Genomic DNA, 57,671 nt, shown 5'->3' with positions numbered 1-57,671 from the left:
GGGCACGCTTGTCATGGGATTGTACAACGAGAAGCAAGTGGACGAGGCTGGTTTGGAACGCCTTTTCCCACGAGAGAAAAATCAGCATAGCAGTGACTTGTTCATTGTGAACAAAGATGGGCAAGACATCTTCAAGACCATCTCGGGTATGGATGAGAGTACCACCGACATTCGTTCTACCCGCTTAGTATACGAACCCAAAGGCTCTTACCGCAACTTTCTCTCCACCAAATGGTACGTCAAAGAGAGAAATACGATGGAGCGTGACCGTACTGTCACCATCTTGCCTTTGCTACGTACGTCTGAGTTGAGATATATCGTGGCCGAGTGCATGGCTCGAAAGGGCGATTTCGAGGGTGCTTACGGTTTGCTCAACACTATGCGCGAGCACAGAGGGTTGAATGACTACAAGTTGCCCACGCAAACCTCATGGGGCGCTTTCGTTAAGGATCTTGTGCGCGAGGGACAGCGAGAGTGGATTAGTGAGGGACAACTGTTCTATCTCTACAAGCGGCTTAACGCTGGCGTGAAACGTGACAACGGCACCGTCAAGCCGTTGACCAAGCAAGAGAGCGTGCTGCCCATACCAGCGGAGGAAACAAAATAAAACTGTAAACGATGAAACGTATGAAAAAATACATCTATATACTGCCCCTTGCGGCATTGTTAGTCTGTGTGTCGTGCCAGGAAGAAGGACTGATGACCTTCGGGCAGGAACATCATATATATTTTGAGAAGTTCTACAAGGATGCCGTCGCACCTGGTAAGGAAAAGGCCGACTCGACTATAGCGTCTTTCTTCTTTGAGAATGATGACGTGTCAGAGATAGATGCCAAGATTGTGGTCAACATGACTGGTCGGCTGCTTGAGCGTGACGTAACGTTCAAACTCAAGGTTGTGCCAGACATGACAACGGCTCTGCCAGACGAGTACAAACTGCAAGACACTTACACGTTCAGGGCACACAATGTGCCGGAGGGAGCCAAAAACCAAAGTGACACCATCGCCATAAGGATGTTCAGGTCGGCCAGGCTCAAAAGCATGCCACATGGTGTGAAGCTCACGGTAGAGCTGATGCCCATGGGCGAGATACAGTTAGGACAGACTGAGCGTACGCGGGCTGTCATCGTACTCACGCGTGAAGCCGTCAAACCCGAGTGGTGGGATGCTGATGTGACCAACAATCTCTTCGGCGAATACTCCAGTCGTAAGTACAAACTATTCTTGCTTAACATTGACAAGCAAGCCACACTCAACGAGGATATGTTGCGCAAGGCGCCATACAAGGCTATCAAACTTGTCAGGCAGTTCAAGCAATGGCTTGTGGAGCATCCGGAGCAGGCCAAGGAAGAAGACGGAAGTGTGATGACCGTCAATGTTTAACCACGCAAACAACGAAAGGAACGCATTATGAAAACAATGAGAAACGCCATTGCGTGCGCAATTGTATGCGCTACGCTGACTGCGTGCTTCAGTGATGAGGGAAATTACACTTACGAATCGCTTAAGCCGCCAACGTGGCTCATCAATGTAAACAACGACCCTATATACGTGTATGGACGGGGTGGCGAGAAAACATACATCGACGCGTCGAGATACTTCAATTGGGGAAAACTCGACTCGCTTGAGAGAAGCAAGGAGGTGCGCTATGAGTGGCGCCTTAATGGCAAGGTATTCTCTACTGAGCTGAAAGAGACTATTCCCACCGATGAGTTCATGAAACGCTTGGGACTGACCGACTATCCCACTGGGAGTTTTGACGGTGACTTTGCTATCATAGAGAAAGCCACGGGTATTTCTTTCAAGGCCCGAACCTATATCACCATCGAGCCGCCCATCGCAGAGTGCGACTTCATCGTCTACTCGGCTAAGAACAACAGCGACCCGCATATCGGTTCCATGTCGGCGTTGAGCCTGAAATATGGACGTGCCGCCAACGGCACATTCAGCGTACCCAAGTTTATCTTCAAGAAACACTTGTCCGACGATATTCCCGGAACACCCAAGCGCATGGATGTCTCGCTGTCGCTCAATGTCAGTCCGACAGGTTCGGTGACGGCCATCACGCAGGAGGGAGACGCGGTGGTTCTCAACGCCTCCACGCTTAAGCAGGCTTGGGAACTTGGTTCACAGTTTGCCGACGGAACGCCTGCCAACTTCAAGGTTAGCGCTCGCAGGGACCAAGAAATAGATGCTGACAACCCCGCATTCACATGGGTTGCTACCCAAGACGGCCGTATTTTCACGCGCCAGACGGGCAAGCACTACCTCGGTGGAAAGTTTCTTACTGAGCCGTATTATCTCGATGAGAAGGGTTACAAGGTAACCAATTTTGGACATACGCTGTGGGGACACACCAACATCCCGTGCTACGACGAGAAAAACAGACGCGTGCTCATCGCGACATCGTTGGAGGGAAACTATCACAGCTATCGTGTCTTTATGACCGACTTGTCAATGCCGGGATGGGCGGGAGCACCCATCATGAAGATGCCAGCAGATGCAGAGGTATTCTATTTGACCGCCATCAATGGGCAAATGTATTGGGACCGAAACAACAGTTGGTATCAAATATGGTATAACACGGGCGGAAAATCCATGGTTGGAACCTTTGCCGTGGACAATCGGACGCGCAAACTCAATGTGCCGATGGCCAACACCTATTACTTCCCGTACGAGGTGACAGGGCACCTACTCAATAAAGAAACCGTGTTCCTTACTGCGGCCACAACCCGTTTGAGTAATCTCAAGAGCCGTTGTGACCTCTTTTCAGAGGGCAACAAGGTGTTTGTGGTTGTTAGGAGCGGCACATGGGGTTCCACATCCATAGACCAGGTAGGCCAACTGCCGCTCAAGGGCATTACCTCCAAAGTTACGGCCATGACCTATGACCGCAACGACCAGTACACGCAGGGACGTGATTACAAGCATTTGCTTGTTGGATGTGAGAACGGTGATGTCTTAATCTATGAGGTGACAAACCTGCCGGCACCAGTCCTTGTGGGCAAATACAACGCTGGTGGGCGGGTAGCCTCCATCAAACAACTGCGTGCAGAACGCACCACACTTGACATGTATTGATAAAACAAGCTAACAACTATAATTCCTTACATTGTGAAGAGAGCCGGGTGTCGCATAGTCGGCGCATGAATCTCTTCACAATCCTCAAACATGAACAATCAAAAACAATCATAACATGAACATTAGGAAAATATTCAAAACATTGCTCTGCCTCTTCACTATGACCGTGGTGACACAGGTGGCAGCCCAAAATGACATGAAGGCTACCGTTGACGTAACCGTAAATTGCAACGACAATGGTCCCATGACGCTATCGCTCTCGAAAGGTACAACGTGTGTTTCGTACAGCATGCAGCTTTTTACATCCGACATAGCTACTCGCATTGGTGACGCTGTGTTGGCCAATTATTTCAGTAACCAAAAAACAGAAAAACGCACACCCAACCTCAAAGATGCGAAATTCGTGGACATGGGGTTCTGTGTCTTGCCCGAGAAAGAATACACGTTGCTCACCCTCGGCTACGACAAGGATGGCGCTGCAGGTTTCGTCACGCGCACCTCTTTCACAACGCCCAAGCACAAGCCGGCAGGCAATCCGCGACTCACATGCACCGTGACGGCCCTTGGCCCCGACAGCGTTACGGTGAAGTTCAGTCCCAACGCTGATGTGGCAGGTTATGCCATTTGTCAATTCGAGGCCGGAAGCATAGATAGTATCGTGGCGCACCACGGTCCGATGATGGGCTTCTCAAATCCTTCCGACATGATTAGGCGGTTCAGTGGCCAGTCGGCTTACACCAAGGAGATGAGCCACACATGGGATGATATGATACCCAACTATGACTATGAGATATGTGCGTTGCCTTGGGACAAGGATGGCGTGTACCTCGACATTGTCACCATGCCCGTCAAAACAGCCTTGTTGGGTGGCGAGGGTGTGGCTGCCGTGAACATTGAGATTGGACAATTTGGCGGCAGTGACGACACTGGCTACTTCCAGGAAATAGTATATACGCCCAATGATCAAGCGGCTGTACACCGTGATATCATCATCACCGAGGAGGCTTTCAACGCCAAAGACATGGGTGAACGCGGCGTTATCGACATGCTGCAAAAGGATATTCCGCAAGATCCCTATTGGAATCAGTATCGCGTGGATCGCGCCAAATGGAATGCGCTGCCCGCCACTACATACATCGCGTGTTCTATGGCACGCAATGTCAAGGGCGAATGGGGCAAGTTGCACACCAAGAAATTTACCACACCAGCCAAACAGTAACTATATTGCGTAAGTCACCACCGCGCGGCACTTCGGTTGAGGAGCCGTGCGGCTAACACCATCACAACTATGAAACATCTCTTTTGGAGGGCATTGCTTGGTTTCGTCATTCTGCCCACCATGACACAAGCGGCTGATTTGCCGCAGACGTTGCCGGTAGACACGGCTGTAAGAATAGGGACTTTGGATAATGGCCTTAAGTATTACATACGCCATAACAACTGGCCCGAGAAGCGTGCCAACTTCTATATCGTACAGCGTGTTGGCTCCATACAGGAAGAAGAGAACCAGCGAGGTTTGGCTCACTTCCTTGAACACATGTGCTTCAACGGTACCAAAAACTTCCCAGGCAACAACGTCATCAGGTATTGTGAGTCTTTGGGCGTAAAGTTTGGTGGAGATCTCAACGCATATACGTCTATAGACCAGACGGTTTACAACATCTCCAACGTGCCCACCAAGCGACAGAGCGCACTCGACTCGTGCCTGCTCATCCTGCACGACTGGGCCAACGGTCTGACATTGGACCCTCAAGAGATAGACAAAGAACGAGGCGTGATACATGAAGAGTGGAGAGAGCGCACCAGTGCTAACTCGCGTATGTTGGAGCGAAACTTGCCCACACTTTACTCTGGATCTAAGTATGGCTCGCGGTTTCCCATCGGGCTGATGAGTGTCGTGGACAATTTCAAACCTGCAGAGCTGCGCGCCTACTATGAAAAATGGTACCAACCATCCAATCAGTGCATCATCGTCGTGGGTGATGTTGATGTGGATCATACAGAGCGTATGATACGGCAGATGTTCGGTACTGTGACTAATCCGGCCGACATTGCGCCCATTGTAGCCGAGCAAGTGCCAGACAACGATACGCCCATTGTCGTGATTGACAAGGATAAGGAACAACCCAACAGTGCCGTTGAGGCTCTCTTCAAGCACGATCCATGGCCCGACTCGCTTAAAAATTCCATGGACTACGTCATGGCCAATTATGTAAAAAATGTAGCTATAGGCATGCTCAACGACAGATATGCCGAGGCGGCGCAAAAGAGCGGATGCCCATACCTTGGTGCTGAGGCGGCTGATGGAACGTTTATTTTCGCCAAAACAAAAAATGCTTTCAGGGTATCTGCCGCGCCAAGAAGCATCGAACTAACTGCCAAAGCCTTGAAAACCGCTCTTGCCGAGGCTCACCGCGCAGCTGACCAAGGATTCACGCAGATAGAGTATGACAGGGCCAAGAAAAACCTTCTCAACGGCTTGGAACGCGCTTACAACAACAAGGACAAGCGCGGGAACGCCTCGTTCGCTGACGACTACAAGGGAAATTATCTCTCCAACGAGCCAATACCGGCTTTTGAGGAGTATTATTATATGATGCGACAGGCCATCCCACAAATACCTTTGGAGGAGATTAACAGGGTGTTGCCAAATCTTTTGCCCAAGTCTGACCATAACTTGGTGATAATCAACTTTAACAATGAGAAAGAGGGAAATGTCTATCCCAAGCGAGAGGATTTGCTCGAAGCTGTGAAGCAGGCTCGCCAGGCCAATTTTGAGGCCTATGTGGACACCTTACAACAGCAGCCGTTGATGAAAAAATTACCACGACTTGGCAGGATTGTCAAAGAAAAGAAGAACGACAAGTTCGGTTTCACCGAACTGAAACTCTCCAATGGCGTGACCGTGGTGCTCAAGAAAACCGACTTCAAGAAAGGGCAAGTGGGGCTGTCAGCGATTGGACCTGGTGGAAAGTCGCTCTACGGAGAGAAAGACTTTGCTAACTTGGCAGCTTTTGACGATATAGTGGGCAGCAGCGCGTTAGGTGGATTCACGGGTATGCAACTGCCTAAAATTCTCGCCGGCAAGACAGCCAACGCCCATCTTTCCATCGGTGATAAATATATGGGCGTGGGTGGATCGGCCGCCAAGCAAGACGTGGAGACCATGCTACAACTCGTTTATCTGTATTTCACCAATATTGGCAAGGATGAGAAAGCGGTGGCCAATCTCATGGACGGGTGGCGTACATCGCTCAAAAACAGGAATTTGTCGCACGAGACAATCTACTCGGATTCGCTTACGGCCACACTCTATGGACACAATCCAAGGCTTAGGCCATTTCTTGAGGAACACCTCAAAGATATAGACTATGACCGCGTGCTCCAAATCGCGCGCGAGCGCACAGCCAACGCATCGGCATGGACGTTCACCTTTGTGGGCGATTATGACGAGTCTACCATTCGGCCGCTCGTATGCCGTTATCTTGGCTCGCTGCCCACCAAGGGTAAGGTGAGGCACGGACATTTGCTTACATCCTATCAAAAGGGCGTGGTTGAAAACGTGTTCCATCGTAAGATGCAGACGCCCAAGGCTATGGCTTGCATGGTGTGGCACAATACCGACATGTCGTATACTTTGGATGGCGCCATGAAGATGAACATGATAGGGCAAATACTTAGCATGGTGTATCTCAAGAAGATACGCGAGGATGCGGGAGCGGCCTATTCGTGCGGAGCCGACGGTTCGGCTGAGATAGAGGGTGATTTCCACGCCTACTCGCTCGTGGTGACATGTCCCGTGAAGCCAGAGAAAAGTGATATCGCCCTAAAAATAATGCGCGACGAGGCCGAGCGCATGACCACGCATTGCGATGAAGCCATGTTGGAAAAGGTGAAAGCCTATATGCTAAAAAATGCCGATTTAGCTGTAAAAACAAACACTTATTGGCGAAACGTCATCGGTATGTATCGCCGTTATGGCATGGACACGCACTCTCAATACAAGGATGTCATCAAGAAACAAACGGTGAAGGGACTGTGCGATTTTATGAAAGAATTCTTGCAGGGCAACAATCGTGTTACCGTGGTGATGTTGCCGCAAGAATAATGAGCCGTTCTTGACTATTCAGTGTTTGGCATTAACATAATCTCCCGTCAACCACCTGGTTGACGGGAGATTTTATTAAGCCCTGCACGTCATGGGTGCTGTTTCTTGGCTTCATCACTCAAAATACACGGCTAATATGACAAAATAGACGTATGCCCCCAACATTAGCTGTTTTTGTGTGGTATGGACGCTGTACTACCTTTGCCCGAAAAACTTATGTTTGTACCCAACTCAACAAATGTTTTTCGAGATTTGTTACATTCCCATGAACATGTTTCAGGGTATTCTTTACCTCTCTTCATTGGTGGGCAGTAATGATTTCAACCCTTCTGATGGCGTTGAATACGATTTCTACGATGTAAGCATCATTTCCTATGTAACACATGCTGTGGTAATATCTCGAACCAGCCATAAGGTATCTATCAATGGCAGACAAGCGGAAATGGCTTAGTTTCTCCTGTTTCTACCGCTTCTTCCCTTGCCGCGTAAGGCCACGAAGCCACTGCAGTTGCCGTTGGTGTGCGAGGGGGGCGTAGAGCTACATGCCGCGGGCTTTGTAAATGAGGTCTTTGGCATTGTTGATTTCCTGAAACTTCTTCTGCGCGGCCTTCTTCACGTCGTTACCCAGCGTGGAAACACGGTCGGGATGATGCTTCAAGGCCATCTGCCGATAAGCCTTTTTCACCTCATCATTGGTAGCAGAGGGGGCAATTCCCAGTACTCTGTATGCTGCTTCGAGGTTTGTAGAGCTGTCTTTGAGGTTGAGCATGGAGTCAACATCGGCAGCTGAAAGTCCCAGATATTGGGCTATCTCTTTCAGGACGTTGACCTCTTCACTGACAATCATGCCATCGGCTTGAGCGATGATAACCAGGAAGTTGAACAGCTGCAACCGTTCAGAATAGCCCATGTTGAAGCTAATTTGGATGCATGCTTGCCGGATGGTGTTGCTGAACTGCCTCCACCCCATTTGCTTTTGTTGTTCGAAAAGCCTGAGAAGAATCTCCTCGCCTTGCTTCACTGCCACCTCACCAAAGTTCTGTCTGAGGAAATTGCGCACCGTTTGCATCTCCGAATGCATCACCTTGCCGTCGGCTCGGATGACATACGATGCCAATGCGAGAATGGAAAAGAGAAACGTGTTGCGTTGTCCTTCGGCGTATTGTCGTTGCTGTTGATTGTATTGTGCATACCTGTTGCCCTGACGTTGTCGATATTCGTCACCCGATCCGCCTTCACTGAAGGTGTCCAAGCCGCTGTCGAAGAGCCATCCAATTGCAAATCCAGCAAGTGCGCCTAGTGGCCCTCCCTGCATGAAACCTAGTATTCCACCTATCCATTTACCTGCTGCCATTATTCTCTCGTTTATTTTGATTCATGTTCGCATGGTGTGCTGCCATTGTATTTCTTTTTATTTTTCAGGCTTTTCGTGTGTTTCAGAACTTCCCCTTGAGTTGATATTGCCCGTTGGTGATGTCCTCAAGTTTTAGGCTTTGATAGTCGATGTTGTAGATGGTGGGACCTGACTCCCATAGAAATCCAATTCTCCCATCTTTCTGAAGCGTCATGGTAGAGTAGGCTCCCAGACCTGTTGCCACCATCATGCCTCGCTGCCAACCGTTAGCCAACTGCTGGGATGTGAGATGTCTCTTGCCCAAATCTTTGTAAAAGAAGCCGATGCGTGTTCGCTGTGGACCAAAAGGTACCGACTGAATGGCTACGAACGTTTTCTTGCCATCGGCTTTGCGAATGGTTGGGACAACCAAGATTTCACCATTACACTCGTTCTCGATGCCCGTGAATGCAGCCGCTTTGGTGCGTTGTCCCCACGAGCCTTCGGCCTTTTTGAGGTTGCTGAAGGTGAAGACGTTGAACAGTCGGCCGTTGTGACGCGAACTGAGTATGAGGCTGCCGTCGGGCAATTCTTCGCATTTCACCTCGTCACCGTCGCGACAGGGCGATGTGTTGATGTCGCCCAGCACGTTCCACTGCCGGCCAAAATCGTCGCTGTAAAGCACGAAGTTGCCAGACAAGGTGCACAGGCCGACATACAAACGGTAGTATTTGCCTACCTTGACGTGGCGGCTTTGGTGTATCTTGCCCGACGTGAAGAAGAGTGACTGGATGGGGCCGGCCTTTCGTTGGTCGAACAGGGGGTATATCTGCTCGGTGATTTCGTGCCCCTTGTCCCATGTTTTTCCGTTGTCATAACTGCGGAAGATGGCAATGCGGTTAGGGTTGTTGCGTGTTGCTTGGAAATATACTGTTTTGCCGGCCGCGCAAGTAGCCAGCACCTCGCTGCTGTTTTTGTCGGCCACCAAGGCGCAGTCGCCAAAAGCGTAATCCCACTTGATGTCAGCTTCGTTGCCTTGTCCGTCGGCCAATATCTTCTCTTCCGACCAGGTCTTGCCATTGTCGCGGCTGATGCGATAGACCAAGTCCACGGCTCCATAGCCAATGTCAGAGCCGCAATAGCGGTAGTCTGACGCAGCGATGATGTCGCCGTTGCTGCATGTGGTGATGGCGGGGATGCGATAGGGGATAGCATCCTTCTCCGGCGTAGTGAAAAGCCGCTGCCGGCTGTCTGCCTCATTGGTGGCATGGGTACTGATGCAGAGCATGAGCACGGCGATGCTGATGACCGTGCGAAGGTGCGTGCCTGCTAACTGATGGATGTGGTTGTGATGTGTGCGCATAGCAAAATACTTGTTGTTCATTGTGTTCCAAATATTGTTTGATGTTGGCAAATGTACGGAAAATTTTTGAAAACAACTGTGATTTCATCGCTAAACTCCTGCAAAATAAAAATTCGGAAAGATTCGAAATTTTCTTTACAACAACCTCTTCAAAATTCGTTTGTAGGTGAGCAACTCACGCCATGGCGTCAAATATGACCAAAATGAACGACTTTTGCAAGTTGCTGATTACGAGGTTGATACGCTATCTGCTCATCGCTTTCTCATCGCCTTCACCTGTATTGCTGCTCAATAACAATGCTTTTGAATGCCAATAGGTATGCCTTTGGCTTCCAATATGTAAGTCTTTGCTCACCAATGGCATGGTTATAACAGCGCAAGTGATGCCTTTTATCGCATTTAGGTCGTGTTTTTAGATTAAAAAACAGACCTTGACGCTTCTAAAGATGTATGTTAGGTGAGTCCGTGCCTATCAATTTTTTCTATTTCATCATTTTTTATGTACCGTTTTACATGTATGTTTTTCTTACAAAATAGGTGGGAATGATGATGTACAAATGTGGCTGAAGATTTCACGAAACGCATTGCTTTCCTGCCATACACCGTTGCCCTCATGATGACGTGCGGTGTACTCTCTTTGGCAGATGTTTCTCTGTGTTCCCTGAAAGTATGGTCAACTTCTCCGCAATGCCATTCAGTGAGGAGAAAACCAAAAGCGCATTCGTGGTGGTTAGGCTGCGTGTTGGCTGTTTTTGGGCGATAATCAAAGTATGGAAAATTGATGCGTGTAAACTTTAATCGGTAAACGAGTAGGAGATAAACACCTATGATTAGTGTTTACCTCCTACTCGATTTATGGTTTAATAGGAATTTCCTTCCTTGTTAATTTCAGCTTTATGAGCGTAAAAAGGTTCTGTTTTGTTAAATATTTTCGTAATCTGGAATATGGTCTAAATATAAATATTTTTTACTTTCATAATCCATTTTGCAGCAATAAGAATCAATGCCGTTGCTGACAATGAGATAGTCGACATGCAGCAGGAAATTATAGGTGGATATTTGGTCGAACACCTTTTGTGTAATGGGGATGGATGGAGCCTTATATTCTATGATCATCCTGGGACGCAGGTGCGAATCGTACAGAACACTGTCGGCTCGCAGTGTCTTGCCGGCCATGTTGAGTTGTATTTCATTAGCTAACAAGGTGGCGGGATAATGTTTGTGCTCTATTAAATAATGTATGAAGTGTTGTCTCACCCATTCTTCAGGTGTAAGTGCGACATATCTCTTGCGGAGAATGTCGAAAATGGTGGGTTTGTCTTTCGTGCCGCCTAATTTTATTTGGTAATGGGGTAGGTTTAATGGATACATTTTAGTAATTTTGCATTCAGATACAAAGTTAATAAAAAAACAAGAAAAGAAAAAGACCTGATAGAGATTACACGGTTCGTGATTGAAATGCCAATGGATATGGTTGTTTTTCATGACCATCTCATATCAAGTCTTTAGTGATAATGGCTCGAACAGGACCCACATACGATTCTATCATGCGTGATCTTCAGGCACGTCATTTTTCACCTATTTATATATTAATGGGTGAGGAGTCGTATTTTATCGATAAAATTTCGGATTATATCGCCGAAAACGTCCTGCAACCCGAAGAGCGTGACTTCAATCAAAACATAGTTTTTGGTTCTGACATCAATGCTGCACAGATTGTAGATCTGGCAAAGGGATATCCAATGATGGCCGAATATCGAGTCGTCATCGTGAAAGAAGCGCAAAACTTGCGTGGAACTGACGTGATTGAAAAATATCTGAAAAACCCTGTTAAATCAACAATCTTAGTGCTTTGCCACAAAAATGGCACCATCGACAGACGAAAAAAACTGATTGGAAGATCTGAAGCTTTAGGTGTAGTTTTTGAAAGTAAAAAGATGAGAGAGTCAGAACTGCCTTCTTTCATCGCTTCGTATCTGAAACAGAAAAACGTGACCATCGATTATAAGTCGACAGCGATGATTGCCGATCATATTGGATCGGATTTGAATCGGATGATTTCTGTGCTGGACAAATTGCTGATTTCGCTTCCGGAAAACAATCGAGTGGTTGTGCCTGAGGTCATTGAAAAGCAAATTGGCGTGAGCAAAGATTTCAATGCTTTCGAACTGAGAAGTGCCTTGGTCAATCGAGATGTTTTTAAAGCCAATCAGATAATCAAATATTTTGACAATAATCCCAAAGCAGGGTCTATATTTTCTTTTCTTCCTTTGCTCTTCAGTTATTTCCAAAATCTGATGATTGCCTATTATGCTCCCACCAAAAATGAGAATGCTGTTGCACAATTTTTGGATCTAAGAGGAGGGTGGGCTGCGCGTGATTATATCATAGGAATGAAAAATTATTCAGGTAAGAAAACCATGCAGATCATTGCTAAGTTTAGAGAAATTGATGCTAAAAGCAAAGGAATCAACAATCCCTACACATCGACAGGGGATCTCATGAAGGAGCTTATTTTTTATATTCTGCATTGAAAAAATACCCATTTGGATTCTAAATAACATCAAACGGGTTCCTCCTAAATAAACTTCAAAAGCCTTCCATAAGTTCAAATGGGCCTCTAATAATTTCAAATAGGTCCCTAATAACTTCAAATTGGGCGCTAATAGGGTAGCTTTTTCCACCTAAAGAGGGTTTTTCGCATGCTTAAAAAGCTCTTTTTTGCCTGAAATAGACCTCATTTTAGCTTATTTTCGTCTAGAATACAATTTTCATTTTTCATGTTTTTTGCCGTTAAACCCTGATGGAATCAAGGTTCTTCGCATTTTAGTGTGCTCATAATTCGCAAATTTAAGCGCACCCTGTACCTTGTTTCAGAATATTGAAATTATGGCGATTTTTCATCTTTCTACCATCAGTAAATTTACAGTTAACTATTTTTGTGATTTCAAACCATAAAAGATTACATTCTTTCTGATTTGTGATTGCAAATTTAAAAACGGCTATTTTCTATAAATTCATGAACGTATACATAAATCATAACATAAAAACACAATATTAAAACGTAAATATTTAGATTTCATGTTTGATAATTATAAATATGCAATAGCAAGAACTTGCTTTAAGTTACTGATAATCAATCATTATAATGTTTTTCTTCTTCTGTTTTCTACATATAACCATTGATTCCTACTTAATTTCATGGAATAGAGCCTGTATACAGTAGAATGATAAACGATAATGCATTTATTCCCAGATTTTTATAATTTTTTGCTACATTTATACAAAGTCAATATTTAAGGATGTAATTCATGTATCTATATGAAAAGTTGTTGTATTACATTCTTTTAATGTCGGTTTTATAAATATAAATAACTAAATTCAAACTATTGAATACTAAATATGATATAGATTTGTTTGTTTTGTGATTTTTATTGTTTATCTTTGTAAAGTCAATGAGAATTGCCTTTTTTGGCCTATTTTAAGTTGAATGACGGATAAAATGAAAGATCGAATAAAACAATTGATGAATGCTCAGCACATGAATCAGCAAACTTTTGCTGAGGCATTGGATATTTCACCTGCTTCTTTGAGTAGCATTTTTAATGATCGTACAAAACCAACATTGAATCATATCGATGCCATCAAGAAGAAATTTCCAACTATTAATTTAGATTGGTTATTGTATGGCAATGGTCCTATGTTTATGGATGAATATACAGGTGATATCGATAATCATGCAGTTTCGGCTTCTTCTGCTGAATCTGTTTTAAACTTCGATGACTCTCCTTCTACTCCATCAGAGAGTAATGTAGTTCAACCGCAGTTAAGTTTTGTAGAGCAACGTAATCAACTTCAACAAGTCACTAATAACAATACGAAATATATTGACAATAATCCGCGTAAGATTGCTGAAATAAGAGTATTCTATGATGACCAAACGTGGGAGACTTTTGTGCCTAAAAAATAAGCGTATCGTGTAACATTTACAGAACCATTTCAGTCAATTGGTTAATTGTTATTCCATACTCAGTATAAGCTTTTCTATTTTGTTCAATCTTCCAAAAGATTGAATGATTATTGCTATTGGTGTTTTTATTTATTTCTTTCATTTGTGAGTGTGTTCTATTTGTGCTAACTTTGCACTTAATATAATAATGTGTTTCACGATTATTCAATTTAAATAGGTGTTTATTCAAAGCTGAGCTTATTCTATGTTTAGGCAATCGAGGTCTATATGTAATATCATTACCCTCGCGTGTCGCGGTTTAAGATTTGTCCATGACTTCCTATTTTAATACTATTATAACGAAATTGTTCAATGAGAAAGATTTGTGAAGATTTCCTTGTACAAGCAACAGAGCAATTAAGTGATCGTCATTGGCTCATGCGATTGCGTGCTTCATCGACATTGCCCGAGATGCATCCAGGCCAATTCGTACAGGTTCATATTGACGATTCACCTTCAACCTACTTGCGTCGGCCCATTTCTATTAACATGGTGGATTACGAACGCAATGAGATTTTATTGCTTGTGGCTGCGATAGGTGAAGGAACCCGTCATCTGGTACGAAAGAAACCTGGTGAGAAGGTCAATTGTTTGTTACCACTCGGAAATAGTTTTACCATGCCACGTTCTACCGATGAGCGTTTCTTGCTCGTTGGAGGTGGTGTTGGAATCGCTCCTATGCTTTTCTTGGGGAAGCGATTGGTGGAGATGGGAGTGCGCCCTTCGTTCTTATTAGGAGCCCGAACCGCTGATGAATTGCTTGAAAAGGACATGTTTAGTGAGCTTGGTGACCTGTATCTCACCACGGAAGATGGTTCAGAAGGCGAGAAGGGTTATGTAACCAATCATTCCATTCTCAAGGAAGAACAATTCGACCGTATTGCTACCTGTGGACCCAAACCCATGATGATGTCGGTGGCACGCTATGCCAAACAGAACGACATAGCATGCGAAGTTTCGTTAGAGAATGATATGGCGTGCGGATTGGGAGCCTGTCTTTGTTGCGTGGAAGATACTACTGACGGCCATATCTGCGTCTGTACAGAAGGTCCAGTGTTAAATATTAAGAAGTTATTATGGCAGCTCTAAATGTAAAAATAAATGACATTGAGTTTAAGAATCCAATCTTAACCGCTTCGGGTACTTTCGGGTATGGACTCGAATTTGCCGATTTAGTACCATTGAATCAGCTTGGTGGCATCATTGTCAAGGGTACAACACTCCATCCTCGTCAAGGAAACAAGTATCCGCGAATGGCCGAAACGCCGCATGGCATGCTCAACTGTGTGGGCCTACAGAACAAGGGTGTAGACTATTTCTGCTCAGAAATCTATCCAAAGATTAAGGATATCGACACCCACATGATTGTCAATGTCAGCGGAAACACGCCCGATGATTATGCCGAGTGTGCCGCCCGTATCGATGCCCTGGACAAGATTCCGGCCATCGAGCTCAATATTTCCTGTCCTAATGTCAAGCAGGGCGGCATGGCTTTTGGCGTAACTTGTGCCGGAGCGGCAGCGGTTGTCAAAGCAGTTCGGCAGACTTATCACAAGACACTCATTGTCAAGTTGTCGCCCAATGTCACCGATGTGGCTGAAATAGCACGAGCATGTGAGGCCGAAGGAGCCGACAGCGTTTCGCTTATCAACACCCTCATGGGCATGGCCATTGATGTAGAGCGGCGCAAACCCGTGTTGAGCATTGCCACAGGTGGCCTCAGTGGACCGGTTGTAAAGCCCGTAGCGTTGCGCATGGTATGGCAAGTGGCCAAAGCAGTCAGCATCCCTGTCATTGGACTTGGAGGGATTTCTACGGCGAAAGATGCCATCGAATTCTTCATGGCGGGTGCCACGGCCATCCAGATTGGCACGGCCAACTTTGTCGATCCCATGGCTACCATCCACGTTCGAGATGGAGTGAACCGTTGGCTTGATGACCATGGTTGTGCTTCGGTGACAGAAATCATTGGCGCATTGAACGTTTAATCCGACTAAAACCTGTGCTTCCCGTTTATCTGTTGAATCTGCATGGAATCTTGAAACAGCATTTTATATGAAAATACAAGATACATTGATTAGCATAGCCTTTGCTTCTGTTTTATGCTCATGCGAGAGTGTACAAAGTTTGGAAGGGCTTGTGGTGGATTATAATAACGTTCCTTTAGATAGTGTTTTAATTTCAGACGATCTGATGAATTTTCGTATGCGTACAGATTCGTTAGGAAGATTTAGGTATATGATAATGCTACCTACAACAAGTCGAGGTATAGACACAAAATTTAGTTTTTCCAAAAAAGGATTTATAGATCATAGTCAGACAATTAAAGTCTATCGTTCTACGAAAGTTATTGTTGTTATGAATAGAGACACGACTGAATAAGCCAATGGTGCAACAACCCTGTGTTGGCATGATTGAGGACTCCCTATGCCGTTATGTTTAAGCTGACATAAGCCCAAGTGCATCAACTGAGTTCAATTCCACCTTTCCCTTTCCCGGCATTATTTCAAATTATAATCAACTATTGTCCGTGCATATCAATTTTTTTTGTAAGTTTGCAATATTGAAATTTATAAAATCAAGGATATGAATAAAGCTAAAATTTTATTGTTGACCTTTGCTACTGCATTGCTCGTAGCATGTGGAACGACGCGCACTGTGCCTATTACGGGCCGCAAACAGAATCTGATGGTCTCGGATGAGCAGGTGCTTAGTTTGAGCAAACAGGAATATGACAAGTACATGGCTTCGGCTACCAAGTCGTCCAATGCAGCCAACACGGCCATGGTGAGGCGCGTGGGACAGCGGTTGGCCCGTGCCGTTGAAACCTATTTCAGCAGCCATGGACTGAGCGAAGAGCTGCAGCACTATAGCTGGGAGTTCAACCTTGTCGCCGACAAGCAGGCCAACGCATTCTGTATGCCCGGTGGTAAAATCGTGGTGTACGAAGGCCTTCTGCCCTATACACAGGACGAACCGTCCCTGGCAGTGGTTGTAGGTCACGAGATAGCGCATGCCGTTGCCCGCCACAGTGCCGAGCAGATGAGCAAACAAATCAGGGATCATCTGGGCGTTCAGGTGCTTGGCGGTGCCCTTGGTGCGCTGGGTGTGGGAAACACCACCACACAGATTGCACAGGTGGTGGCCCAACAAGGATTGCAATTCCGCAACCTGAAATACTCACGCGACCATGAGTTGGAGGCCGACAACATGGGACTTATCTTTGCTGCCATGGCTGGTTACGACCCTCGTGTGGCCGTCCCATTCTGGCAGCGCATGGCCAGTGGCAAGGGCAACCAGAGCGACATGTTCAGCACTCACCCCACCGATGCCAAGCGCATTGCCGCCTTACAGCGTCTTATGCCCACAGCTTTACAATATTATAATGGTGGCTCGGGTGCCGCAGCAACCCCTGCTCCAAAGACGAGCAGGAAGCTGACTAATAAGAAACAGTCATCCCGACAAAAGACGGTTTCTGCCTCTAGCCTTTACAGGAACACGGGGAAGTAACCGCTTCGACCATCTTTCACAGGGCCTGGTAGGATAGTTAGTTCCTGCCAGGCCCTGTCCTGTTTGTGCTGATGGGTCATCCGTCCGCCATCGGTTCCCCACTATCTGTCCGCCCCTTCTGACATCTATTTCGTGAATATGTATAATGTTGATTTTCAGTAGTTTATACCTTTCGTGGAAAAAGCATTGACTTTGCCCTCCAAAGTCATTGATATTGGGCATCAATGTCATTGAGTTTGGCGGGCAAAGTCAATGCCCTTCCGTCCGCACAATATAGGATGAACGCTTCTTCCCTGGTGGGTCAATCATCTTTTTTTATTTTCCACCTACAAAAAGAGCGATTTTTCTTGCCCCAACAGGCGTATAATTCAAGAATTTTCTATAAATTTGTTGCGGATTGAAATGCAATTCGCCACCGTTTGCTTGCAGTGCGTCACATTTCCGGATGGCTCCACCTGCGGCGGTGGTCGTTAACCAAAACCTTGTACAGATGATAGAATACATTTCACAAAATTTATGGCTCGTTTGGACTATCGTAGCCATGCTCTGCCTGATTATCGAGCTGGGGTCGGGCGATTTCTTTGTCACCTGCTTCGCCATCGGTGCGCTGGGTGCCATGGTCAGCTCGCTTTTTGACGTGCCACTCTGGCTCCAGATCATCATTTTCGCCGTGTGCTCGGTGCTGAGCCTCGTGTTCGTGCGACCGCCATTGGTGCATGCCCTGCATGCCTCGGGTGACAACCGGGTGAGCAACGCCGAGGCCCTCATTGGGCGGACCGGCACAGTGGAAGAGCCCATCACGGGCGAGCAGAGTGGCTATGTCAAGATCGACGGCGACGTGTGGAAGGCTGTCAGCACCGATTTGGAGACCATCCAACGGGGCGAACGAGTGCGCGTGGTCAAGATGGACAGCATCATCCTCACCGTGGAGCGGTGCCTGTAACGCATGAATTATTCACCAAAAAACTTCATATCATGATTGCAACCTATGTGTTAGTGGCGATTGTTGTATTGGCCTTGATATTCGTCAAGCAGGCCATCATCATCATCCCACAGTCAGAAACCAAAATTGTAGAGCGTCTGGGCAAGTACTATGCCACACTCAGTCCTGGCATCAACGTCATTATCCCGTTTATCGACCGTGCCAAGAACATCGTGACACTCAACCGCGGCCGCTACATCTACAGCACCAGCATCGACCTACGCGAGCAGGTGTACGACTTTGACAAGCAGAATGTCATCACCAAGGACAACATTCAGATGCAGATCAATGCCTTGTTGTATTTCCAGATTGTGGACCCGTTCAAGGCCGTTTACGAAATCAACAACCTGCCCAACGCCATCGAGAAGCTCACGCAGACCACCCTGCGTAACATCATCGGCGAGCTGGAACTGGACCAGACGCTCACCTCGCGCGACACCATCAACACCAAGTTGCGTGCCGTTCTCGACGACGCCACCAACAAGTGGGGCATCAAGGTGAACCGCGTGGAGCTGCAAGACATCACGCCCCCCGAGAGCGTGTTGCAGGCCATGGAGAAGCAGATGCAGGCCGAGCGCAACAAGCGTGCCACCATCTTGACCAGTGAGGGCGAGAAGCAGGCGGCCATCTTGCAGTCGGAAGGCGAGAAGACCAGTACCATCAACCGCGCAGAGGCCACCAAGCAGCAGGCCATTCTCTTTGCCGAGGGTGAGGCCACGGCACGCATTCGCAAGGCTGAGGCCGAGGCCATCGCCATCCAGAAGATTACCGAGGCCGTGGGGAAAAGCACCAATCCGGCCAATTACCTTCTGGCGCAGAAGTACATCGCCATGATGCAGGAGCTGGCTTCGGGCGACAAGTCAAAGACCGTCTACCTGCCTTACGAGGCCACCAACCTGCTTGGCAGCATCGGAGGCATCAAGGATTTGTTCAAAGCCGAATAGCAAAACGCTTGCATAGCCAGAAGAGGTTGCCTTTTCTTTGCCTGAAGAACAGTAAGCACATTCATGTTTAGCTGTCTTTCTGACATAAGGCGAGAAAAGGCAACAAATCCTCTTCGTATTTTAAGAGGGCGTCAAGTCTGTTGTTAAATTGATGGGCGAGGGGGTGGAAGCATCCCAAAAACGCATCTTTCCCACAAAGATAATGACGGACTTGATTCTTTCTACCATCAGTCATCAAAAGCCGTTTTTTGTGTAAGTCTGTTTTTGATGGCACCCCCTTTGCACAACTGAACGTCCAGCCATGTAGAAACACATCCACTAAATCGTGAAAAAAAAAGAGTCTGTTGCTTATCATGCTTCGCCTAACGAGCCATAGGCGATAAGACCATTTAACCGAACATGAAAACATTTCGTTCCATAGAAGAGCTGATTAAAGTATTGGGAAGAGAAAAGACATTGCTGCGTGAGATGTTCGCCAAACGCAAATCGTTCTCTTTCAAGACCGACTATGCACGCGAATTGGTTGACTATAAAGAAGAACGAATCAGGTTTTTGATAGACTATGGCATCATACACGAATCGGGGAACTACTTGGAAATGGAAGACGTGTATCTGCAATTCTTTGAAGAAGTGTTAGAGGTAAACGAACAAATCAACACGGCTTCGGTGGCAGAATATATCACAACGCTCAACGAAAATATTGAATACTATCTGAAAGAGAATAATGAGCGTCGCCGCATGGACTATCACAAAAAGGTAAGAAAGATTCTGAAAAACATAGCACTTACCACTGTTCGCAACGTGATAGACCTGAAACGAAATGTGGATAATACTTATAAGAACGAACCTAATTATCTTGTCAAGCGAGCAAGGCTCATCCATTTGGACGAGAAACGTAGCACCATTGCAACGCTCATCAAGGAAGTTGAGAACGTAATCGACATAAGCCAACCCGTGTTTTTTGCGCAAGCCATGGATGTACAGTTGCGCAGCGTGGTGACAGATGTGAAACTACAGCTGAACGAGGTTTATCACAATTTGTTGGAAATTGATCGGCAAATTATTGGCTATCTGAATTTCATTGATTACCAAAATAAACTTTTCAAGAAAATTCAGCAAATAAAATACCTGAAAGATCAACTTACCTGGGAGGAACATACCAATGTAAAAATGGTGATGGGGCAGATAAATCCTGTGTGGATAGAGCCACAAGCTGGATACAGGCTCAAACTGTCTATCAACTATTTACGCAACGAAGATGGGGCGATAGAACTTCTTCAAAACGTCATGCAACGCATCAAATTGCCCAACAAGGCGCAACAAACGGCTGCCGAAGCTATTGATGCGGCTTATATTCAGCAGCAAGAAGAACGAATATCGGTAGTGAGCCAGCAAGAAATGATGAATGCCTTTAGGGCGCAAGGCAGCCATTTGTTTGCTTTCGTGATGAACCATGCGTATAAAAGAGAATTGAACATAGAAGAAAAGCTGGTGCTATTCTGCCAAATAGCCACACAATACGAAAGCGAATTGCGTTTTACAAGTCAAACTGAAACTACTCAAAACATAGAGTATCCACTTATTTATCCGGCAAAATAATGAAAAAGACCGAAGAAATTTTTAGCATATTAAGCAAGGGAATGTTTATCTCACGCAATAGCACATCGCAAAACATGAGAGCTTATTACGACTTGTTGGAAGATCATCAACAAGAATATGCCGACTATTATGCTGGCATTGGCTTTTTGTTAGAAGGAGGTAATGGGTATTTTTATTTTTGCAGAAAAGAGAGTAAGACCGATATGCAACGCAAATTAGAGCGCATGGCACAATGGATTGACATTCTTGATTTCTTGAAAACATACAACGGTACCTTTTCATCCGGCTTTGAATTCATGACGTCAGACATCGAGGTAAGATTGAGTTCGGATATTGAGTTGAAAGAGAAGGCTGAACAATTGTTTCGTGGCAGGCACAGCACACATCAGGAAATCATAGAGCGGTTAATGAAAGAGTTAACCGACAATGGCTTTGCCGAACTTATCAGTGAGGTGACGAAACAGTATGTAGTGACAGATGCGTTTCATTACATGGAAGAACTTGTTGACTGCTTAACCATATCAGAGGAGGTGAAGAATGAGATACCTGAATAAGATTGTTTTCATCAACAGCGCACACATTCCGTATGCAGAAGTAAAGGTAGACGGCAACGTTCACTTTGTAGGAACACAAGGTGTCGGTAAAAGTACGGTGCTACGAGCGTTGTTGTTTTTCTACAACGCCGACAAATTGAAGCTGGGTATTCCGCGTGAAAAGCTGTCTTTCGATGCTTTTTATTTTCCTTACCCTAACTCTTATATCGTTTACGAAGTGATTAGAGATACCAATGCGTATTTCATTTTGGCCTTTAAGCATCGGGGGAGGGTGTCTTTTCGGTTTATCGACTGTGCTTATCGGCGCGAGATTCTCATGAACGAACAAGGTGAAGTGTACACCGAGTGGATGCACATACAACAAAAAGTAGACAAAGGGGTACACACTTCTCGTATCATTGATAGGTATGAGGAGTATCGCGACATTATCTTTGGAAACCGACATGAGGTGCAACCCGAGTTTCGTAAATATGCCATTGCCGAAAGCAATAAGTATCAAAACATTCCACGAACCATTCAAAATGTGTTTCTGAACACGAAGCTGGATGCCGAGTTCATCAAAAACACCATGATTAGTTCGATGACGGATGACGAGATTTCTATTGATTTGGCTTATTATAGAAGTCAGGTGTCGGCGTTTGAACAAGAATACAATGACGTTCATTTGTGGTATAAAACCGACAAGCATGGGGTGGTTACGGTGCGAAGAGATGCCGCTAAAGTGGAGAAGGCTTATCATGACTTATTGATGATTACCGCTAAAATCAAAGAGCTGATTAGCGAATTGGTATATGCTTATCAACGAGATGAGCAGCGTTTGCCCTTGTTACATCAAGAATTAGGAAAATTAAAAGAAGAGTTTGAGCGTATCAATAGACTGATTTCAGAAGAAAGCGGCAAGTACAACAAACAGAAGGATGGTAAAAATCGTGAGTTGGGAGCGGTAGATGCTCGTTTGAAAGAAATTGCTGACAAGAGAAAGTTTTACCAGCAAAGCGATATCTTGTCTGTGGTTAGCAGAATTGAGAAAGAGGATTTTGTAAAAAACGAAATAGAGAATAAGAAACGATATAAAGAAGAACTAACACTGCAACATAAGAGTATCACTGATAAATACGCAGCACTGACAGAAAAACTGCAATTAGAACTTCGCACTATTGAAGCCACTTGTAACGAAAAGAAAAACCTTTTACAAGAGGTGTACAACAAGGAAGTGGCACGAATAGCACAACAAAAAGAGGAGCGAAACAAAGAGATTTATGCGCATTTTGATGTTGAAAGTCAAACTGTTGATGAGAAAATACAAACAGCTAACATTGATTTGTCGGCTGCAAAGAGTAAAAGATCGGTATACCAGAATACTCATTTGTACGCCACCGAGTTAGAACAATGTAAAAATAATATAGATCAACTGCATGAACAACATAGGAAAACAGAAATTGAAAAGGAGCAAAATCGCAGTAAAATCAATGAACTGAGGCATGAAGCTGAAGCCGAAAGGCAAAAAATAGAGCAGGAATTGCAAGCTAAACAGAAAGACTTGGACCAAAAGAATGAAAAGCTTGCTCAACAAATAGCGAAACTTGATGAGCTTCTTGCACAGTACAAGGGATCGTTTTATGAGTGGCTGTCTACGCATAAGCAGGGGTGGCAACAAACGATTGGCAAGGTGGTTGACGAACAACATGTATTGTATAACAATCTGCTGCACCCGCAATTGAGCAGTCAACACAATGCTTCGCTCTTCGGAGTAGATGTGGATTTGTCGCATATAGAGCGTGAACTCCGTACGCCAGACGATTTGAAAGCTGAAAAACAAGATGCTGAACAAGAGATTGAAGAAAACAAAAAGCGTATTTATGAATGTACTACTGCCACCCAAGAGAACATCCAACAAATAGAAAATCGGTATGCTAAACAGATTAGAGATCTGCGTATGGCACACCAAACTTTAGATGCCAACCTGCTACAAACGGCTCAACAGATAAAAGTTGAACAGGTTAAAATGCAAAATTGGGATAAACGAAACGAGGAGGAAAAACAAAAACGATTAGAAAATATCGACCTGCAAATCAGTAAACTGCAAGAACAACTATCTACCTTCCAACAAGAAAAAGAGAAATTGCGCAACAAGCGGAGTCGGGAATTGAAAGCTTGTGAACAAGAATCCGCATCTGCAAACAATGCAAAACGTATAGAAACGGATAGCAAAATAGAAAAATTGCTACAAGAAACGCAAGAAAAAACCACCGCTGTCAATAGTCAGATCAATCAGTTAAAAATACAAGAAAGCAGCGAGTTGGCTGGGCAAGGGGTGAATACAACTGCTTTGCAACAAATAAATGATAAGCTGATAACGTTACAAAAAGAGCTTGATTTTATTAACAACAACCGCAAACGATATTTCGAGTATTTATCGTTTAAAGAAGAATGGTTGCCCGAAGAGGATAAAAAGAAAGAGCAAAAGAGGAAATTGGAAAATGACTTGGCGCTGTTGGATGAAAAATTTAGGTTAAGAAGTAGTAGATTAGGACAACAGAAATTGCAGTTTGAAACAAACATAAGACAAAAAGAAGCGGAACAAAATCAATTGGAAAAAGGGCTGACAGCAGTTGACAATTTCAAACTGTCTATAGAGAACAAAACTTCAATTGAATGGACAACTGTCAAGCCAAAGGCATCAACAGACCCTACAGAGCAGGTTTTGCAATTACTCAAAGACAGCCTATATGATAAATTTGGGAAGGCTGATGCATTAAAACAAAACGTAGATCGATTTAAAAGCTACTTCTCTACGAAGAACACTTTCGCCTTTAAAACCCAATTAAACACAGATGATGACTATATGGCATTTGCGCAAAATTTGTGCGACTTTATAGATCATGACAAAATAGAGGAATATAGTAGGAGGCTTAGCGATAGATATGGCGACATCCTGCAACGCATATCAAAAGAGGTGGGAAGCATTAACAGCTACGCCAGTGAGATAGGAAAGATTATTAACGACATCAATGCCGACTTCCACGAGCGTAACTTTGCGGGCGTGATTAAAGAAATTGCCTTGCGCAGTCAGCCCAGTAGCGACCGCTTAATGATATTGCTCAACGATATGAAAACCTTTAACGACGAGCATAGCTACGACATAGGCGAACTGAATCTGTTTTCATCTGTACAACAAAGAGATGATACCAACAGAGGGGTCACCAAACGATTGTTTGACTTCATGGTGTGTTTAAACGAGAATCCGAACAGAAGTAGGTTGGTTTTGAGCGATACCTTCAAACTGCAATTCCGCATCAAAGAAAACGATAACGATACGGGTTGGATAGAAAAAATATCGAATGTGGGCTCGGATGGTACGGATATTTTAGTGAAAGCAATGGTTAACATCATGCTTATCAACGTGTTTAAGGAAAAGGTGTCGAGAAAGTTTGGCGACTTTACCTTGCATTGTATGATGGACGAGATAGGTAAATTGCATCCCAACAACGTGCGGGGAATTCTGAAATTTGCTAATGTTCGCAACATCTATTTGGTGAACAGCTCGCCTATATCGTATGCGGTATCCGATTACAAGTATACTTATCTGCTCACAAAAGATAACAAATCGAACACGCTTGTCAAAGCACTTATTACGATGAAAGTATGAATATCACACGTTCGCTATTGGAAAATCTGTGCGCATTGGCTGCCGGAGAAACGATTGCTGCCAGTAAATTAAAGGGTAAATGGATAAATGAAATGCTGCAAGACGGTGTGCTTGTCGCGATTAGTCATGGCAGCAGAGTGACGTATAAGGTAGCCGCTGTTGACTATTTTCAAAAATATTTGGCAGAAAAATACAATTTGCGAGATGTGCAGGCCATATTGGATATGAAGCTGAAACATGATACCGAACGCAGTAGGCAGGTGGCATTGTCGGGAGATTCGAAGTTGTTGAGGCAACGAACAATGAGGGGCTTTTTGGTAAATGGATACGAACCATTGGAGGTAAAGCTGTCGGGCGTGCGTCAAACACTTCGTTTTCAACCTGGCATGTTGCCTTTTATCCATGATTATCCTTCGTTTGTCATTCCAAAAGACGTAACGGTTATAGGTATGGAGAATGTGGAAAACTTCGTGCAGATAGCCCATCAGCGCTATTTGTTTCCTAACAACAGACTGTTGTTTGTGTCACGTTATCCTCAATCGGGCGATTTGATAAAATGGTTGAAAACCATTCCTAACCCTTATATCCACTTTGGTGATTTTGATTTGGCGGGTATACATATCTATTTATCAGAATTTTACAAGCATTTAGATTCTCGTGCTTCGTTCCTCATTCCCACCGACATAGCCACACGTTTACAACACGGTAGCGGACAAAGATACGATGCACAATACGACAAATTCAAAGATATGGTTGTTACGGATCAGCGGGTACAGCCTCTGGTCAACCTTATTCATCGCACACATAAAGGTTACGATCAAGAGGGATATATACAAAAAGAATAACCGTATGCGTGCCTCTCATGAAAGGAGAGTGCATCAATAAATCGAACAACGCTGTTGTCTTCTGATAGGGTAGTAGCATGGCAGAAGTCACAAGATATGCTTCTGTCTGGGCAAAAAGACAAGTTCTTCCGTCTAAATGTATGGCCGTTCTATTAATAATGTATAACTTTGCAGAAAAATAGTACAATGAATATATGTATCGTAGCGGGCGCACGGCCCAATTTTGTCAAGGTGGCACCCATCATCAGGGCCATCCAAAAGGCGGCAGATGCTGGCAGAGATATTTCTTACCAATTGGTTTATGCCGGTAAGGAGGACGATCCCACCCTGGAGAAGTCGCTTTTTGACGATCTTCAAATGCCCTATCCAGACACCTATTTAGGGGTTGATTGTGAGAATCTCAACCAACTCACCGGACTCGTCATGGCTGGCTTTGAGCATTATTTGCAGACCCATCCTACCGATGTCGTGATTGTCGTGGACGACTTGGCTTCTACGTTGGCAACGGCCATCGTGACGAAGAAGCAAGGCGTCACCTTGGCGCATCTGGTCGCAGGCACGCGAAGTTTTGATATCAACATGCCCAAAGAAATCAACAGACTGGTCATTGATGGGTTGAGCGACTTGTTGTTCACGGCCGGTATGGGCAGCAACAGCACTGCTACGCGTGAGGGTGCCGAGTTGTCGAAGATATATATGGTGGGCAATATCTTGATGGATACGTTGCGCTTCAATCACAGCAGGCTGCAACGTCCTGCCACGCTTGACGAACTGGGAGTGAGAGAAGGCGACTACATTGTTTTCACTTTGAACCGCAAGGCTTTGCTGGCAGACAAGGCAAACCTTAAAGACATGCTCCATGCCATGCTCGACAAAGCCGCCGGCAAGATGGTGTTGGCGCCGCTTCGCAGTCGTTCGGCAGCTGTCGTGGCTGAACTTTTAGGTTCAAATCATCCCACATTCAGGCTGATAAAGCCACTTTCCTACTTGCAGTTTGGCTATCTCACCGCTCATGCTTGCGGTGTGATTACCGACAGTGGCAATGTGGCCGAAGAGGCAACGTTCAACAACATTCCCTGCATCACGCTCAACAGTTACACCGAACATATTGAAACGGTCAAGGTCGGTTCCAACGTTTTGGTTGGCGAAGATGCCCAGTTGTTGGGCAAGGCCGTTGAAGATATGGTCAATGGCACATGGAAAAAATGCGCCATTCCCGATCGATGGGACGGAAGGAGCGCCGAGCGAATCGTACAAATATTATTGGAACAGTCATAAACGTATCACCAACAAAGGCCTTGCCAGTATTCCTGCGTATGCACAGGACGGAGCAAGGCCGTGTTTTTTCAGCTATGAAGAAAATTGCTTTGATTACAGGTGCGACAAGTGGAATAGGTGAAGCTTGTGCCCGTGCGTTTGCAAAAAACGGCTACGACCTTATCTTGACTGGCCGTAACCAAGTGCGTTTGTCATCTATGTCATGATGCCGGGGCGGCAACGTCGGGACGATACGCATACCGTGATGACACCCGGCATGCACCACAATTCGTGAGATTCGTATGCAACAACACAGAGACAACTATACATTCTTAACGCAAGGGCCCGTTTATCGGGTTATCGGAACCATGGCTGTGCCCACGATTGTCAGCATGCTGGTTACCAGTTTGTACAATGTAGCCGACACCTATTTCGTGGGAAAGATCAACACTCAGGCCGTCGCGGCCGTGGGCATCGTGTTCTCTGTGATGTTCGTTATCCAGGCATTCAGTTTCTTTTTCGGCAATGGGTCGGGCAACTACATCGCTCGCGAGCTCGGGGCGCAGCGGCATCACAATGCTGAGGCCATGGCGTCGACGGGCTTTTTCTATGCTCTTGCGGCAGGATTGGTCATCATGGTGGTAGGTCTTCTCTTGCTGAAGCCTCTCTCCGTCTGGCTTGGCAGCACGCCTACCATCTTGCCTTACACAGAGAAATACCTCGGCATCATACTCCTTGGTGCGCCTTTGATGACCGGTTCGCTGTGCCTGAACAACCAGATGCGTTTCCAAGGCAATGCGTCGTTTGCCATGTGGGGCATCGTTGCCGGCGCCATTGTCAACATTGGACTTAATCCTATCCTTATTTTCTGGCTCGACTGGGGTATCACTGGTGCGGCTTTGGCCACGGTTTTCGGTCAGCTGGCCAGCTTTGTGGTGCTGCTGCGCATGACCCGTCACGGCGGAAGCATCCGCATCAGCTTTCGTCATTTTTCCACCTCGCGCATCTATATCAAGGAGATTCTGGCCGGTGGAACGCCCTCTCTGTCACGCCAGGGGCTCACCAGCGTGGCCAGCATCCTGCTCAATGTGGCTGCGGCGCGCTATGGTGACGCAGCCGTGGCAGCTATGTCTATCGTCAATAGGTTTACAATGATTATCATGGCCTTTGTCATTGGACTGGGACATGGCTTCCAGCCGTTCTGCGGGTTCAGCTATGGTGCTCGCCTCTATGGCCGTGTGCGGAAGGGTTTCTGGTTTGCGGTGAGGATAGGAACCTGCTTCTTGCTGACTTGCACCGTGCTGGGATGGTTTTTCTCGGATGCCATTGTCGAGTTGTTCCGCAACGATTCAGAGGTAATCCGCATCGGCACGCAGGCCTTGCGCTGGCAGTTGGTGTCGTTGCCAGCCATGGCGTTTTTCCTTATGTCTAATATGTTGATGCAAACCATCCGTAAGACGTTCCGCGCCAACCTGCTGGCTGCCTCGCGCAGTGGCCTGTTCTTCATCCCGCTGATTGTTGTGCTGCCCCATTTTCTGGGCTTGCAGGGCGTGATGATGAGTCAGGCTTGCAGCGATGCCTGCTCGATACTCCTTACGCTGCCGCTATTATATAAAACGTTCAGTGAGTTGAGGCGGGCGCAACAAACTGAAACGCCAAGTAGTGAAAAAGGTTGAGTTTGAAGATCGAAAATGTTCGGTATTTTGACTGAAATATGCCTTCAAAATGGCCTTTCAAAGTCTTTCATCTGGAGAAAAACAATAGGTAGCGAGGATGCAAAGCAGGAGATTATTTGGGAATCGTCAGCCGTATTTTCAGCAATAACCATGCTTTTGTCCGCTTAGAAACTTCACTTTGGCGGTCAATTCGCATGTGGTTGCACGCCAAAAGCATGTCAATTGGTGATTAAAAGCAATGCTTTTGCCTTGAAAAAGCGTGGAAAATCCATATATACAGGTCCGTCTACATCTTAATATATTGAAATACAAAGGTTTACAAAATTTGCTCATATTTGGCGTATTTGCGACGAGAGGCACAATAGTTTGTAAATACGGCCAGGATTTAGCGTCATGTTGTCAAGAAAATTCGTCATCATCCAAAAACTTGATTCTTATTTTTTTCATGGGCTTGGGTTCATAGATAGTCATGCTTCTTGCGCTGAACGTTGGTTAGAATAAGCCAAAAATTCAACCGCTGCACATGGCGTTTACAGACTTATTTACTACATTTGCAGGAGATACCTCATGCTGTTTGGGTGAGAGGGAGTAACGAGATGAAGAATCAGCAAAAGCCATCTACTGCCGATAAGAAACGAGCATCTGCCGACGGAAGTGTGTTGTACATCAAGAATATGGTGTGCGACCGCTGCATCATGGCTGTGCGGCAGTTGCTACAACGGCAGGGTATCGCACCTCAATCTGTAGAGTTAGGGGTGGTAAAACTGGCTGAAGAACTCAATAAAGAACAGTTGGAAACACTCGAAAAAGGGTTGCGGCAGCTGGGCTTTGAACTGCTTGACGACAAAAGGCAGCAAACCATCGACCGCATCAAAACCCTCATTGTCGACCTGGTTCATTATCATGAAAACCGCTCCCAGCTCAACCTCTCCGACTATCTGGCACAACAGCTGCACAGTGAATATAGCAGTTTGAGCAAGCTTTTCAGTGAATTTACGGGCATCACCATAGAGCGTTATTTCATTCTACAACGCATTGAGCGTGTCAAGGAGCTGATTTTCTACGACCAGTTGTCGCTCACCGAGATAGCCTATAAACTCAATTATTCGAGCGTGGCTTATCTATCGAGCCAATTTAAGCAAATCACGGGCATGACGCCCTCGCAATTCAAGGCATTGAAGAAAAATATGCGTAGGGGATTGGACACCATCTGATATCCTTTTTTTATAATTTTCTCCCAAAATTCCATAACACGTTTTGTGGACCAAGGCTGTATCTTTGCAGTGTTCAATTAAAACATATAACAATGGAAAAGAAAACATTTACAGTAAACGGAATGGCTTGCGACCACTGCAAAGCCAAGGTAGAACGCACATTGTCGTGCCTCAAGGGTGTAGATTCGGCTGAGGTTGACCTGGCCAATCACACGGTTGCGGTGAATTATGATGAAGAGTTGATAAAACCAGCGAACATGAAAAAAGCTGTCGATGAGGCTGGTTACGAGTTACAGGTGTAATCACTCAACAACTAAAAAACTTACCAACTCATGAACTCATGAACTCAAAAACTCAAGAACTATCCTACATAAGATGATTAAGAAAACAATACCGGTGGTGGGGATGGCATGTTCTGCCTGCTCTGCCCATGTGGAGCGGAAGCTCAATTCCCTGCCGGGCATCCAGTCAGCGTCAGTCAGTCTGCCAGGCAGAAGCGCACTGGTAGAATATGATGAAAAAGAGATTTCACTCGAACAGATGAAGCGTGAAATCAATGCCATAGGCTATGACCTCGTGATAGAGAGTGACCGGTCGGTGGAAGAGATAGAGCGCAATGCGTACAGACAACTGAAGCGAAAGACACTGCTGTCGTGGCTTTTTGCCGTGTTGTGCATGGCCGTTTCGATGAGATGGATTTCATTGGGGTCAGTCCAAGTGTCCAATCAAGTGACCATGCTGCTGGCATTGGCCAACTTCGTCTACTGCGGTCGCCAGTTCTTCGTATCTGCCTGGAAGCAGTTGCTGCAAAGGTCGGCCAACATGGATACGCTCGTGGCACTCTCCACGGGCATCGCATTCGTCTTCAGTGCGTTCAACACTTTTTATGGAGAGCGTGTTTGGGGCAGCAGAGGCATTGAGTGGCACACTTATTTTGATGCCTCGGTGATGATCATCACCTTCGTTCTCACCGGCAGGTTGTTGGAAGAGAGGGCCAAGGACAGCACAGCCGGCAGTATTCGCCAGCTCATGGGCTTGTCTCCCAAGACGGCTCATCTGGTCAGTGGTGAGCAAACGGAGGACATCCCTCTGTCTACCGTCAAGATCGGTGACGTGCTGGAGGTGCGTGCGGGTGAGAAAGTGCCGGTAGATGGTGAGGTGACCTGGGCGACCAGCTTTATGCTCGAAGACGGTGCTTATGTTGATGAGAGCATGATAACCGGTGAGCCCACGCCGGCATTGAAGCAGGTTGGGGCATCGGTGTTGGCTGGTACCGTCATTTCGCAGGGCAAACTTCGATTTAAAGCCCAACAGATAGGCGAGCATACGGCGTTGGCTCAGATTATCCAAATGGTGCAGCAGGCACAGGGAAGCAAGGCCCCCGTGCAGCGCGTTGTCGACAAGTTGGCTTTGGTCTTTGTGCCGGTAGTCATGGGGGTAGCCGTGTTGACATTCGCGCTATGGTGGCTTCTTGGTGGCAACGAGGCTCTTCCGCAAGCCATTCTGTCGGCTGTCTCGGTGCTGGTCATCGCCTGTCCGTGTGCCATGGGCTTGGCAACACCCACGGCATTGATGGTGGGCATTGGAAAAGCGGCTGAGAAGAACGTGCTTATCAAGGACGCAACTGCGCTGGAAAGTCTGCGTAAGGTCAATGCCATGGTCATCGACAAGACCGGCACACTGACCATTCCGAATCAGCAAATCGATTTTACCAAGGCTGATGACTTACCCCTTGAAGCGCGCGAAACGCTGAAGCCGAATGCCCGCGAAGCCATGCTTGAATTGCAAAACGAGGCTGGGGTGGAGGTCTATATGATGAGTGGCGACAAGGAAGAGGCCGCCAAATATTGGGCTCAGAAGGCGGGCATCCGCCATTATCAAAGTAAGGTGTTGCCCCAGGATAAAGAAAACTTGGTGCGCAAGTTGCAGCGTGAGGGCAAGCAGGTGGCCATGGTGGGCGACGGTATCAATGACACGCAGGCCCTGGCGATGGCAGATGTGAGCATTGCCATGGGGCGGGGAACCGACGTGGCCATGGATGTGGCGCAGGTAACAATGATGGGCGATGACCTTCGGCGCTTGCCACAGGCCATCCATCTGAGCAAGAAAACGGTGTCGATGATTAGGCAGAATCTCTTTTGGGCCTTCATCTACAACATCGTTTGCATTCCGTTGGCGGCCGGTGTGCTGCATCTTTTCGGTGTCAATTTCCAGATAACGCCCATGTGGGCCAGTGCTTTGATGGCCTTTTCGAGCGTGAGTGTGGTGCTCAACAGCTTGCGATTAAAGTATGTGAAGTAGTTGAAAGGTTCAAACAAGTGGGAAAAGAGAAGAGGTTGTCGGTGGTTGGCCCAGCCTACTTGTTTGCGTTTGTACTGGTTGGTAGAATGGGTAAACGTTGGTTTTCGTTTACCTTTCCGGCACGGGATAGTTGTATTGGTCGAAGTAGCGGCTTTCTTGTTTGGGCATCCAGCCTCGTTCTACTGATAATTGCACGCTGAAAGAAGGGTTGAAGTTGTATTTCACCGCAGCACCGATGCGGTCGCCCAAAGTGCCCATATCGTACAAGGGTAGCGGAGTGAAGCGAGTTCGGGCGATGGATTTCTTTCCGTAGAGATAAGCCTCCCAGTGTTCGTCAAAGCGATAACCCAAGGCCGCCGTCAGTCCGGCATCGCGGTATGAGGTGCGGCTCCATATAATGTTGTTGAGATAACCGCCCACGGCGAGCGACAGATTCTTGGTCAGGGGCATGGCATACATGGCCGACAGGTTCTGTGTGAACCCAGCTCCACGAGGTGCGTTCTTGCCCAAAAAAGCGAAAACAGATGCACCAAGGTTGACATTCAGACCGGGGTGAAGATCCCAATTGTACCACCCCAGCCATCCGTAAGGGTACCAACGGAAGGGTAACATCTGCCCGTATGCGTTGATGGTGGGCAGATGCAGTGTGTCGGTAGCCGTGGTTTGTGCGGCCGGCAAATGTCTGTCGATGATGGGTTGGGCATAGGTTCCAGCCGTGTGAGGTTGAAGATTGAGGCCAGCATCAGTAGGCTTGGCTTGCACAGAGTCTGTTTTTTCGGCCGTTGACCGAAATACTTGGCGACGCTCCTGCGCACTGATATTGGTGCAAAACAGCCCTGCCAACAATAGAATGTACATCTTTTTCATCTGCCACAAAGATAGGTTATCGCGCTAATATCGCAAAACTTTTAAGGGTAATTTTATTTTAATTATCAATTGTTATTTTGGTTCTCTGCTTATTTATGCTATTTTTGCGACATACTTTTAAATGATACGACAATGAAGAAAATAGGGTATATCGTGCTTGTCCTTTTATTGGGAGCAGTCACGAACGTGTCGGCGCAGAGCCAAGATAAGAAAAAAGAGCCTTTTGATAAAAAGGTGTCGAAGTTTTTGAAGAAGACCAAGAAGGAGTTGGAGCAGGCCGGACACGAGCTTGGCGATGCCATTGGCTTTAACGACAGGATAGATGGAAAGTCTGACTTGCTGAAAGTAAACGGGTCTTATTACATGCCCTTGTACAGCAAGGATCTGTACAAAGGCGAGGATGCGTTGACGTATCGCAAGACCTGCACGCAGCTGTTTAGAAAGAAATACCCCAAGGTAAGCATCCAGTCGGTGGCTATTCCACAGAAAGAATGGGTACTGGAGACGGTTGAGAAGGATGGCGAACTGGTGGGATATCAACGAACGCTGCACTGTTTCATCATCGCCCGTGACGGTGAAGAGGGGTATATCAATGCCAAATTTACCTATCGACAGTATAAAAATGTGGGACAGGAGTTTCAGAATGTGAAGGGCTGGTGGCCGAAATGGGAGCGTACCGACTTCATGACCAACTCGGTTTACGAACAACTTTTAAATCTATAAAAACTATGAATTTCATGAAATCGCTGTTTGGAAGCAAGGTTGAAAACGAGGAAGAAAAGCGTCGGGAAGAAGAACGAAAGAACTTTGAAACACTGAAATACGATGGTGTTAGAGCGTTACAGATTAACCAAATAGAACAAGCCCTGCGCTGTTTCAGTCACGCCTTACAGCTGCACGATGATCTGGAGACGCGTGATTACTATTCACAGGCATTGATACGAAACAACGACCTGCCTGGTGCCTACGCACAATTGCAGAAGCTGATGGAGGCAAAACCCGACAATTTGCAGATTTATCTTCGCATGGCCGACGTGGCATATATGATGGAAGACTATGTTGCCATGGGCAATGCCTGCGAGAAAGCCATGCTCGTGGACAGTGAAAATCCGCAAGTGTTGTATCGCTATGCCAAAGCCTGTATAGGTCGTGACGACCTTACCAACGCCATTGCCATGCTCACCAAGGCCATCATGTTGAACCCCAAAGCATACGAAGCCTATCTTTTGCGAGGCGAAACGCTGTTGGATTCGGGTGATTTGGACGCTGCGGATGAAGACGCTACCCATCTGTTAGAACAGTTGGCAGACAACGAAGACGTGCTGGTTTTGAAGGCTCGCATCGAACAGAAGAAGGGCAACAAGGCTGAGGCGCTTACCTATTATAATAAGGTGATAGATGTGAACCCATTCTCGATGGTTGCCTTTCAGGAACGAGGACCGCTCAGGATGGAGCTGGGTGATGAGCAAGGCGGTAGGGAAGACATTGAGATGGCCGAGAAGATGGCTGCTCAATTGGCTGCCGATCAGGCCCAAGGTGTTGCTGATGAGGATGTGGAGCAGAAGGTGAAACAGGCCTACAAAAACGTGGACGCATACGGCATTTTCAGCAATTCTTGATACATCGTCTTTAAAAATATTAAAAATGTAAGCTATTTTAATGATTCCTTAGCAAAATGTTTGTTAGTTACAAATAAATCATCTACTTTTGTAATCGAATTAGGAAATATGAGAAAAATGTTGAATCAGTCACACACATCTTATTATTACTTCTATTTTTACTTTGCAAACACTTGTGAAGCGGAAGTTTGTGTGCCATAGTCAATTCAATAAATAACCCCATAAAAGCCTCGCTTCACAATATGTGAAAGCGGGGCTTTTCGCTTGTAGTGCCTCATCAAACAGATAAGGATATGAAGAGAAAGCAAAACAATTCTTCCTGTCACCATGAGGTCGGAAAGGCAAAGAGGAAGAAGATTGAATGATAAGTTCGTGGTCTAACTATAAAATCAACAACAAAATGAACATTCAACCTGCACAACGTGTGAACCAAATACAAGAATATTATTTCAGTAAGAAACTGAAAGAAGTAGCACAGCTGCAAGCCTCGGGAAACGATATCATCTCACTTGCCATAGGTAGTCCTGATATGCCGCCTTCTCATCAAACGGTTCAAAAGCTCTGCGAAGTAGCCAACGACGTTTCTACACATGGCTATCAACCCACCTGTGGTACGCCAGAATTGCGCCAAGCCATGGCACGCTTTTACGAAAAATGGTATGACGTGAGGCTCAATCCACAAACCGAAATACAGCCGCTCATTGGTAGTAAGGAGGGTATTTTGCACGTAACGCTGGCTTTTTGCAATCCTGGAGATGCCGTATTGATTCCCAATCCAGGTTATCCTACATATACTTCGCTGAGTAAATTGTTGGGAGTACAGGTACTCAATTACAACTTACGAGAGGAGAATGCATGGCAGCCCGACTTTGATGAGTTAGAACAAATGGATTTAGCAAAGGTTCGACTGATGTGGACCAATTATCCTCACATGCCTACGGGCGGCAATGCGCAATTGGAGACCTATGAGAAATTAGTGGCATTTGCACAAAAACACAATATTGTGATTGTCAATGACAATCCTTATTCGTTCATACTTAACGACCGTCCATTGTCAATCATGCAAGTAGAGGGAGCCAAAGATTGCTGCATCGAGTTCAACTCTATGTCTAAAAGCTTTAATATGCCAGGGTGGAGAGTGGGCTTGTGCGCATCGAATGCAACGTATATTTCGTGGATTCTCAAGATAAAAAGCAACATAGACAGCGGCACTTTTCGCGGTATTCAGTTGGCTGCAGCTGAGGCATACAATACTAATGACGAAATGTGGCATTATATAAATAATGTGAAGGTGTACAAAGAGCGTCGCAAGATAGCTGAACAGATCATGCAAGTCTTGGGCTGTAGCTATGATCATGCACAAGTGGGGATGTTTTTATGGGGGCGTATTCCTGCCAAATATAAGGATGCCGAGCAACTCACCGAACGTGTATTGCACAAGTCGAACGTTTTTATTACCCCTGGATTTATATTTGGTAGCAACGGAAAACGCTATATCCGAATATCACTATGTGCCAAAGAAACAAAGATGAACGAAGCCTTGATGCGCCTTCAGGCAATGGCATGGTAGTCGGCTATGATGTAGCAAAGTCTTCAAAATAACTGGGAGAATTTGAACAAAACGAGCAATTAGAAATATTTATACGGATAAAGTATTTACCTTTGCCATAGTGTCAAAGGTGATAGAAAATAGAAAAAATGAAATGGAAATAGACTTATTACCACTCAATTTACAAAGTGATGTAAAGCGACCTTTCGTCATTGCGGGGCCTTGTAGTGCCGAAACGGAGCAACAGGTCATGGGGACAGCATGGCAATTGAAAAAGAAAGGATGCCATAATTTTAGGGCTGGTGTGTGGAAGCCCCGCACCAAACCCGGAGGTTTTGAGGGGAAAGGCGAGGAGGCTTTGCCGTGGTTGAAACGTGTGAAGGATGAAACCGGAATGTTTGTTTCTACAGAAGTGGCCATCCCAGAGCATGTAGAGCTGTGTTTGAAGCATGGCTTAGACATCCTTTGGATAGGGGCTCGCACCGCTGCCAACCCCTTTGCCATGCAGGCTTTGGCCGACTCTTTGCAGGGTGTGGATGTCCCTGTGCTTGTTAAAAACCCTGTCAATCCCGACTTGGAATTGTGGATTGGAGCCTTGGAACGTCTCAATAGGGCTGGTGTGAAGCGTTTAGGAGCTATTCATCGCGGTTTTTCAAGCTACGAAAAAACAATGTATCGAAATCTTCCGATGTGGCAAATCCCCATTGAACTGCGTCGCCGTATCCCTGAATTGCCCATCATTTGCGACCCAAGTCATATCGGCGGGCGCAGAGAACTGATAGGTCCACTTAGTCAACAAGCGATGGATTTGGGATTCGATGGACTTATTGTGGAGTCGCATTGTAATCCCGACAACGCCTGGAGCGATGCCAAACAGCAGGTAACCCCTAATGCCTTGGACATCATTCTGAGCATGCTGGTGATTCGTGATGAACATACTACGACCGAAGGTCTGCGTAGTTTGCGCGCGCAGATTGACGAGTTGGATGATGAAATCATGGCACTTTTGTCAAAACGTCTTCGTGTTTGCCGTGAAATAGGGCAGTACAAGAAAGAACACAACATGACCGTGTTGCAGTCAAATCGTTACAAAGAGATATTGGAAAAGCGAGGAAAGCAGGGCGAGCAGTGTGGTATCTCGGCTGAGAGTGTGGCCAATATCTTTGAAGAGATACACCAGGAGAGTGTGAGACAACAACTGAAAATCATTAATTCATAATATAGTTGACAAGTTTACGAGTTTACGAGTTTACAAGTTGACGAGGAGACAAGTAAATAGATTTATTGCTTATAAGACTATCAACCGGTGAACTTGTAAACTCGTAAACTTGTCAACTATATTATGAATTATGAATGATGAATTAAAAACAGGCTATGCGAATACTGATAATGGGTGCAGGCAAGATGGGAAGTTTCTTCCTTGACCTGCTCAGTTTCGACCATGAGACGGCCGTGTACGAGAAAGATCCGAAGCGAATGCGCTTCACGTACAACTGTCAACGCTTCACTTCGTTGAACGAGGTGCGGGTTTTTCAACCCGAACTGGTCATCAACGCCGTGACAGTGAAATACACCATTCCGGCTTTTCAGGAGGTGATGCCCTACCTGCCGACCAACTGTATATTGAGTGACATCAGCTCGGTGAAGACGGGTTTGAAGGCTTTTTATGAGCAGGTGGGCCACCCTTACGTTTCAACGCACCCCATGTTCGGACCCACTTTTGCCAACTTAAACCAGTTGAATGAGGAGAATGCCATTATCATCAGCGAGGGTGATTACATGGGGCGCATCTTCTTCAAGGATCTGTACCAGCGTCTGGGGCTGCACATCTACGAGTACACGTTCGAGGAACACGACAAAACTGTGGCTTATTCGTTGAGCATTCCCTTTGTCAGTACGTTCGTCTTTGCGGCCGTGATGAAGCATCAAGATGCGCCTGGAACGACGTTTAAGCGGCACATGCGCATTGCCAAGGGTGTGTTGAACGAGGATGATTATCTCTTGCAGGAAATACTTTTCAATCCCTACACGCACGACCAAGTGTCGCAGATACGGGTAGAATTGAAAGAACTCCTGAACATCATTGCCAACAAAGATGCGGAAGGAATGAAAAGATATTTGGCAAAAATAAGGCGAAATGTGAAAGAAGATTTGTAGCTTTGCAGCACAAATTAACTTAAAAGCTTAAATATATTTATATCATGTGGTTCTATCACGTTGTAGCTTTCCTCACGGTGGCTATCTGGGGTTCTACCTTCATCTCCACCAAAGTATTGATTCAAAGCGGCATTTCGCCGGCTCAAGTGTACACGTTGCGTTTTTTAATAGCCTATGTGCTGATGTTGTTGTTTTTCCATAAGCATATTTTTGCCCGCACATGGAAAGATGAATTACTGATGGCAGGATTGGGTTTGACGGGCGGAACGGTGTTCTTCCTGGCACAAAATGTGGCGTTGGGTTACTCAACGGCCATGAACGTGTCGCTCATCGTGTGCTCGTGTCCTTTGTTCACCATGCTGCTTCACCGGATATGGTTTAGGGGCGAGCCGCTCGGCAAGTGGCAAATCATTGGCACGGCCTTCTCGTTTGTGGGCATGGCGGCTGTAGTGCTCAACGGTCAATTGGTGCTTAATCTTTCTCCACTCGGTGATTCGCTGGCTTTGCTGGCTTGTATCAGCTGGGCAGTGTATTCGCTATTGCTCAAAAAAGCCAACGAGAAATATCCTACCACCTTCATTACTCGAAAGGTATTTTTCTACGGACTGCTCACCGTGTTGCCTTATTATGCCTTTGAACCAGGGTTTCCAAGTGTCGAAACCTTGATGCAACCCAAGATATTGTACAACCTGCTGTTCTTGGGAGCGGTGGCTTCCATGCTCTGTTTCTGGCTGTGGACGTGGGTGATGTTGCGGCTGGGTGCATTGCAGGCAACCAATTATGTGTATGTGAATCCCGTGACCACCATCATTTTTGCCGCATGGATTCTGCACGAGGAGATAACTGTTTACTTCGTCGTGGGTACTGCGCTGATATTGACGGGCTTGTACCTGAGCAGCCGAAAGGGGCAGGTGCCCGCAGGAAAGACCGCCTGATGCTGCTGAGATGACGTATCTGCTGAGCTTGTTGCTGGGCGTGTTCACCGTGGTAGAGCTGAACTGTGAGAACCTTTTCGACTGCCGCCACGACAGTCTGAAGCATGACGAGCAGTTCCTGCCTTCATCTGATTACCATTGGACACCTAACCGTTATTGGAAGAAAGTGAACCGCATCGGGCAGACCATCCTATCTTGTGGCGAATCGAACGACGGCTGGTCGCTGCCCGATTTAGTGGCCTTGTGCGAGGTGGAGAACGATAGTTGTTTGGTTGATTTGACCAAACGATCGCTGTTACGCAAGGCCCGGTATGAGTATGTGATGACCCATTCGCCTGATGAACGGGGCATCGATGTGGCTTTGTTGTATTCTCCTTTCACGTTTCAGTTACTTCAATCTTATTCTATTCGCATCCATCCCATGAAAGAGATGCGTCCCACGCGTGACATATTGTACGTGAAAGGACGTGTCAGTTTGCGAGACACGCTGCACGTTTTTGTGGTACACGCACCCAGTAGGACAGCTGGTGAACGTCCTACGCGTGCCCACCGCAGATTGGTCATCAATCGGTTGTTGGAGTCGGTTGATTCCCTTCGTGCCTTGTCTGCCCATCCCCATGTCCTGCTAATGGGCGATTTCAACGACTATTCCACGGATGAGAACATCCGACAGTTAACCGTTCATGGCCTTGTAGATGTTTCTCAACACGCCGTTGGCATGCACGGAGCCAAAGGAACGTATCGCTTCCGGGGCGATTGGGGTAGCTTGGATCATATCATGGTGGATGAGCATACGGCGCAAAGATTGGTGGAATGTCATGTGCATGATGCCCCTTTCTTGCTAAAAGACGATGAAAAATACGGCGGAGTGCAGCCTCGGAGGAATTATTTGGGACCCCGTTATCAGAATGGTTTCAGTGACCATTTGCCCTTGGTGGCCAGACTCCGATGGGACGACTGACAGCATCACTTCCCCTTTTCCTATGAAGGGTAGATGCCTGACGCACAGGCTGTTTGTTTTATCTGGTTGTAAAAAAAAACACATGGATGATGTGTGATGACCTTAAAAATTAGTATATTTGCAGAGAAATCATGTACTCGGTGTCGTTCGGCACTGCGATGAAAATCATTAAATACCGATATTTATCATGAAGACAAACCGTAGAACGTTCTTGAAAACATTGGGGACAATTGGGCTTTTTTCGATTGTTCCGCGTAAAGTCTTGGGTGGGAATGGATTTATTTCACCCAGTGACCAGTTAACAAAAGGAATCATTGGTGTGGGAGGAATAGGCAAGTCGTCTTACCATTTCACGAGTTCCGAAGCCTGTAGATTAGTGTCAGTCTGTGATGTTGACCAAAAACATTTGCAGCAAGCCGTTGATTTAGGCAAGAAGAAATTTGGAACTACACTCACCACTTACCATGATTTCCGTGACTTAATCCGTGATCCCAACGTGGATATCGTGCACATTGCCACTCCACCTCATTGGCATGCATTGATGGCAGTTGAGGCAGCAAGGGCTGGAAAGGATGTTTGGTGCGAAAAACCCATGACCCGTACCATAGGAGAAGGTAGAAAGGTTGTAGAAGCCATGCAACGTTATAATCGTATATTTAGGTTGAATACATGGTTCAGGTTTACGGATACGTTCTATGGACTGGGCACAACCGTACAGCCCTTGAAGAAACTTGTGGAAAGTGGAATGTTGGGTTGGCCGTTGAAAGTTGTTGTGTCTGGTGCGACAGGCTTTACCTGGAAATTCTATTGGGTTGGCAAAGACAATCTGCAACCACAACCAGTTCCACAAGAGTTGGATTATGACATGTGGTTAGGTCCGGCTCCCTTCAAGCCTTACAACGCCCATCGTGTACATCAAACGTTTAGAGGATATTGGGATTATGATGGCGGTGGACTCACTGACATGGGGCAGCATTACCTTGATCCCATCCAATATTTCTTAGGCAAGGACAATACCTCACCCGTAAAAGTGGAAGTGGATGCACCTCAGCAGCATTACGATGCAGTAGGAATCTGGCGTAAGATTACCTATACTTACGCTGATGGTTGCCAAATTGTGCTTGAGGGTGAAGGCTACGAAAGCAAGGGAAAGGTGCCGTATATCGAAGGTCCGAAGGGTAAGGTATATAAAGGTTTTGAATGCACCATACCAGACGTGATGAACAAGCTCGCCGAATATCCTGATCCAGAACCGCAGAACACCGACTTCCTGGATTGCATTCGCACCCGAAAGAAGTTTGCACTTAACGAACTGAATGGCCACCATAGCTGCACATTGGTCAACATGGCAACCGTGGCTTTGCGCTTGAATCGCAAGGAATTGGCATTCGATCCCAAGACACAGTTGTTCATTGGAGATGATGCCGCCAATGCTTTGGTCAATCAACCCATGCGTAAAGGATGGAATTTCTAAGGTTCCTAGTTGATAAATGAATTGACAATCTAATCAATCAAATAAACATGAAAAAGCTTCAATATCATATACTTGTATTATTGCTCTTGTGTATATGCACCGTTGGTCATTCGCAAGGGACAGACCAAAGAAACAGAGTAGCCTCGACCATCATAGCTGACGGATTGGCGCAGCTGCCCGCTAACAATGTTGAGACCTTCAACCAGGTAATGGAAGAGATGGCCCAGACGGGTGCGGATGGCATCAAGTCGTTGGTAGGGCTATTCGGTCCAATCAGCAAAGGCGCTAATGCTGCCTATGAATATGCTGTCAATGGCGTGGTAGACTATGTAACCCGACCCGACAAAGCCAATCTTCGGGCTGGCGTGAAAGAGGGTTTGATTCAGGCATTGCGTACTTCTAAGGATCAGGTTTTGCAGGCTTTCTTGATTACGCAGATACAAAAACTCGCCACAGCAGCTGATGTTGCCGTGTTCGAGGCATATCTTAATGACAGCTACCTGCAGCCGTTTGCCATGAGTGCGCTGGCTACAACCCCAGGTATTGATCAATACTTGATAGGCTGGCTGCCCAAGTCGAACTTGCCAAAGCAGACACTGGCTCACCTCATCACGACACGTCAGTTGGTATCACCCGCATTGGAACCGATGCTCTTGTCATGGATTCCCGGGGCAGATTCACAGACGTTGAATGAAATTTACAAGGCCTTGGTGATCAATGGCTCTACGAAAGCCGCCAAAGTGTTGGGCAAACAGGCCAAATCTGTTGGTTATCAATACGAACCAACACATGCAACCGACGCCTACATGCAGCTGCTAACCCACCTGGCAAGCAATGACCCTAAATGGGTAGGCAAGGCTGCCAAGCAGTTGGTAAAGCAACAAAGGCCAGCTATTCGTTGTGCCGCGTTGGAACTGTTGCTGAAGACTTCTGGTTCAAAAGCAACGTCAGAAGTGCTCAAGGCCTTGAAAGATAAGGATGTGCAATATCGGAATACAGCTTTGGCCATGGCTGAAGAATGCGCTGGAAATGGCATTTTCAAAGCCGTTTCCAATCAGATTGACCGACTTTCGGTGCCTGCTCAGATAGACGTGGTTCGTTGGTTGGGCAACAATAAACAACAGAATTTTATTGAGGTTGTTCTCAAGAAGATGATGAGCAGCAATGATGAACTCTCCAATGCAGCCATCCATGCCGCCAGTCAGATAGGTGGACCGCAGGCATTGCAAGGACTGATGGCATTGTTGGGTGGCCCGAAAGCCGACCAAGCGCTACAGGTACTCAAGTCATTCAAAGGCTCTATCCAAGCCGAGGCCCTCAAGGCACTGGGCAATAGCAATGCGTCTGTACAGGCTCAAGCACTGAAATTAATTGCTGAACGCCGCATGTATCAGGCTTACGACGAGGTGTTGCGACTGACCTCTTCACAAAATGCTGTTGTAAAGACTGCCGCTTATGAGGCACTGGGTAGCATTTCTGACTATCAACATTTCGAACCTTTGTGCGAAATGCTGGAACGTGCTGATGCTGCCACGGCTCCACATTTGCAGAAAGCCGCTTTGTATGCACTCCATCAGCAGTCGTCTGCTGAACAGTTCGCTGCCATCCAAAAACGATTGGACAAAACCAATCATCTGCAACTCTATTATCCTATGCTGGCACAGGCAGGCAACCAACAGGCCATCCGTCGGCTGGTGATAGAGTTCCACTACCAGAATCCTTCTATGGCCGATGAAGCCTTCAATTCTTTGTTGAAAATTGACAACGAATCGGTGATAGACGTGCTTGACCAGATTGCATCAACAACGGCCACTCGAAAAGACCAGGCGTTGAAGCGTGCCTTGACACTGACCAAACGTTCGTCACTCAATGGCATGGAAAGGTATTTGTTGTATCGTCGGGCCCTCGAAATGAACCCATCGGTTTCGGTTGTCAACAGCTATCTGTCGGCGTTGGGTAGCATTTATGAGCTGCCTGCATTAACGCTTGCCGCAAAATATCTCGATAAGAAAGAGAATGCCTATCAGGCTGCAACCGTTGTGAAGACCATTATTGCTAAAAACAAAACCCTGCAAGGTGGCGAAACCACCAAGACATGGCTCAACAAAGCCAAGGACATTTTCAGTGCCAAGACCGAAGATGCCGATGCTGGATATGCCATTGATGAAATCAAAGGATTGTTGGGCAAGTGGCAGTCGGATGGCTTTATGAATGAAGTGGTTGACGGCAAGTGCATAGGCAAGGCCTCTGTGGGCAGTGGCGACACTTTCGAAAATGTCGACCTGTACGTGGACTGGCGAACCAAGGGCAAAGGGATGCTGTATCTGCGCTCTATGCCAGAGGTGGTACTGGATGGCGCTACGGGTGCACAGTTTGTGCATGCTGCCGACAGTAAGCTCGTGGCTGTTGAGCAGTACGCAAAGCTCGGTGAGTGGAATACGCTACATGTACGGTTGGTTAACGACCGACTTTTGATTGAATCGAATGGGCGTGTGGTTGCTGAGAATGTCATCATCAAGAACACCCCGACCCGTTTGCCAATCAAAACCGTTGGACAAATTTTCTTCATGGGTGGAGAAGAGGAAATGCAGATTCGTAATCTGATGATACACAAACTGCCTTCTACCCCTGTATTTACCTTGTCAAAAGAAGAGAAAGAAGAAGGTTACGAAGTACTGTTCGATGGCCGTTCGCTCGACAAGTGGGAAGGAAATCTCATCAATTACGTTCCCGTGGATGGCAATATTTATGTAAGTGCCAAGTACGGAGCCGGTGGAAACCTCTATTCAAAGAAGAAGTATAGCGACTTTATCTACCGCTTTGAATTTAGTTTTGTGAAGCCGGGAGTCAACAATGGCATAGGCATTCGTACCAAGCACGGTGTTGATGCTGCCTACGATGGCATGGAGATTCAGGTGCTCGACCATGATGACCCCATCTACAAAGGCTTACATGACTATCAACAGCATGGTGCCGTTTATGGTATCATTGTGCCGAAACATGTCAAGTTCGGTCCTTTGGGAACCTGGAACGTTGAAGAAATTCGTGCCATTGGCGACCGCATCACCGTTACAGTGAATGGCGAGGTGATACTTGATGGCAATATTCGTGAAGCCTGTCAAGGCCACAATGTAGCCCCCGATGGTGGAAAAGTGAATCCATATACGGTTGACAAGAAAAATCACCCCGGACTGTTCAATAAGGATGGTTATATCAGCTTCTGCGGTCATGGTGAGGGTGTGAAGTTCCGCAATGTCCGCATTCTGGATTTAAGCAAGAACAAGAAAACGTCAAAATCAAGAACACGAAGAAGATAGTATTCGCTGTCAACGAAGACAAACATCAGCCGGTTCCGTGCATGGGTCATGGAACCGGCTTTCTTTTTTCATTCCTGTGACCAGTTGCGTACAAGCGAGTTCCCGATAGGTAGGTGAGAATTTTTTAGAGTTCGTATTGTATTGATAATCAGGTAATTTGGTTTACTCATTCAAACTCAATGTAATTGGATGCCAAACTCAATGCTATTGGATGCCAAACTCAATGACTTTGGAGGTCAAACTCTATGCTATTGAAAGCAAAGCCCTATGAGTGCTTGTCGAAGATGGAAAAACATACCGATTTGTACGCTGGATATAATTTGTACAAAAGGACAATTTTTACTTGATAATTTAAGCTAAATCACTTGGAGAATCGAAAAAATATATTACTTTTGCAAGAGGGGTGGAGGGTGCTTGTACGGAGTGTTTACGCCACGGCTGACATCAGTTAGATTATTGCCAGTACCATCAAGTTGTCGTTTCCCCAACATATTTATGAATACGCCTCACGCATCATTCGCTGCGTAATTGTCTGGTTCTTTTCCACTTCGCAGTGGGGATTGGTTTCAACGATGCAGGCAAACAAGAAAATAATTATATAGAAACAACATAAAACAATGTTTGAGAATTTAAGTGATAGACTAGAAAAATCCTTTAAAATACTAAAAGGTGAAGGAAAAATTACCGAGATTAACGTTGCCGAAACGCTGAAAGACGTGCGGCGTGCATTGTTGGATGCTGACGTTAACTACAAGGTGGCCAAGAGTTTCACCGACCGGGTTAAGGAAAAGGCCATGGGCATGAATGTGCTCACAGCCGTGAAACCGGGTCAGTTGATGGTGAAGATCGTGCACGACGAGCTGGCAGAGCTCATGGGTGGTGAGGCTGTTGGACTACAGTTGGAATCCAAACCGGCCATCATTTTGATGTCGGGTCTGCAAGGCTCGGGTAAGACTACGTTCTCAGGGAAACTGGCCAATCTGCTCAAGAGCAAGCAACGGAAAAATCCTTTGCTGGTTGCTTGCGACGTATACCGTCCCGCTGCCATCGAACAGCTGAAGGTTGTTGGAGGCCAGGTGGGTGTTGAGGTGTACAGTGAGCCCGACAACAAGGACGTGGTTGCCATTGCCAAACAAGCCATTCAGCAAGCCAAAGCCAAAGGCAATGACGTGGTAATTATCGATACGGCCGGTCGTTTGGCGGTAGATGAGGAGATGATGGATGAGATAGCTCGCCTCAAAGACGCTGTTCATCCTGACGAAACCCTGTTCGTCGTTGATGCGATGACGGGACAGGATGCCGTGAATACCGCGAAAGAATTTAATGACCGACTTGACTTCAACGGTGTTGTACTCACCAAGTTGGACGGCGATACCCGTGGCGGTGCCGCGCTTTCCATTCGTACGGTGGTGACCAAACCTATTAAGTTTGTGGGTACAGGCGAGAAGATGGAAGCCATCGATGTGTTCCATCCTTCGCGTATGGCCGACCGAATTTTAGGCATGGGCGACATTGTTTCCTTGGTAGAGCGTGCCCAGGAGCAGTTTGACGAGGAAGAAGCCAAGCGTCTGCAAAAGAAAATTCAAAAGAATAAGTTCGATTTCAACGACTTTCTCAACCAGATAGAGCAAATCAAGAAGATGGGTAACATCAAGGACTTGGCTGCCATGATACCTGGTGTTGGCAAGGCAATCAAGGATGTTGACATCGACAACGATTCGTTCAAAGGTATCGAGGCCATCATCAAGAGCATGACACCGAAAGAACGTACAAATCCTGAAATATTGAATTCTTCACGCCGTCAGCGCATTGCCAAAGGCAGTGGAACAGACATTCAGGAGGTGAATCGATTGATCAAGCAATTCGACCAGACGCGCAAGATGATGAAAATGGTCACTGGCAACCGCATGGCAGGCATGATGAGCCGCATGAAAGGGATGCCGAAGATGAGATAATAAGTTAGAATAGAAGGAGGAAAAAACAGAAATGCAACTCATAGACGGTAAGGCTACGGCCGCTGCTATCAAAGCAGAAATAGCCGAAGAAGTGAAAACAATGGTCGCCCAGGGCGGCAAACAGCCTCACTTGGCGGCTGTATTGGTGGGTCACGATGGTGGCAGTGAAACGTATGTAAAGAACAAGGTGAAGGCTTGCGAGCAATGCGGATTCAAGTCATCCTTGATTCGATTCGAGGACGATGTCACCGAAGAAGAACTTTTACAGTGTGTCGACAAGCTGAATAAAGATGAAGACGTGGATGGTTTTATCGTGCAGTTGCCACTGCCCGAGCACATTGATGAACAGAAAATCATCATGGCTGTTGACTACAAAAAAGACGTAGATGGATTTCATCCCATCAACGTGGGACGCATGTCGATAGGACTTCCGTGTTTCATCTCGGCCACACCACTGGGAATCCTCACTCTGTTGCAATATTACAACATTGAGATGAGTGGGAAAAAATGTGTCGTTCTCGGTCGAAGCAACATCGTTGGCAAGCCCATGGCACAGCTCATGATGCAAAAGCAGTATGGCGATGCCACGGTGACGATATGCCACACCAGTTCTAAGGCCTTGAAAGAAGAGAGTCGGCAGGCCGACATTCTCATCGCAGCCGTTGGCAAACCTGACTTTGTTCGGTCCGATATGGTGAAAGAGGGAGTTGTGGTGATTGACGTAGGTACCACGCGCGTGCCCGACGCTTCGCGTAAGAGTGGATTCCGACTCAATGGAGATGTGAAGTTTGATGAGGTGTCTCCAAAGTGCAGTTACATCACACCTGTACCTGGTGGGGTTGGCCCCATGACGATATGTTCGCTGATGAAGAATACGTTAGCGGCGGCAAAAAAGGAATATTACAAATGACAGCAGAAGAATTCTACCAGCAAGGCAACCGCTATCGGCAGCAGGAAAACTGGCAGATGGCACTGAATTGCTATCTGGAGGCCATCGAGTTGGACCCCCAGTCGCCCGCCGTCGCAGCCAAACAAATGGTAGAAGACATTCTGGGCTTTTACAATAAGGATGCATACAATCCTTAAACAACTAAAACAGGATACAATGAGCAAGATGAAAGGAGCCATAGTTGTGAATACCGATCGCTGTAAAGGATGTTCACTCTGCATGGTGGCATGTCCGCAAAAGGTGATCGAACTGGCTCAGAAACAAGTGAACACGCACGGATACAGATATGCACAGGCCGTGAACCCAGATGATTGTGTGGGTTGTGCGGCATGCGGCATCGTTTGTCCGGATGGTTGTATAACCGTTTATAGAAAACGAGTGGAGGCGTAACAAGATGGCAGCAGAACAAGAAATAGTGTTGATGAAAGGGAACGAGGCTATTGCTAACGCAGCGATTCGCTGTGGTGCTGATGGCTATTTCGGCTATCCCATTACTCCCCAGAGCGAAATTATTGAAACGCTGGCAGTACTCAAACCGTGGGAAACCACGGGGATGGTGGTGCTGCAAGCCGAGAGTGAGGTGGCATCTATCAATATGGTTTATGGTGGAGCTGGTGCCGGAAAACGCGTGTTGACGAGCTCTTCGTCACCAGGAATAGCACTGATGCAAGAGGGTATCTCCTACATGGCAGGCGCCGAACTGCCTGGTGTGTTTGTCAATGTTCAACGCGGTGGTCCAGGATTGGGAACCATTCAGCCTTCGCAGAGTGACTATTTTCAGGCAACAAGAGGTGGAGGAAACGGTGATTATCATGTCATCGTGTTGGCTCCTAACTCTGTTCAGGAGATGGCAGACTTTGTTGATTTGGCTTTCGAGTTGGCGTTCAAGTATCGCAACCCAGCCATGATTCTGAGTGATGGCGTGATAGGACAGATGATGGAAAAGGTGGTTCTACCTCCATTCAAGCCCCGTCGCACCGAAGAGGAGATTAAGAAAGAATGCCCATGGGCTACAGTTGGGCGGACAAAGAATCGCAAACCGAACATCATTACTTCGTTGGAACTCAAATCAGAAGTGATGGAAGAGCGTAACTTACATCTCCAAGAGAAATACAACACCATTCAGGAGAAGGAAGTAAGATATGAAACACAGCAGATGGAAGACGCCGATTATATCATCGTAGCCTTTGGTAGTGCGGCTCGAATAGCCGAAAAAGCACTTGAATTGGCACGTGAAGAAGGATTGAAGGTCGGCTTGTTCCGCCCGATAACCTTGTGGCCATTCCCGCAAAAAGAACTCGCAGAGGCTGCACAAGGCAAAAAGGGTGTGCTGGTAGCCGAGATTAATGCAGGACAAATGGTGCAGGATGTGCGGTTAGCCATCAACAATACTGTCAAAGTAGAACATTTCGGACGTCTCGGTGGTATCGTCCCTGAACCGGAAGAGATCGTCAAAGCATTGAAGGAGGAACTGTAGGATGAACAATGATATCATATCTCCCGAGAATCTGGTTTATGCCAAACCGGAACTGATGAACGATACAACCATGCACTATTGTCCTGGTTGTTCGCACGGTGTTGTGCACAAATTGGTGGCCGAAGTCATTGCAGAAATGCAGATGGAGGAAAAGACTGTTGGCGTATGTCCAGTAGGTTGTGCGGTTTTTGCTTATCGTTACCTGGACATAGACTGGCAAGAAGCACCACATGGACGTGCTCCTGCGTTGGCAACGGCTGTGAAACGACTGTGGCCCGACCGCTTGGTTTTCACCTATCAGGGTGATGGTGACCTGGCATGTATAGGCACTGCCGAGTCGATTCATGCATTAAATAGAGGTGAAAACATTGTCATGATATTCATCAACAACGCCATTTATGGCATGACAGGCGGTCAAATGGCACCGACAACCCTTTTGGGTCAGAAGACTAGCACGTGTCCTTATGGACGCGATCCCAAACTACATGGCTATCCACTCAACATCACAGAGTTGGCTTCTAAGTTGGAAGGAACCTGCTATGTCACACGACAGAGTGTAGATACCGTAGCTTCCATCCGCCAAGCGAAGAAGGCTATCAAGAAAGCTTTCACTGCTTCGATGGAGGGAAAAGGGTCTTCACTTGTTGAAATGGTTAGCACATGCAACAGCGGATGGAAGGTTTCACCCGCTAAAGCCAATGAGTGGATGCGCGAAAACATGTTCGATAAATATCCAAAGGGCGATCTGAAAGACAATACAGGCCTATAACCAAACAGGAGGAAACAACGTATGAAGACAGAAATTATCATATCGGGCTTTGGCGGACAGGGTGTACTTTCTATGGGTAAGATCCTGGCTTATTCGGGCTTGATGGAAGAAAAAGAGGTGACATGGATGCCTGCTTACGGACCAGAGCAACGTGGCGGAACGGCCAATGTGACGGTCATTGTGAGCGACGAGCGCATTTCATCGCCCATATTAAGTAAATATGACGTAGCAATTGTGCTCAACCAGCCTTCGTTAGACAAGTTTCAACCGAGGATAAAGCCTGGAGGCATCTTGATATACGATGGTAATGGTATCGTCAATCCACCATCAAGGACGGATATACAGGTCTATCGTATCGATGCTGTGGAGCAGGCTGCCGAGATGAAGAACGCCAAGGTGTTCAACATGATTGTACTGGGTGGACTTCTTAAAGTATGTCCCGTGGTCAGTACAGATGGGCTGCAGAAGGCTCTCTACAAATCTTTGCCAGAGCGGCACCATCACATGATTCCGCTCAACATGCAGGCTGTTGACATGGGAATGAAACTCATTACTAAACAAAGATAACTTGATTTTTATAACTCTCTAATTTTTTTTCAGAGTTGGTCGTAGTGATTACGGCCAGCTCTTTTTACTTCTTCAACTTCGATACATTTGCCATTTTAGCACCATATTGTTAGATTGGAAATGTAAAAAAATGAATACTATTTCTAAATATAAGTCAAGTATATGCTATAAAATGTCAAAATTATTCGCATTTCTTTGGAGGTTATCGTTTTTTTTTCTTACTTTGTCTGTACAAATAGGAAACGAAAACATTATAATTGATTAAATTTAAGGTAAATGAAAAAATTAGGATTACTTATTACCGCAGCTGCCATGGCAGCATCTGTTTCAGCACAGACTGTAACAGAAAGCAAGACATTTGACAACTTTTATATTGGTATTAACGGTGGAGTTGCAACCAAAACAACGGGAAACAGTTGGATGAAGAACTTGAATCCCAATGCAGGTCTTCGCATTGGTCGCAATTTTACGCCAGTTTTTGGTATGGCTGCAGAGAGCAATGCTTACTTCTCTAACAAGCCTCTCGCATCAACCGGTACAGCTGTACGCGCACTCAACACCAGCTTGTTGGGTACTGTAAACCTCAGTAATTGGTTCGGTGGATATACTGGTGAGCCTCGTTCGTTCGAGTTGGTTGGTTTGTATGGATTCGGTTGGGGGCACTTGTTTGGCAACACTGACGCTTACAAGAAGATGAATCACGACAACCTCACCTCTAAAGCAGCTGTTGACTTCGTGTTCAACTTGGGCACTGAGAAGGCATGGCAGTTCTATGTAGAACCAGCTATTGTATGGGCTTTGAACGGTGATGGTACACAACCCATTGAGTACAACATCAACAAGTCAGCAGTACAGTTGAATGCTGGTTTCGTTTACAAGTTCAAGAACTCTAACGGAACCAACAACTTCACCATCGCACAGCTTCGCGATCAGGCCGAGATTGATGGCTTAAATGCACAAATCAACAGTCTTCGTAGCGACTTGAATGGTAAAGACGCACAACTTTCTAACAAGGATCGTCAAATTTCTGATCTTCAGAAAGCACTTGAAGAGTGCAAAAACAAGAAGCCGGTATACGTGAAGCCAGCTACGGCAACCAACCTGCAACCAACGGTTCTCTTCCGTGTTGGCCAGAGCGTTGTAGACCGTTCTCAGATGCCAAACGTTGAGATGATTGCCAAATACATGAAGAATCATAAGGATTCTAAGATCACCATCAAGGGTTATGCTTCACCGGAAGGTCCTGCAGAGCTGAACCAACGTCTGTCAGAGAATCGTGCTAAGAATGTCAAGAACTTGCTCGTAGACAAGTATAAGATTGCTCCCAGCCGCTTGACAGTTGTTGGTATGGGCGTGACAGACAAGCTGTTCAAGGAATATGACTTCAACCGTGTGGCTACTTTCAATGACGATACAAGCGTTGAATAAGCAACCACAAGATTAAAATATCATCAAATCCCGATGTTCTTCTATAGCGCATCGGGATTTTTTAGTGCCCTGCCAACAGCCCGCATGCTACCTTTTTTCATCAATGGGAAGGATGAGAAATGCCTTCATTAACAGCGAATAAGTAAGGAAAACTACTTTCTTCGTCTTCAAAGCAGATTATTTTGCGGATGATAAAATATTTGTCCATCCCATGGGGTTATATCCTATAGCAACCCCTATTTCGCGCCTAAGCCTAAGGGGTTTGTGAAACATCTACATCAACAACAACGTGAAAATGAATCTATTAAATAAAGTTGGACGCTATTCCTTCCTGTCAGAACCCTTCCATTGCGACTTCTCTCAGCGGCTGTTCATTGGCCGTTTGGGAAATATTCTGCTCAATGCCGCTGATTTCCACTCCAACGAACGTGGTTACGGCATGACCATTCTCCATCCGCTTCACAAAACTTGGGTGCTCTCTCGTCTGGCCATCGAGTTGGAAGAGATGCCCACGGCTTATCAAAAGTTCTACGTTGAAACGTGGGTGGAGGGCGTTATGAAATACTTCACCAACCGTAATTTTGCGGTGGTTGACGAAGGTGGACAAGTATTTGGCTATGGCCGTAGCGTTTGGGCCATGATTGATACAGACACACGCCAGCCCACCGACATCCAAACCGTCAACGATGGAATTGTCAGTCAGTATGTTGAGGTAGAAAAATCATGCCCCATTGACAAGCCTTCTCGGGTGAAGATGACCGACGCTGCCCAACGGATACGCAACATCGGCACTTGTTATAGTGATGTCGACATGAACGGACACATCAACAGCGTGAAGTATATTGAGCATGTTATGGATCTCTGGAACATGGATTTTCATCGCTCGCATCAGCTCAAGCGGATTGATGTGGCCTATGTGGCCGAGGCTTATGGCGGAGATGAATTGGCCTTTTATGTGGAGCAGACTGGTTCCGAAGAATACTGTGTGCGAATCACCAAATACGCAAAAGCAGCGCCTCAAGAAGTGGAAGTTTGTAGGTGTAAATTACTCTTTTTTCAAGCACGCCGCTAAACTCAATGAGTTTGGTGTCCAAACCCATTGATATTGGCCACTAAACCCATTGACTTTGCACCCCAATCTCTATGCTATTGATTTTGGCTCTCATGGGCTTTCGTTCAGAACATTGATGGGGATGTTCTGTTATTTTGATGTTTTCCGTGTCTTAATCTGACAGAATTTAGTATCTTTGCATTTGCAATTGGTTCTATACGGATAGAATGAAAAAGGGAATCAGGTGAAAGTCCTGAACAGTCCCGCTGCTGTGAGCAACCTTCAGCGCATGCGAACACAAAGCCACTGACAATTTTTCGGGAAGGCGTTTGCATGATGGGTTGCAAGTCAGAAGACCTGCCGTTGCAACATGTTCCTATTCGGACTCGAGGAAGACGAATAGATGAAATTTAATTGTAAAACTGTTTCATGCCAAGGTGTGTCATCACATTCGTGTTGTGCGCGTGTGTCTTGTCTGGTTTTTCGCAGAACGATTCGATACATGACCAGGTTCATGTGTTGGATACCGTTGTTGTATCCCGCCTGCGCAGCCATCGCTCCCTGCAGAGTACTACTCCGCTTCATACGCTCGGTCACAACGATTTGCAGCGCATGGGGGTATCCACGATGGCGGATGCCTTGCACCGTATACCGGGTATTACCTTGCGTGATTACGGTGGAGCTGGTGGCATGAAAACGGTGTCGGTGCGTGGTTTCGGCACACAGCACACGGGGGTGAGCTATGATGGTATCTTATTGAACAATAGTCAGAATGGCGAGATAGACCTCTCACACTATTCGTTGGATAATCTGGGCAGCCTGTCGTTGCTGGTAGGCGATAACGACCAGCTTTTCATTCCTGCGCGCAATGCCAGCGTACCCTCATTGTTGTTGTTGGAAACACGCTCCATGCTATTTGACGATGCTGCGCCGCACGTCACGTCACAGTTGCGTGTCGGCTCGTTTGGCTATGTGGGTCCGTTTGTTCGGTACGAGCAGAAACTGTCTTCCCGCATGGCACTCTCGGCCCTGGGTGAGTATGTGTATGCGGAGAACGACTATCCGTTCACCTTGCGTAACGTTTCAGTTGTAACTCGTGAGCGTCGCACCAACAGTAGGATGAATACTGGTCATGCTGAGCTGAATGCGTCGTGGCTTCCGGTATCCCATCATGAGTTGAAGGCGAAGGTGTATTATTACGACAACCGCCAGCAGTTGCCCGGCATAGTGAGGTATTATACCAACGAGAGTGACGAGACGTTGCACACGCAAAACTTCTTTGCGCAGGCGCAGTATGTGGTCACCAGCCTTCCCAAGTGGTCGTTCAAGTGGTTGGGAAAGTTCAATTGGTCATCGTCAAACTATCGCAATGGCAACTATCCAGATGGCGTGGTTGATGGGCATTACTGGCAGCGCGAGGCCTACACCTCGGCATGTGTCTTGTATGCTCCAAGCCGCCAATGGGCTTTCGATTATTCTGTTGATTACATCTTCAACAACCTCAACAGCTCTCGATTGCATGATGTGAAACCCTATCGCCAGGCCCTGTTGCAAACGCTGTCGGCCACTTATCGTCAACAGCGTTTCAAGGTGTTGGCCCGCTTGTTGGGGTCGCTTTACTTCAATGGGGCCCGTAAAGGTGACGGATCTGATGACATGCGCCGCTTGTCACCCTCTGTTTCTCTGTCGTATCAGTTGCTCCACCAGCCTGCCATGTATCTGCGCGCCTCGTATAAAAACATCTTCAGGGTTCCGACGTTCAATGAAAACTACTTCTACCATTATGGCAGTAAGGATTTAAAACCCGAGTTGACCGATCAGTTAAATATTGGACTCACCTTCCTGCATGACCAGTCGCCTTGGCGGATAGAGGCCTCACTCGACGGTTATCTCAACCATGTGAAAGACAAGATCGTGGCTGTGCCGTACAATATGTTTGTGTGGAGCAATATCAATGTAGGTAAGGTGCGCATCCTTGGGCTGGATGCCATGTTTCGTGCGGCTTGTCAGTTGGTGCCGCAACATGTGTTGCGGTACACGGGCAGTTATGGCTTTCAGCGTGCAGCCAACCGAACACTGAAAACGTCTCCTTACTATAACAACCAAATAGCCTATATGCCCCTGCACTCTGGCAGTATGTCGTTGGCCTATGAGAATCCGTGGGTTAACCTTACCGTGCATGCCTCGGGCGTGAGCAGTAACTGGAGCAACAACGAACACCATGACCAGAGCAAGATTGGAGGCTACATGGAATGGGGCGTCATGGCTGCCCGAACGTTTAAGGTGTGGCGCCATTCTTTGGCTGTAAGGGCTGATGTCAAGAATATTTTTAACCGACAATATGAGATTGTGGCCGGCTATCCGATGCCTGGCATCCAATATCAAATAACAATGAATTATCAATTTTAAAAAAACAATGAAGATGAAAAAGTATTTATTAAGTTTTGCCGTGTTGTTGATGGGCATGGCCATGTTCACGTCATGTAGTGACGATGAAGAGGATGTAACGCCTGGTCCTACTCCAATGAAGATGAAAACCACAGGCATTTATGTCATTAATCAAGGTAACGAGTATGCCAAGATTTCCGGCAGCATTACGGGCATTTCCACCAAGAACTGGAACGCAACCCAAAACTTCTTTGAGCTTGCCAACGGCCGAAAGCTGGGCATGACGCCCAATGATGCCATTATTTATGGCAGCCGCATGTACATTGCGGTATCTGCAGAAGGCACGGTAGAAGTGTTAGACAAGAACACCATGAAGTCGGTGAAACAAGTCAAGATTACCGACCTGCTGGGTAGTAAGGAAGGATATTACCCCCGCCATTTGGCAAGTGCCTATGGATGTGTGTATGTAACCACGTTTGGCGGCTATGTGGCAGCCATCGATACCGTATCATTGAGCTTGAAAAAGAAATACCAGGTAGGGTCTTATCCCGAAGGAATCACCGTGCATGGTAATACGTTGTATGTGGCTAATTCTGACTGGGGAAGAGGAAAAGGCAACTTATCTGAAATCAATCTGATCAACGGCACCGTGGCATCCATCAACGATCCGCTGGTTGTCAACCCCTCGAGCATCAAGGTTGTTTCCAAAGGTTTGTTTGTTCTCGACTCCGGTAAGTATGATAAGACAGGCAATCAGCAAGGTGCCGGCGTCATTCGGTTCATGTATGGAAAGGCTAAAAAGGTTGCCGATGCCACCATGATGGCCGTCATGAGCGTGAGTGGTAAGCCACACCGCATCTACACCATCAATGCTCCGTACACCAAACCGGCTACACCTGTTACATACCAGGTGTACGACATGCATACGGGTAAGACCAGTACGTTTATCAAAGAAGGGGTAGACTGTCCGGCTGCAATAGCGGTTGATCCCGTTTCGGGTTATGTGTACATTACGTCTTACAAGAAGAGTCCAGACACAGGCTTTGCTGATTATAGCACACCGGGCTATGTGAATATCTATGATGAGTCGGGTGTATTGCTCAAAACATTACCCACCGGCGTTGGTCCAGGTGCCATTGTTTTTGACCATCATAACGTGATGCAGTAAGCTGAACGCTGCATCGTATACACTATAGTCTGTGAGCTTCATAGACGCAACATGCCACCTCGGTTGTAACACATCGGGGTGGCATTTTTCAGTTCGCAGCTTTTGCGTCTTCATGCATGAAGGTTGTAAAAGTTAGCATGGACGCCCCATCGGTCAATTATTTTGGCTATCTTTGTATTCGCCTCAACAAAGAAAGTAAACTTTCTCTGTCTTCGGCTTGCACTATCTTTGCAGAAGATTGGCTTCGCCTTAACATAGAAAGTAAACTTTCTCTGTGTTCGGCTTGCGCAATCTTTGTAAAAAAGTAAACTTGAACAATCTTTCAATATGAAGAAAACTATCTTGATGAGCGTATGCCTGTGGTTGCTCGCAGCCATGGGATATGCGCAGAGTGTGCCAAACATGGCAAATTACAGTGTGATTCCTTTGCCACGACAAATCAACATGGTGAAGAGTAAGGGCTTTGTGCTGACCCCTCAAACCCGAATTGTGTACCCAGCATGTGACAGTGTGCTGAAGAAAGATGCCGAATTGCTGGCATCTTACATCTTTGAACTCACAGGCTGGCGACTCAAAGTGGCAACCAGTGCCACCGATGCACACAACATCGAGTTG

48 protein-coding genes, 1 pseudogene and 1 riboswitch (2 of these 50 cut by a window edge) are annotated in these 57,671 nt (G+C 46.4%); of the genes and pseudogenes, 45 read left to right on the top strand and 4 right to left on the bottom strand.

Annotated elements, in window-relative coordinates:
- From NQ518_RS05345 to NQ518_RS05320, 6 genes are all read left to right on the top strand, one after another.
- Positions 1 to 607, top strand: partial view of a RagB/SusD family nutrient uptake outer membrane protein gene (locus NQ518_RS05345; RefSeq protein ID WP_227206716.1) — the 3' portion only. Its footprint begins 1,001 nt before the window's first position; the window shows 607 of its 1,608 coding nt (coding positions 1,002-1,608); the start codon falls outside the window, past its left edge; the stop codon is at positions 605 to 607.
- 11 nt (positions 608 to 618) lie between these two features.
- Positions 619 to 1,383, top strand: coding sequence for a DUF4843 domain-containing protein (locus NQ518_RS05340; RefSeq protein ID WP_227960568.1), 765 nt, complete (start codon positions 619 to 621; stop codon positions 1,381 to 1,383).
- Positions 1,384 to 1,410: 27 nt separating this feature from the next.
- Entirely contained in the window at positions 1,411 to 3,081 is a 1,671-nt protein-coding gene (locus NQ518_RS05335) for a PKD-like family lipoprotein (RefSeq protein ID WP_227206720.1), read from the top strand.
- A 115-nt stretch (positions 3,082 to 3,196) separates the two neighbouring features.
- Complete coding sequence (locus NQ518_RS05330; RefSeq protein ID WP_227206722.1) at positions 3,197 to 4,300, top strand: hypothetical protein; 1,104 nt, start codon at positions 3,197 to 3,199, stop codon at positions 4,298 to 4,300.
- A 69-nt stretch (positions 4,301 to 4,369) separates the two neighbouring features.
- On the top strand, positions 4,370 to 7,189 hold the full coding sequence (locus tag NQ518_RS05325) for a M16 family metallopeptidase (protein WP_374211136.1): 2,820 nt from the start codon (positions 4,370 to 4,372) through the stop codon (positions 7,187 to 7,189).
- A gap of 238 nt (positions 7,190 to 7,427) precedes the next feature.
- Positions 7,428 to 7,640, top strand: coding sequence for a hypothetical protein (locus NQ518_RS05320; protein ID WP_227206725.1), 213 nt, complete (start codon positions 7,428 to 7,430; stop codon positions 7,638 to 7,640).
- A gap of 87 nt (positions 7,641 to 7,727) precedes the next feature.
- Here NQ518_RS05320 and NQ518_RS05315 read toward each other — a convergent pair whose 3' ends face one another.
- From NQ518_RS05315 to NQ518_RS05305, 3 genes are all read right to left on the bottom strand, one after another.
- The gene (locus NQ518_RS05315) at positions 7,728 to 8,543 is read right to left on the bottom strand and encodes a TerB family tellurite resistance protein (RefSeq protein WP_227206727.1); all 816 of its coding nucleotides are present in this window, start codon (positions 8,541 to 8,543) and stop codon (positions 7,728 to 7,730) included.
- Positions 8,544 to 8,625: 82 nt separating this feature from the next.
- Entirely contained in the window at positions 8,626 to 9,906 is a 1,281-nt protein-coding gene (locus NQ518_RS05310) for a sialidase family protein (protein ID WP_227960570.1), read from the bottom strand.
- Positions 9,907 to 10,806: 900 nt separating this feature from the next.
- Positions 10,807 to 11,256 carry a type I restriction enzyme HsdR N-terminal domain-containing protein gene (locus NQ518_RS05305; RefSeq protein ID WP_227206731.1) on the bottom strand — a complete coding sequence of 150 codons (450 nt, stop codon included), beginning with the start codon at positions 11,254 to 11,256 and terminating at the stop codon, positions 10,807 to 10,809.
- A 143-nt stretch (positions 11,257 to 11,399) separates the two neighbouring features.
- Here NQ518_RS05305 and holA point away from each other — a divergent pair, with 143 nt between their 5' ends.
- From holA to NQ518_RS05215, 18 genes and pseudogenes are all read left to right on the top strand, one after another.
- The gene (holA, locus tag NQ518_RS05300; RefSeq protein ID WP_227206733.1) at positions 11,400 to 12,419 is read left to right on the top strand and encodes a DNA polymerase III subunit delta; all 1,020 of its coding nucleotides are present in this window, start codon (positions 11,400 to 11,402) and stop codon (positions 12,417 to 12,419) included.
- 968 nt (positions 12,420 to 13,387) lie between these two features.
- Entirely contained in the window at positions 13,388 to 13,855 is a 468-nt protein-coding gene (locus NQ518_RS05295; RefSeq protein ID WP_227206735.1) for a helix-turn-helix domain-containing protein, read from the top strand.
- 351 nt (positions 13,856 to 14,206) lie between these two features.
- Entirely contained in the window at positions 14,207 to 14,983 is a 777-nt protein-coding gene (locus NQ518_RS05290; RefSeq protein WP_227206737.1) for a dihydroorotate dehydrogenase electron transfer subunit, read from the top strand.
- Positions 14,971 to 15,882 (top strand): dihydroorotate dehydrogenase, encoded by a 912-nt coding sequence (locus tag NQ518_RS05285; protein WP_227206739.1) that lies wholly within the window; start codon positions 14,971 to 14,973, stop codon positions 15,880 to 15,882. Before NQ518_RS05290 ends, NQ518_RS05285 begins: the two co-directional genes overlap by 13 nt.
- Positions 15,883 to 15,949: 67 nt before the next feature.
- A complete protein-coding gene (locus NQ518_RS05280; RefSeq protein WP_227206741.1) occupies positions 15,950 to 16,276 on the top strand; it encodes a hypothetical protein in 327 nt (108 codons plus the stop codon).
- A 204-nt stretch (positions 16,277 to 16,480) separates the two neighbouring features.
- Positions 16,481 to 17,404, top strand: coding sequence for a M48 family metallopeptidase (locus tag NQ518_RS05275; protein WP_227960572.1), 924 nt, complete (start codon positions 16,481 to 16,483; stop codon positions 17,402 to 17,404).
- 490 nt (positions 17,405 to 17,894) lie between these two features.
- A complete protein-coding gene (locus NQ518_RS05270; protein WP_227206745.1) occupies positions 17,895 to 18,347 on the top strand; it encodes an NfeD family protein in 453 nt (150 codons plus the stop codon).
- 32 nt (positions 18,348 to 18,379) lie between these two features.
- The gene (locus NQ518_RS05265) at positions 18,380 to 19,330 is read left to right on the top strand and encodes an SPFH domain-containing protein (RefSeq protein ID WP_227960574.1); all 951 of its coding nucleotides are present in this window, start codon (positions 18,380 to 18,382) and stop codon (positions 19,328 to 19,330) included.
- A 399-nt stretch (positions 19,331 to 19,729) separates the two neighbouring features.
- Entirely contained in the window at positions 19,730 to 20,929 is a 1,200-nt protein-coding gene (locus NQ518_RS05260; protein ID WP_227960575.1) for a hypothetical protein, read from the top strand.
- Positions 20,929 to 21,483 carry a condensin complex protein MksE gene (locus NQ518_RS05255; protein ID WP_227960577.1) on the top strand — a complete coding sequence of 185 codons (555 nt, stop codon included), beginning with the start codon at positions 20,929 to 20,931 and terminating at the stop codon, positions 21,481 to 21,483. Before NQ518_RS05260 ends, NQ518_RS05255 begins: the two co-directional genes overlap by 1 nt.
- Positions 21,467 to 25,132, top strand: a complete 3,666-nt coding sequence (locus NQ518_RS05250; RefSeq protein ID WP_227960579.1) for an ATP-binding protein — start codon at positions 21,467 to 21,469, stop codon at positions 25,130 to 25,132. The genes NQ518_RS05255 and NQ518_RS05250 overlap by 17 nt, the downstream gene beginning before the upstream one ends.
- Positions 25,129 to 25,977, top strand: a complete 849-nt coding sequence (locus tag NQ518_RS05245) for a hypothetical protein (protein WP_227960581.1) — start codon at positions 25,129 to 25,131, stop codon at positions 25,975 to 25,977. Before NQ518_RS05250 ends, NQ518_RS05245 begins: the two co-directional genes overlap by 4 nt.
- A 186-nt stretch (positions 25,978 to 26,163) precedes the next feature.
- A complete protein-coding gene (locus tag NQ518_RS05240) occupies positions 26,164 to 27,255 on the top strand; it encodes a UDP-N-acetyl glucosamine 2-epimerase (protein ID WP_227960583.1) in 1,092 nt (363 codons plus the stop codon).
- A gap of 74 nt (positions 27,256 to 27,329) precedes the next feature.
- Positions 27,330 to 27,455 (top strand): annotated as a pseudogene (locus NQ518_RS05235) (SDR family NAD(P)-dependent oxidoreductase); the annotation flags it as partial.
- 81 nt (positions 27,456 to 27,536) lie between these two features.
- Positions 27,537 to 28,910: an MATE family efflux transporter gene (locus tag NQ518_RS05230; RefSeq protein WP_227960585.1), complete on the top strand. Its 1,374-nt coding sequence runs from the start codon at positions 27,537 to 27,539 to the stop codon at positions 28,908 to 28,910.
- Between the two features lie 596 nt (positions 28,911 to 29,506).
- Positions 29,507 to 30,124, top strand: a complete 618-nt coding sequence (locus NQ518_RS05225; protein ID WP_227960587.1) for a helix-turn-helix domain-containing protein — start codon at positions 29,507 to 29,509, stop codon at positions 30,122 to 30,124.
- A gap of 92 nt (positions 30,125 to 30,216) precedes the next feature.
- Positions 30,217 to 30,426: a heavy-metal-associated domain-containing protein gene (locus NQ518_RS05220; RefSeq protein WP_227960589.1), complete on the top strand. Its 210-nt coding sequence runs from the start codon at positions 30,217 to 30,219 to the stop codon at positions 30,424 to 30,426.
- A 73-nt stretch (positions 30,427 to 30,499) separates the two neighbouring features.
- A complete protein-coding gene (locus NQ518_RS05215; RefSeq protein ID WP_227960591.1) occupies positions 30,500 to 32,425 on the top strand; it encodes a heavy metal translocating P-type ATPase in 1,926 nt (641 codons plus the stop codon).
- A 108-nt stretch (positions 32,426 to 32,533) separates the two neighbouring features.
- Here NQ518_RS05215 and NQ518_RS05210 read toward each other — a convergent pair whose 3' ends face one another.
- Positions 32,534 to 33,292: a hypothetical protein gene (locus NQ518_RS05210; protein WP_227960593.1), complete on the bottom strand. Its 759-nt coding sequence runs from the start codon at positions 33,290 to 33,292 to the stop codon at positions 32,534 to 32,536.
- 132 nt (positions 33,293 to 33,424) lie between these two features.
- Between NQ518_RS05210 and NQ518_RS05205 the strand changes: the two genes are divergently transcribed.
- The 21 genes from NQ518_RS05205 to NQ518_RS05105 form a co-directional block, all read left to right on the top strand.
- Complete coding sequence (locus NQ518_RS05205) at positions 33,425 to 34,015, top strand: teichoic acid biosynthesis protein B (RefSeq protein ID WP_227960595.1); 591 nt, start codon at positions 33,425 to 33,427, stop codon at positions 34,013 to 34,015.
- A 5-nt stretch (positions 34,016 to 34,020) separates the two neighbouring features.
- Positions 34,021 to 34,911 carry a tetratricopeptide repeat protein gene (locus tag NQ518_RS05200; RefSeq protein ID WP_227960597.1) on the top strand — a complete coding sequence of 297 codons (891 nt, stop codon included), beginning with the start codon at positions 34,021 to 34,023 and terminating at the stop codon, positions 34,909 to 34,911.
- A gap of 400 nt (positions 34,912 to 35,311) precedes the next feature.
- Complete coding sequence (locus NQ518_RS05195) at positions 35,312 to 36,481, top strand: pyridoxal phosphate-dependent aminotransferase (protein WP_227960599.1); 1,170 nt, start codon at positions 35,312 to 35,314, stop codon at positions 36,479 to 36,481.
- A gap of 133 nt (positions 36,482 to 36,614) precedes the next feature.
- Positions 36,615 to 37,679 carry a bifunctional 3-deoxy-7-phosphoheptulonate synthase/chorismate mutase type II gene (locus tag NQ518_RS05190; RefSeq protein WP_227207365.1) on the top strand — a complete coding sequence of 355 codons (1,065 nt, stop codon included), beginning with the start codon at positions 36,615 to 36,617 and terminating at the stop codon, positions 37,677 to 37,679.
- Positions 37,680 to 37,834: 155 nt separating this feature from the next.
- On the top strand, positions 37,835 to 38,617 hold the full coding sequence (locus tag NQ518_RS05185; RefSeq protein ID WP_227207363.1) for a prephenate dehydrogenase: 783 nt from the start codon (positions 37,835 to 37,837) through the stop codon (positions 38,615 to 38,617).
- A 44-nt stretch (positions 38,618 to 38,661) separates the two neighbouring features.
- Positions 38,662 to 39,552 (top strand): DMT family transporter, encoded by an 891-nt coding sequence (locus tag NQ518_RS05180; protein WP_227960601.1) that lies wholly within the window; start codon positions 38,662 to 38,664, stop codon positions 39,550 to 39,552.
- Between the two features lie 10 nt (positions 39,553 to 39,562).
- Positions 39,563 to 40,513: an endonuclease/exonuclease/phosphatase family protein gene (locus tag NQ518_RS05175; protein ID WP_227960603.1), complete on the top strand. Its 951-nt coding sequence runs from the start codon at positions 39,563 to 39,565 to the stop codon at positions 40,511 to 40,513.
- A 187-nt stretch (positions 40,514 to 40,700) separates the two neighbouring features.
- A complete protein-coding gene (locus NQ518_RS05170; RefSeq protein ID WP_227960604.1) occupies positions 40,701 to 41,987 on the top strand; it encodes a Gfo/Idh/MocA family oxidoreductase in 1,287 nt (428 codons plus the stop codon).
- A 47-nt stretch (positions 41,988 to 42,034) separates the two neighbouring features.
- Positions 42,035 to 45,304: a family 16 glycoside hydrolase gene (locus NQ518_RS05165; protein WP_227960606.1), complete on the top strand. Its 3,270-nt coding sequence runs from the start codon at positions 42,035 to 42,037 to the stop codon at positions 45,302 to 45,304.
- 617 nt (positions 45,305 to 45,921) lie between these two features.
- Positions 45,922 to 47,259: a signal recognition particle protein gene (gene ffh, locus NQ518_RS05160; RefSeq protein WP_227960608.1), complete on the top strand. Its 1,338-nt coding sequence runs from the start codon at positions 45,922 to 45,924 to the stop codon at positions 47,257 to 47,259.
- Between the two features lie 31 nt (positions 47,260 to 47,290).
- Positions 47,291 to 48,169, top strand: a complete 879-nt coding sequence (gene folD / locus NQ518_RS05155) for a bifunctional methylenetetrahydrofolate dehydrogenase/methenyltetrahydrofolate cyclohydrolase FolD (protein ID WP_227207352.1) — start codon at positions 47,291 to 47,293, stop codon at positions 48,167 to 48,169.
- Positions 48,166 to 48,345, top strand: a complete 180-nt coding sequence (locus tag NQ518_RS05150; protein ID WP_004348375.1) for a tetratricopeptide repeat protein — start codon at positions 48,166 to 48,168, stop codon at positions 48,343 to 48,345. Before folD ends, NQ518_RS05150 begins: the two co-directional genes overlap by 4 nt.
- A 19-nt stretch (positions 48,346 to 48,364) precedes the next feature.
- The gene (locus NQ518_RS05145) at positions 48,365 to 48,598 is read left to right on the top strand and encodes a 4Fe-4S dicluster domain-containing protein (protein WP_227207350.1); all 234 of its coding nucleotides are present in this window, start codon (positions 48,365 to 48,367) and stop codon (positions 48,596 to 48,598) included.
- A gap of 4 nt (positions 48,599 to 48,602) precedes the next feature.
- Entirely contained in the window at positions 48,603 to 49,685 is a 1,083-nt protein-coding gene (locus NQ518_RS05140; protein WP_227207348.1) for a 3-methyl-2-oxobutanoate dehydrogenase subunit VorB, read from the top strand.
- 1 nt (position 49,686) lies between these two features.
- Complete coding sequence (locus NQ518_RS05135; RefSeq protein ID WP_102696814.1) at positions 49,687 to 50,454, top strand: thiamine pyrophosphate-dependent enzyme; 768 nt, start codon at positions 49,687 to 49,689, stop codon at positions 50,452 to 50,454.
- A 21-nt stretch (positions 50,455 to 50,475) separates the two neighbouring features.
- Positions 50,476 to 51,021 (top strand): 2-oxoacid:acceptor oxidoreductase family protein, encoded by a 546-nt coding sequence (locus NQ518_RS05130; protein WP_227960610.1) that lies wholly within the window; start codon positions 50,476 to 50,478, stop codon positions 51,019 to 51,021.
- 276 nt (positions 51,022 to 51,297) lie between these two features.
- The gene (locus NQ518_RS05125) at positions 51,298 to 52,449 is read left to right on the top strand and encodes an OmpA family protein (protein WP_227960612.1); all 1,152 of its coding nucleotides are present in this window, start codon (positions 51,298 to 51,300) and stop codon (positions 52,447 to 52,449) included.
- A 295-nt stretch (positions 52,450 to 52,744) separates the two neighbouring features.
- Positions 52,745 to 53,521 carry an acyl-[acyl-carrier-protein] thioesterase gene (locus tag NQ518_RS05120; protein WP_227960614.1) on the top strand — a complete coding sequence of 259 codons (777 nt, stop codon included), beginning with the start codon at positions 52,745 to 52,747 and terminating at the stop codon, positions 53,519 to 53,521.
- A gap of 171 nt (positions 53,522 to 53,692) precedes the next feature.
- Positions 53,693 to 53,879: riboswitch (cobalamin riboswitch) on the top strand.
- Positions 53,880 to 53,929: 50 nt separating this feature from the next.
- A complete protein-coding gene (locus NQ518_RS05115) occupies positions 53,930 to 55,909 on the top strand; it encodes a TonB-dependent receptor plug domain-containing protein (protein ID WP_227960615.1) in 1,980 nt (659 codons plus the stop codon).
- Between the two features lie 13 nt (positions 55,910 to 55,922).
- Positions 55,923 to 57,056 (top strand): YncE family protein, encoded by a 1,134-nt coding sequence (locus NQ518_RS05110; protein ID WP_040562370.1) that lies wholly within the window; start codon positions 55,923 to 55,925, stop codon positions 57,054 to 57,056.
- Positions 57,057 to 57,383: 327 nt separating this feature from the next.
- Positions 57,384 to 57,671, top strand: partial view of a glycoside hydrolase family 20 protein gene (locus tag NQ518_RS05105; protein WP_227960617.1) — the 5' portion only. It continues 2,121 nt past the right edge of the window; only the first 288 of its 2,409 coding nucleotides appear in the window; it begins with the start codon at positions 57,384 to 57,386; its stop codon lies beyond the right edge, outside the window.

The organism is Hoylesella buccalis ATCC 35310 (genome assembly GCF_025151385.1).
Taxonomy (GTDB): Bacteria; Bacteroidota; Bacteroidia; order Bacteroidales; family Bacteroidaceae; genus Prevotella; species Prevotella buccalis.
The sequence above is the reverse complement of the archived record's forward strand: the minus strand, read 5'-3'. Positions and strand labels throughout refer to the sequence as shown.

What these genes read in the sequence shown, in the direction of transcription:
- NQ518_RS05125 (WP_227960612.1), top strand. Translation starts at nt 51,298, where the DNA reads ATGAAAAAATTAGGATTACTTATTACCGCAGCTGCCATGGCAGCATCT.
- NQ518_RS05290 (WP_227206737.1), top strand. Translation starts at nt 14,207, where the DNA reads ATGAGAAAGATTTGTGAAGATTTCCTTGTACAAGCAACAGAGCAATTA.
- NQ518_RS05210 (WP_227960593.1), bottom strand. Translation starts at nt 33,292, where the DNA reads ATGAAAAAGATGTACATTCTATTGTTGGCAGGGCTGTTTTGCACCAAT.
- NQ518_RS05335 (WP_227206720.1), top strand. Translation starts at nt 1,411, where the DNA reads ATGAAAACAATGAGAAACGCCATTGCGTGCGCAATTGTATGCGCTACG.
- NQ518_RS05250 (WP_227960579.1), top strand. Translation starts at nt 21,467, where the DNA reads ATGAGATACCTGAATAAGATTGTTTTCATCAACAGCGCACACATTCCG.
- NQ518_RS05270 (WP_227206745.1), top strand. Translation starts at nt 17,895, where the DNA reads ATGATAGAATACATTTCACAAAATTTATGGCTCGTTTGGACTATCGTA.
- NQ518_RS05310 (WP_227960570.1), bottom strand. Translation starts at nt 9,906, where the DNA reads ATGAACAACAAGTATTTTGCTATGCGCACACATCACAACCACATCCAT.
- NQ518_RS05170 (WP_227960604.1), top strand. Translation starts at nt 40,701, where the DNA reads ATGAAGACAAACCGTAGAACGTTCTTGAAAACATTGGGGACAATTGGG.
- NQ518_RS05190 (WP_227207365.1), top strand. Translation starts at nt 36,615, where the DNA reads ATGGAAATAGACTTATTACCACTCAATTTACAAAGTGATGTAAAGCGA.
- NQ518_RS05195 (WP_227960599.1), top strand. Translation starts at nt 35,312, where the DNA reads ATGAACATTCAACCTGCACAACGTGTGAACCAAATACAAGAATATTAT.
- NQ518_RS05120 (WP_227960614.1), top strand. Translation starts at nt 52,745, where the DNA reads ATGAATCTATTAAATAAAGTTGGACGCTATTCCTTCCTGTCAGAACCC.
- ffh (WP_227960608.1), top strand. Translation starts at nt 45,922, where the DNA reads ATGTTTGAGAATTTAAGTGATAGACTAGAAAAATCCTTTAAAATACTA.
- NQ518_RS05240 (WP_227960583.1), top strand. Translation starts at nt 26,164, where the DNA reads ATGAATATATGTATCGTAGCGGGCGCACGGCCCAATTTTGTCAAGGTG.
- NQ518_RS05325 (WP_374211136.1), top strand. Translation starts at nt 4,370, where the DNA reads ATGAAACATCTCTTTTGGAGGGCATTGCTTGGTTTCGTCATTCTGCCC.
- NQ518_RS05255 (WP_227960577.1), top strand. Translation starts at nt 20,929, where the DNA reads ATGAAAAAGACCGAAGAAATTTTTAGCATATTAAGCAAGGGAATGTTT.
- NQ518_RS05215 (WP_227960591.1), top strand. Translation starts at nt 30,500, where the DNA reads ATGATTAAGAAAACAATACCGGTGGTGGGGATGGCATGTTCTGCCTGC.
- NQ518_RS05305 (WP_227206731.1), bottom strand. Translation starts at nt 11,256, where the DNA reads ATGTATCCATTAAACCTACCCCATTACCAAATAAAATTAGGCGGCACG.
- NQ518_RS05245 (WP_227960581.1), top strand. Translation starts at nt 25,129, where the DNA reads ATGAATATCACACGTTCGCTATTGGAAAATCTGTGCGCATTGGCTGCC.
- NQ518_RS05135 (WP_102696814.1), top strand. Translation starts at nt 49,687, where the DNA reads ATGAACAATGATATCATATCTCCCGAGAATCTGGTTTATGCCAAACCG.
- NQ518_RS05200 (WP_227960597.1), top strand. Translation starts at nt 34,021, where the DNA reads ATGAATTTCATGAAATCGCTGTTTGGAAGCAAGGTTGAAAACGAGGAA.
- NQ518_RS05115 (WP_227960615.1), top strand. Translation starts at nt 53,930, where the DNA reads ATGCCAAGGTGTGTCATCACATTCGTGTTGTGCGCGTGTGTCTTGTCT.
- NQ518_RS05165 (WP_227960606.1), top strand. Translation starts at nt 42,035, where the DNA reads ATGAAAAAGCTTCAATATCATATACTTGTATTATTGCTCTTGTGTATA.
- NQ518_RS05220 (WP_227960589.1), top strand. Translation starts at nt 30,217, where the DNA reads ATGGAAAAGAAAACATTTACAGTAAACGGAATGGCTTGCGACCACTGC.
- NQ518_RS05145 (WP_227207350.1), top strand. Translation starts at nt 48,365, where the DNA reads ATGAGCAAGATGAAAGGAGCCATAGTTGTGAATACCGATCGCTGTAAA.
- folD (WP_227207352.1), top strand. Translation starts at nt 47,291, where the DNA reads ATGCAACTCATAGACGGTAAGGCTACGGCCGCTGCTATCAAAGCAGAA.
- NQ518_RS05110 (WP_040562370.1), top strand. Translation starts at nt 55,923, where the DNA reads ATGAAAAAGTATTTATTAAGTTTTGCCGTGTTGTTGATGGGCATGGCC.
- NQ518_RS05315 (WP_227206727.1), bottom strand. Translation starts at nt 8,543, where the DNA reads ATGGCAGCAGGTAAATGGATAGGTGGAATACTAGGTTTCATGCAGGGA.
- NQ518_RS05150 (WP_004348375.1), top strand. Translation starts at nt 48,166, where the DNA reads ATGACAGCAGAAGAATTCTACCAGCAAGGCAACCGCTATCGGCAGCAG.
- NQ518_RS05265 (WP_227960574.1), top strand. Translation starts at nt 18,380, where the DNA reads ATGATTGCAACCTATGTGTTAGTGGCGATTGTTGTATTGGCCTTGATA.
- NQ518_RS05275 (WP_227960572.1), top strand. Translation starts at nt 16,481, where the DNA reads ATGAATAAAGCTAAAATTTTATTGTTGACCTTTGCTACTGCATTGCTC.
- NQ518_RS05225 (WP_227960587.1), top strand. Translation starts at nt 29,507, where the DNA reads ATGAAGAATCAGCAAAAGCCATCTACTGCCGATAAGAAACGAGCATCT.
- NQ518_RS05205 (WP_227960595.1), top strand. Translation starts at nt 33,425, where the DNA reads ATGAAGAAAATAGGGTATATCGTGCTTGTCCTTTTATTGGGAGCAGTC.
- NQ518_RS05175 (WP_227960603.1), top strand. Translation starts at nt 39,563, where the DNA reads ATGACGTATCTGCTGAGCTTGTTGCTGGGCGTGTTCACCGTGGTAGAG.
- NQ518_RS05185 (WP_227207363.1), top strand. Translation starts at nt 37,835, where the DNA reads ATGCGAATACTGATAATGGGTGCAGGCAAGATGGGAAGTTTCTTCCTT.
- NQ518_RS05340 (WP_227960568.1), top strand. Translation starts at nt 619, where the DNA reads ATGAAACGTATGAAAAAATACATCTATATACTGCCCCTTGCGGCATTG.
- NQ518_RS05295 (WP_227206735.1), top strand. Translation starts at nt 13,388, where the DNA reads ATGAAAGATCGAATAAAACAATTGATGAATGCTCAGCACATGAATCAG.
- NQ518_RS05180 (WP_227960601.1), top strand. Translation starts at nt 38,662, where the DNA reads ATGTGGTTCTATCACGTTGTAGCTTTCCTCACGGTGGCTATCTGGGGT.
- NQ518_RS05260 (WP_227960575.1), top strand. Translation starts at nt 19,730, where the DNA reads ATGAAAACATTTCGTTCCATAGAAGAGCTGATTAAAGTATTGGGAAGA.
- NQ518_RS05280 (WP_227206741.1), top strand. Translation starts at nt 15,950, where the DNA reads ATGAAAATACAAGATACATTGATTAGCATAGCCTTTGCTTCTGTTTTA.
- NQ518_RS05320 (WP_227206725.1), top strand. Translation starts at nt 7,428, where the DNA reads ATGTTTTTCGAGATTTGTTACATTCCCATGAACATGTTTCAGGGTATT.
- NQ518_RS05130 (WP_227960610.1), top strand. Translation starts at nt 50,476, where the DNA reads ATGAAGACAGAAATTATCATATCGGGCTTTGGCGGACAGGGTGTACTT.
- NQ518_RS05230 (WP_227960585.1), top strand. Translation starts at nt 27,537, where the DNA reads ATGCAACAACACAGAGACAACTATACATTCTTAACGCAAGGGCCCGTT.
- holA (WP_227206733.1), top strand. Translation starts at nt 11,400, where the DNA reads ATGGCTCGAACAGGACCCACATACGATTCTATCATGCGTGATCTTCAG.
- NQ518_RS05140 (WP_227207348.1), top strand. Translation starts at nt 48,603, where the DNA reads ATGGCAGCAGAACAAGAAATAGTGTTGATGAAAGGGAACGAGGCTATT.
- NQ518_RS05330 (WP_227206722.1), top strand. Translation starts at nt 3,197, where the DNA reads ATGAACATTAGGAAAATATTCAAAACATTGCTCTGCCTCTTCACTATG.
- NQ518_RS05285 (WP_227206739.1), top strand. Translation starts at nt 14,971, where the DNA reads ATGGCAGCTCTAAATGTAAAAATAAATGACATTGAGTTTAAGAATCCA.